The following is a 57671-nucleotide window of genomic DNA, read 5'->3' as shown; positions in this document are numbered from 1 at the left end:
CTCCCCACGAGATGCGAACGAACCTGACGGCACGGGAGTCGACACCAACTCGAGGAGGAACCGATCGAGAGTCACACAGACCTCACAGACTGCACAGACTGGGGATCGATGGTCTCGACCGTCGACAGCGACCGATTGGAACGCTGGATCCAGCACGGCTCGGCGATCGGTTTGCACATCGGATTCTCACTCGTCACGGTGCGCTCGGTCTCGTCTTTCGTCACTCCGTCCCCCTTCACCACCATCGTGGCCCTCACAAACACTCTGCCCACGGACACTCGCCCCCCACTGGCGCTACTGGACTCGACCGAGAGCCGACTACGCCGACAGGCCCTCCGTCGTTTATCCACGAGAACGACGCTGCAGCCGTGTCCACAACTCGTGAGACAGTCGTCTCGCCTTCGGGGGTTGCTGGGACGAGACCGGATGCCACCAGCCCATCCGAGCGCACACCTCATTTCCGGTGGACGTTCTCTGTTGACGGCATTCCAGCCGATCCGACGGTCGCTCCCACCGGCGCTTCAACCTGGCTAGCTGAGTCGATATCACCGGTCGGAAGCGCCCCTTCACACAATACGACTGCGCCAACGCGAAAGCGTGTGGCAGCCACAGGGAGCGACTTTGTCGGTCTTCAGACACCGCTTCACAGCACTTCCCGGGTCCACGATGACGACGATAAAGCCTCCTCTGACGCTCATGTCGCTCCGGTTCCGGCACACACACGGGTCGACGCCGTTCGAGTCCGGTCGGGAGACACCCAGTATCTGCCTCAGTCGGAGCCACACCGACTACCCGGTTCCGCTCGTTTCACACACACGCGCTCGTCGGCCGACCGTATCAGCGCCTCCGTCGGACGGTCAACTCGAGTAGATGTCCACTCTGTACCGACCGAGCACTCGATGCCGACAGGCGACCGGACCGGTCGTCCCTTCGACCGTCCGCCTGGCGGTGCAGGTTCGATAGCACAGCTTTCGCTCGTTCGGTCGGTGACAGGACAGCACCACATCGATCTGCCGACAGGGAAACGCGCTGTTCGATCGTACTCGCGGGTGCAGCCGATAGATGACTCTCCGGCTGACGATCACGTACGAACACCTCGCCGTTTCGTAACTGCTGGGTCACCCGGTCGTGACGGTGTCGAGCCAACAGCGGGCAGCGGTGGGACCGCAACTGCGTCCACAGCCGCTGTCAGCACAATCCAGCCCCGCACGACGGTGCGGGCAGACAGAGCGGGTTCAGCCGACCGGTCCCGATACTCGAACACTGCACGGTCAGTACGTTATCCTTCCGTTGGCGAGTCCGACTCGCTTGTGCCGACCTCGTCTCGCCGAGTCCCAACTGGCGATTCGCTGCGTACGCATGTCTCGCGTACCCGGTCCCAGCAGCAGTTCCGTTTCCGCGGTGAACGTTGGTATCGGGGCGATCAACGCAGCCTTTCGGGGCCAGAATCCGTCGATGATAGCACCTACTCTGTTCAGACCGGTACCGATCTGAAACAGGTGACTGCAGGCGGTTCGACTCGCTCTCTGGCCTCTGCTGGTGATCTACCACCGCACGATGGTGCGGAAAGACAGGGCGGGTGGAGCGCACGTCCGGCTATCACTTCGGTTTCCCAGACCGAGTCACTGTCGTCACGTACACAGTCCATCGGACCGGGCCGCAGTCAACAGCGCTCTGCAGCGCCGACTCCGTCGGTACCACGCCGGGATCGTTCGATCACGACAAGCGATGACGAAGTTGGCGCTGATACGGGCGACATCGTCGGTACACGAGACACAACTGGCGAGAGACAGAACTCGGCCGGCCCGGCTGGACGACACAGCTTGGACGCTGGGAGCACCGTCCTCGCGTTCGTTCGCCGTGGGAGTACGACGACGGGGGCGATCAGCCAACTTGCTTCTTCTCGTGTGTCTCGTTCGTTTCACATCTCCCGCTCACCTCGCTCGTCCCCCTCGTCGCGTCCACCGCAACCGGTCTCGCAGTCACGTACACTGGATTCGGAACAACCCAGACGCCTCACACAGCGGCCGGTACAGTCCAGAGGACCGGACGACTCGCAGGGGCAGACGCCGACACAGGCCCGATTACACACACCGGATGCGAGACCACCGACACCAGATACTGCCGTGACTGCTGCAACGCCAGCAACCGACAGTCGTCGCTCGGTCACGGTCAACTCGAGTGGACCACCAGCAGCCCGTCTGACCGCTGACGAGACGAGCCCGACTACCCACGCAGATTCGGCGTCCGTGCCTGTCTCGGAACTGATCCACACTGGCGGTCACGAATTCGACTATCGGAACGGTTCTCCGCACGGTTCGTTGGCTCCAACTCGGACTCAAACCCCAGCTCCGACTCTGACCTCACCTCCAACCCAAACGTCAGAGACCTCTTCAACTCACACTCACACTCACAGTCACACGTCGAACACCCCACTCTCTGGCACTGCTCGCACAGCCGACCCCACTCGAGTCCGATCCGAACAGACTCGACCCAGTGGACGCACGTCATCTCCACCAACTCGAGAACAACGTGCTGAGTCGGGTACAGACGCGCGGCAGTCCACTGCTGAAACGGCCACTACGGATCCGATGACGGCCCGTCTGCCATCAGTACTCCACCGACACCAACTGACAGCGGCACGGATGCCGTCGACCGCTCGCTGGACTGACCACGGTAGTCGTACTGGTCGTGAGCCACAGTCGACTATTGGTTCCCCCCAGCACGCGATGTGGTCGAACCACAGCGCCAACCGCTCAGCCGCGACAACAGAGAGTGCCAGGTTCGATTCACGTCGGCGTCGAGCCTCAGAACCTGGCTGGTCCGGCGACACCCGATCAGCCTCCAGTAGTTCTGCACGTCTTCCTGATACAGCACTCGGTAGTCGATCACAGGAGGCAGTGGTGGCTCCCCATCAGCGCGGTGGCGACCCCAGCAACCGACAGGCTGCCAGGAACCGATTCGGTACTGGTCGGCAGACCTCTCTCAATACACACTTCGTTCGACAGCCGTCGACTCCCAGTCGATCGACCGATTCTGTGTCCCTTCGCTCCTCGCCCGAACGGATGGGTGCCTCCTCTCGTGAGGTAGACGAGTTAGACGAGTCAGGTACGTCTGGTGAGTCAATCAAATCAATCGACGCTGACGAGGTGAGAACTGACTCGACTATCACTTCTCGTTCGTCACAGCGTGTGCCGCCGCTGATGGGGAGAAAGTCGTCTACGACGCAACCGACGTTGTCTGTACCGACGAGACTCGTCGACCTCGATCCACCAACCACTGAGTCAGCGACATCGGGGACCCACGCTCAGAATGGTAACGATGGAATGATTAAATATAAAACAAATGGAGAAAAACGAACTACCAGCCCATCAGAGAACAAATCAATGAACTCGAGTAGCAGTCGGCCGGCACTCGTCTATCGTGTTGCGACACCGGGAACCGCTGCCGACGCGGCAACGTCTGGTGTCGCAGGCCACGACGGCCGTTCGGGAGCGACACCACAGCGTGAGACAGCCACCGCTGCCAGCATCGATGACGGTCACAGCGCCAACGAGCACTCGCATGCACCCACCCGATCAGGCACACCTCAGTACATCGGGACCGACCGATCACGAGCAAGTGGTCGAACGCGTGGTGGTACGGGGAGAACATCGACTCGTTCTCCACGGACGGGGGGCCTTAATTCGCAGTCTCCTTCACAGTCGTCTGCACGGGACGGGTCCCACGAGGACCAGTCGCGACACGCACACGGGTCGAGAAGTCGGCCGTCGTCTCCGGCAGCGTCACTCCCATCCGGACCGGACAGTGGTGTGAACGGTGTCGGCGGACGCGGCCAGCGTCGAGAGACTGGCTTGCCAGACCATGCGACTGGTTCGACACGGAACCACGCTGCTGGCAGAGACAGTCGCGGACACGATTCTGGGTCTGGGTATGGTCATCGTTCCGGTCATGACCACGGCCACGGTCACGCCCACAACCAGACCCACAGTCACGACCGCGCCACCGACCACGCCCGGCGTGATCTCGCCGACATCCCCTGGGGTGATGAGTCCGTCCAGTTCGATGCCGACGTGGACCGAATCGTCGAACGGCTCTACCGCCGACTCGACCGCAAACAACGGATCGAACGCGAACGGAGGGGACTGTAAATGGCAACCGGCGGCAAGCTCGAGAAGGCACAGATCATGATCGTCAACGGCAAGCATCAGGGCGAAACCATCGAGTGCAAGTTCAATCCGAACTCCTACACGCTCGAAAAGAGCGTCAACTACGGTGAGATGAAAGCGACTGGTTCGGGGGCCTCGATCATGCAGTTCGTCGACGGCAACGCCGAGACGCTTTCGACCGAACTGTTCTTCGATACCACCGATGCACTCGAGTCGGACGACGTGGACGCTACAGCGGTCGATGTCCGCGAACAGTACACGAAGTATATCGACATGCTGCTGGCAGTCGACGGTGAACTCCACGCGCCACCGGTCTGTCGATTCGTCTGGGGTGACGGCATCGACTTTACGGCTCTCGTGCAGAGCGCAAATAAGCAGTTCACCAAGTTTCTGCCAAGCGGCGTTCCCATTCGCGCCCGTGTCTCGATCGTCTTCACCGAGTTCAAGACGGCAGATTACCACAAGTCCGAGGTTTCGCCCGAATCGACGGACAAGACCAAAGCCTGGACGGTGACCGAGGGCGATACCCTCTGGCTCATCGCCGCGGAGGAGTACGGCGATTCCGCTCACTGGCGGACGATCGCAGACCAGAACGATATCGACAACCCGCGTGCGATCACGCCGGGCGAGACACTCGAGTTACCGCCGCTATGAGCGCAAACCCCGATGAGGTGTTCCGATGAGTCCCGAACTGGATAACCATCCGCGGTACTCGCCGCGGTTTACGGTTCAGATCGGCGAACAGACGTTCCAGGAGCCGGGCGGTCGAATCGCCGATCTCGTGGTCGAGACGACGTTCGAGGGCGCAGACCGCTTCTCGTTTGCGCTGAACTATCCGTTTGACGAGGAACTGGACGAGTTTGCCGGGCTCTCGTGGGACGACTTCGAGATCGGGACCGACGTCGAGATTTCGATGGGGTATGGCGACGACGGACAGCTCACACCGCTGTTAGCCGGGACGATCCAGTCGATCACCAGCGAATTTACCGTCGACCGCGGCCCGTCGGTGCAGGTTGCTGGCTACGGGTTGCTCTGGGAGCTGATGCAGGGAACCCGGTCGGATTCCTGGTCGGAGACGACGATTGGATCGGCTGTTGAGGACGTCCTCTCGTCGTATCCGTTCTCGTCGGTCGTCGTCGAGGGTGCAGATATTAAACGCGAGAAACTCATCCAGAACGACTGTAGCGACTACCGGTTCGTCCACGATCTCGCCTCGACGTACGGGTTCGAGTTCTACGCCGAACGGGATACCGTCAGGTTTGTCCCGCGCTCGTCAGCGGTGACCAATGATCCGATCGACGAACTCTGGTACGGGGAGGCACTGCACGACTTTTTTGGCGAGATCACACAGCAGAGTCAGACCCACGAAGTCGAGGTTCGGTCGTGGAACGTCGGAAAGAAAGAGGAGATCATCACGACTGCGGGCAGTTCCAACGCGAAACACAAGGAGGTTTTCAGAGTCCCAGCTATGTCACGCGACGAAGCCGAACGGATCGCAGAGACGAAGTATAACCAGTTTTCGGACGGGATCGTCCAGGCCCACGGCGAAACCGATGGTATCCCTGACCTGCGTGCGGGAGAGACGGTTCGATTCGCCGAACTCGGAACCCGCTTTTCGGGAACGTACCATCTCACGAAGGCAACCCACCGAATGGGTGCCTCGGGGTATCGGACCACGTTCGAGGCCATGGAGGTGCCGTCGTGAGCCGACCGAGCGTCTTCGACGGTGAAACCGCCGATGGCGGCATTCAGGGTGTCGTCGTCGGTATCGTCACCGACAACGAAGACCCGAAGGACCTCGGCCGCGTCAGACTGCAGTTCCCCTGGCGCGACGCCGACGACGAAAGCTACTGGGCGCGCGTAGCGACACCGATGGCCGGCGACGAATACGGCGCCTACTTCCTCCCCGAAGTAGACGACGAGGTGCTTGTCGCGTTCGAGAACGGCGATATTCACAACCCCTACGTCGTCGGTTCGCTCTGGAACGGCAAACAACAGCCACCCCAGCAGAACGACGGAACCAACGACGTTCGTGAAATCCGCTCTCGGTCCGAACACACGATCGCGTTCGACGACGGCGAGGACGGCAGTGTCACCATCCAGACTAGCGGTGGTCACGAAATCGTCGTCGACGACTCGAAGAACACCGAGACGATCGCGATTCGTGACGACAGCGGAAAAAACGAACTTACCCTCGACAGTTCGTCGGGTACCGTCTCGATCACCGCCGACGATGAACTCGAGTTGGCCGCGCCGACGGTCCGGATCGACGGCTCGAAGACGGTCGATATCGACGGCGGCACGTCCGTCGAGATTGCGAGCAAGAATACGATCGATCTCTCGAGTAAGGCGCGTCTCGACATCTCGAGCAGCGGGTTGATGGGGATCGACGCGACGGGACCGTTGACGATTCGAGGTGCGATTATCCAGCTCAATTGAGCAGTTGTACCGAGTGACGAGCATACCATATCAACACGGCCGCGGAATCGGCACATCACTAGGACACCACTGACACACCACTGACAACGTATCCATGAAACCAGCAGCACGACTCGGCGATGCGACTGCACACGGCACGCCGTTGACCGGTACAGCGAGCCCGAACGTTCTGATCGGAAAGCGTCCGGCCTGGCGTGCACTCGCAGACGTGCATACCTGTCCGCTCTCTTCGGGCCCAGTCCCACACGTCGGCGGGACCGTGGCGGTCGGTAGCACCAGCGTTCTGATCAACAAGATGCCAGCGGCGAGAATGGGCGATACAATCATCGAGAACGGCCCACCAAACACGATCGTGGCGGGCTGTCCAAGCGTTCACATCGGGTGAGCTATGGCGGACGAATTCCTCGGCACCGGCTGGCAGCATCCGGTCACATCGGACCACCGCGGCGACATCGAACTTTCGAGTGCCGACGACGACATTCAGGAGGCGATCAGGATCATCCTCGGGACGGCAAAGGGCGAGCGGATCATGCGCCCGGAGTTTGGCTGTGAGATCCACGATCACGTCTACTCGGCGGCCTCGCCGGCGACATTGAACCTGATCGAGAGCAGCGTCCGCGAGGCGCTCGTTCGCTGGGAGCCCCGAATCGATATCGTCGACGTCGACGCACGAACTGCCACGGATGACCCGAACCGTATCCTGATCGAAATCGAGTATCACGTTCGGTCGACGAACAGCCTCTCGAACATGGTGTACCCGTTTCACATCACGGAGGGTGATGGCTGATGGGACGACCGCCGTCCCGTCGCGGAGGGGTGGACACCTATGCGTGAGGGGCCGACGATCGACGACCGAGAGCAGGCAGAGCGCTTTGAAACCCTGCTTGCCCGTGCAGACGCCTACACTGACGAGTGGGATCCTCACTCCGATGACGTCGGTCGAACACTGCTTCGTCTCTTCTCGACGTTCGAATCCGGTGTCTGGAACCGGCTGAACGAGGTCCCCGAGAAACACCGCCTCGTGTTCCTCGACGCGCTCGATTTCGACCGGCGGCCACCGCAGGCAGCCCGCACGCCGCTTACGGTTAGCGTCTCGACTGATCTCGATCGCAACGTCCCGATTCCGGGCGGAACGCAGGCCGTCGCGGCTGCGGGTCCCGACGACTCACAGCTGTTCGAACTCCCACAGGACGCCGGATTCGAGGCGACGCCAGCCAGGCTCACTACCGTCGTCGGCGTCGACCCACAGACCGACCGGATCGTCGACCACAGCGACATCCTCGAGACGGAATCGAATACGCTGTTCGTCGGCGACAACCGCCAATCACACGTCCTCTATCTGGGCCACGAAACCGTCCTCACGCTCGCAGCCGGCTCCTCGTTGTCGATTTCGATACAGTTAGACGCCGCCGCGACCGCAACCGCACCCACCGCAGAGGAGTTCTTCGATGCCACAGTCTGGGAGTACTACGGCGAAGACGCGACCGGAACTGCGGGCTGGCATCGACTCGAACGAGTCGGTGACGGACTTCACCTCGGCGAAGACGCCGGCGTCGAAGCGCTCCAGGAACAACTCGAGTCCGACCTCTCACGACGCGAGGCTACGACCACCGACGACACCGTCGCCGAACGGACGTTCCGGCTTCCCGGACAGACACTCGAGTGTGCGGTCAACGAGTGTGACAGTCGCTGGGTTCGCTGTCGACTCGCCGACGAGACGACTGTCGTGTCGGCGGCGCTCGAATCTGTGTCGTTGCACGCAGCGAGTAGCGGCGAAGATGGCGGGATGGAACCGGATATGCTGTTGTCGAACGACGTGCCGCTATCTCCGGCCGACGGGTCGATCAAGCCGTTCGGACGGATTCCACAGCCACCGGCGACGTTCTACGTGGCTTGCGAGGAGGCGTTTACGAAGCCGGGCGGCGTGGTCGATCTCGAGTTTGCCCCGGTTGGGAGTGTGGTTGTCGATGGCGATAGCAGTGGCACTGGCACCAGTGCTGGCGACGACAGTGAGGATGGACCCTCTGAGAACCCCGACCGAACCGGTGATCGCAATGGTGATGGCACCAGGGTTGGCGATGATGCATCTGGGGGATCGGACGCTTCGGATACGGGGACGGACACCGACGGCGTCGTGGCCGGGTCGACGCCGTCGGCTGCTCGCGGCGGCTCGGAGCAGTCGGCGGGTGCGGGTATCGGCGTGCTCGGTGGTCCGCCCCGCCTCTCCTGGGAGTACTGGAACGGCGACGGCTGGACGCGTCTCGACGGCGTCGAAGACGGGACTGCAGCGCTCACCTCGCCCGGAACCGTCCGGTTTGAGGTACCCGAGGATATCGCGTCGACAACAGTGTCCGGCCACGACAACGTCTGGATCCGGTCACGACTGGTAAGCGGGAACTACGGCCAGCCGTCGTTCGACGTGACACGCGATGGAAGTCGAACGATCACGGACGAACCCGACCCGCCAGCCTTCGGCGACGTATCCGTCCAGTACGACCGCGGGAGCCAGCCCGCTGAAACGGTCTTCCGGTACAACAACGCGACCTTCAGCCCCGACCTCTCGAACCGACCGGACTCGATCGTGCCGTTCGTCGACGTGCCCGACGACCAGCAGACGCTGTACCTCGGTTTCGACGACGTACTCGAGAACGGTCCGCTGTCGTTGTTCGTCACGGTCGAGGATACGACGTATCCACGGTCGTTCGATCCGGGAATCGAGTGGGAGTACTGTGACGGCGTTCGGCGTGCCGGCGACGATCATGTATCCGCTAGCTGCTCGTGGTCGAAACTCGATGTCCTCGACCGGACAGGTGGCCTGACTGAGCGTGGTGTCGTGACAGTGACCGTCCCCGGCTCGACGAGTGCGGTCGAGTTGTTCGGACACGAACGCCACTGGATACGAGCGCGAGTGACGAAAGACGAGTTCGAGACGCAAGCAGGTGACAGAGCCTCGAATGCTCCCGTTCCGTTCGACACTGACAACGGGACTGACCCTGCTACGAAGTCTGTACCGGGGTCTGCTGACGTGAGTGGGGACGACTCGAGTGACTCGAGTACAGCGACACATGCTGACGATGGGCCACCAGCAGGTGTTCCCACCGATCGAACCAGTAGGCCGCCGGTTCTCGAGGGACTGTATCCGAACACGCAGTGGGCGTACAACACCGTCACCATCGAGGAGGAACTGCTCGGCTCGAGCGATGGGTCACATGAGCAGTCGGTTCGCTGTTCACACGCACCCGTGATCGATATCGAGGTCTGGGTCGACGAACTGTCGACGCTGTCGGCGAGTGAACGCCGTCGCCTCATAGCGGAGCGACCCGATGCGGTCACGACGGAGTACGACGCCCGCGGTGAGCCAACCGCCTTCTGGGTGCGCTGGCACGCAGTTGCGGACTTTCTCGATTCGACGCCAGCGGATAGACACTACGTCGTCAACCGCACACTCGGTCTCGTTTCCTTCGGTGATGGCGACCACGGCGCGATTCCGCCGGCCGGCCAGGACAACATCCGAGCGACGTACACGACTGGCGGCGGTAGCGACGGTAACATCGGCGCCGAGACGATTACCGACCTGAAGAGTTCGATCGCACTAGTCGAGTCAGTATCGAACCCGTTGCCGGCTGACGGCGGTGCCGACATCGAATCGACGGACGCGCTGGTCTCGCGGTCGACGAACAGTCTCAAACACCGCGGCAAGGCAGTGACCGCGAGCGACTACGAACGGGTCGCCGCTGCCGAGTTCCCAGAACTCGCACGAGTGACGTGTGATCCCTCGCTTGCACCCACAACCGGCAGTTCCACCACACAGGTCCCCGTTCTCATCGTTCCACACACCGAGCGAGAGAAACCAGTGCCGTCGCTCGCGCTCAAACACCGTGTTCGGGAAACACTGACCGAACGCGCGCCGGCATCGCTCGTCGCCGCAGACGACACGGGGATCGTCGTTCGCGGCCCGAACTATGCCGACCTCTCGGTCGATGTAACACTGGAGGCAACAGCAATCACGAGCGTCTCGGTGCTCAAGGAAACGGTTCAGCGTCGACTCGAGGCGTTCCTTCACCCGCTGTCGGGTGCCGACGGGGATGGCTGGGCGTTTGGCACGCTTCCGACTGTTGCGCAGCTCAGTTCGGTCATTGCCGAGATCGACAACGTGGCAGCCGTACTCGAGTGTCGCGTGCTCGTCGAAACGGGTGCCGACCGACGGCTGTTGTCCGAGTTGACAGCGTACAGCAGCCAGCCATTACCCCGAGACACGCTCGTCTGTAGCGGTTCACACCAGGTGTCAGTGACCGTGGGAGAGTCGGATACAGCTGGTAGTGTGGCCACAGAGTCGGCGTCGGACTCGAGTACATCGCTCTCGGGACGAGATTCGAGGAGGGAGTTCTGAGGATGGGTGGCAGTCGGAGGTCGACAGCAGGAGACGACGCAATGAGCCGACCCTGCCGGCATCGAGGTGCTGGGCGGCGCTGGGGAGCACGACGAGGACGGCAAGGACGGCGACTATCGCGAACACAGTACACGACCGATAGACGGTGAGCGAGACACACGGACGCGAACACGGACACGAACGCGAACACGAACGCGAACACGAATACAAACACGAATACGACGCATGGGACTGGACATACCGGAACTCGACGACCAACAGTACGACGAACTGCTCGAGCAGGCGACCACACTCATTCCGGCGTACTCGAGTGAGTGGACCGATTTCAACCCGCACGATCCGGGGATTACGATTCTCGAGGTTCTCGCCTGGCTCACCGAGACACACACCTATCAGCTAGACCAGATCACTGACGAGCATCGGGAAGCGTATCTGCGGCTGCTCGGCTACGAACGCCGCCTGCCGACGCCGGCGACGGCCCGGATACGGCTCGATCCGCCAGGCGATGTGGCCGGTATGCGACTTCCTGCAGGGAGCTCGATGGCGGTTACGGATGGAACGGAGAGCGTCTTTCAGTTCGAGACCGATCACGAACTGACGCTGACAGCTGCCAGCATCGACCGCGTGATGACAGTCGACCAGACGGGGACGACCGATCACCGGAAGGCAAACCAGACCGACGGTATGTTCTATCGTCCCTTCGGCGACACCGTCGACCAGGATGCCTGTGTCTACCTCGGATTCGACCGCGATCCGTTCGCGAACGCCGACCGCCTCACGCTCGCAGTCGCGTATCACGACGACAACCTTCCTGATCCGACTCCCAGCGCTGACGACCGACCCACGTTCTCGCCGTCTGTCGAGCTGACCTGGGAGTATCGAAATCCGGAAACAAACCACTGGCAGCCCCTCTCGGTCACCGTCGACAAGACAAACGCGCTGTATCGAGACGGCCATCTCGAACTCGTCACTGGCGAAACGATTCCCAACGGTCGCGATCATTCCCGATCGGCCAGTGATAGTCGCCTTGAGACACCGCCGATCAAACTCGAGGACGGATCAGTCTGGCTCCGCTGTCGCGTCGATACGCCAGACTACGAGTTCCCGCCACAGCTCGATGCGATCAGGACGAACGTCGTTACAGCCAGCCACAGCGTCTCGATCACCGGCGAACAGCTTTCGCCGATTGGTGCCGGCGCGAGCACTGCTGGCGGCGCTGTCGCGACGGGGAGACGGAGTACGGACACCGAACCGATCCTCGACGGCCAGACGTACGCCGTCGACCACACTCCCGTTCTGTCGGCATCTGTTCGCGTCGACGGCGAGCAGTTCGTCGAAGTACCAGACTTCGTCGCCTCAGGACCGAACGACCCACACTACGTCCTCGACCGTACGCACGGCCACATTACGTTCGGCGACGGCATCTCCGGGCGCGTTCCCGACCCCGATGCGACGATCACCGCCGACTACGTCGCCGGCGGTGGCACCGCAGGCAACGTTTCCGACAGCGCAGTCTGGCGGCTCACCGACTCGAGTACGGTCGACGGCCCTGGCCCGGCCGATGACGTCTCCGTAACCGATATCGACGTCTCACCCCTTGGCTCGGCGACGGGCGGAACCGACCGCGAGAGCGTCGCGGATGCACTACGACGGGCCAGACGCGACCGACGCCGTCCACACCGGGCAGTGACGGCGGACGATTACCGGGCGCTCGTTTCGCGCACGCCGGGCCTCAGAATCGGACGGACGAACGTCGTCGTCGAGAGCGAGGGTACGACCGTTGTCGTTGTCCCCTACGCACCGGTCGACGTCCCGAGTCCGGAACCGAGTGAGGGCTTTCTCGAGGAGATTTATCGGCATCTCCGCGAGCGGACGCTGCTAACCGACCGCGTACGGGTGACCGGTCCACAGTACGTCCGACTCGAGTTGGACGTGACTGGCCGAACCCGTCCGCGATACACCGGTGGCGGATACGAGGCGGCGATCACTGAGGCAGTCGAATCGTATCTGCACCCGCTGTACGGGTACGACGGGTCGGGGTGGCCGTTCGGACGCACACTCGAGAGCGAGGACCTTATCGAGGTGATCGAATCAGTCGATGCAATCGACCAGATTTCGGATGTCTCGATGACTGCCTACGGCGGGACAGCACTCGATGGACGGGTGATCTCGATCGACGAGACATCGCTGTTCACCGTCGAGACAGTCAGTGTCGATCTTCGGACAACTGACGATGGAGGGTACAACGCATGACGTTCTCGTACGCAACGACGGTCAGTGAGGCCGATTGGACCGAGTGGATCACCGATCAGACGGACGTTACAGACGGGGGACTCACCCTTGCACGAACGGCGTCGATACAGCAGTCGACGCTCGGTGAGTCCGTCGTCGATCTTGCCGTCGATCCAGCCGGGATGCTCTACACGCTCGATGCCGCCGGGCGTCTCTCACAGTACAATCCACGAACTGACTCGCGCCAGCGGTTGCTCGATAGTGCCGACCTGTCGCTCGACGAGCCCCGGGCTATCTGTGCCAGTGAGAGTCGTGTCTTCGTCGCGGGAGCGGACGACGAACGAATCGTCACGGTTTCACCGCGGCTTCGAAACGAGACTGGAGCGCTCCAGTCACCGATCGCAGCACCGGTCGAACTCACCTTCGATAACGGCACGATCTACGTCCTCGACGGCGACGAACGCATCGCCTGTCTCGGTACGACCGAGGAGCTTACGGTCGACTGGTGGGTCCGCTCACCGGTCGATATCGCAGTCGCCGACGATTTGCTGTACGTCCTCGATACGGTCGACGACGAGCCGACAATTCGACTCTTCCAGGGCGAACGCGAGGTTCGAACCGACTCCTACCCACTCTCTACGGACGCGTTCGAGATCGAAGGCACCCGATTCGTTCCGACTGCAATCGCTGCACCACGTGGCTCGCTCGTCCTCGCGGGAACGGTCCACGGCGAACGGGGATCCTGGCATGGGCTCTTCGAGTGGGACGAGACCGCAGGCGAGTTCGAACAGCGCCACGAACTCGAGGGGCGCTGTCGACGACTCATTAGTCGGCCACTCAGCCACAGCGATCGGCGCGTCTTCTATGCGCTGGTCGGTGATCGGCGCATCTGTTGTGCCCTCCAGGAACGCCAGACTGTGGCAGCTCACCCACACCGTGATCGCCACGTCGGGTTGGCGTTTCACCGGTACGATGCCGGCGTCGACGATATCTCCTGGCATCGTCTCGCGCTTGATCTCGCACGCTCGTCTGCGAGCACGCAGGTCCGGCTTCGGTACTTCGCGACGAACGAGCCAACTGTCCTCCCGTTCGACTGCGACGATGGCGAAGACAGGAAAACCGGTGAAGATAGCGCAAACGGTGAAGATAGCACAAGCGGCGAAGACAGCGAAACTAGTACAGACGGCCAAAACAGCCACCACGGTGATCACACAACCCAGCCCGAACTCGATGCACTCGCGGAAACGGCCCGTTCGACCCTGCAATCCATCGGCGTCGACTCGGTGTGGGAACTCGCGAGCAGATCCGCCGCCCAACTCGCGGACAGAGACGGGCAACTCGAGACGACCACCGTTCGGTCCTGGCAGGAAACGGCACGCCGAGAACTCGCCAGGCACGCCGAGACGACGTGGACGCTCGTCGACGAAATCGACCCCGAGGACATCCTTCTGCGCGACGCGAACGGCCGGTACCTCTACGTCGCCGTCGAACTCGTCGGGACGCCAACCGCTTCGCCGCGAATCGACGCCGTAACCGCCTACTGTCCCCGTCAGTCCTATCTCCGATACCTGCCGGAACTCTACCAGAACGACGACCGATCGGCACAGTTTCTCGAACGGTATCTCTCGACGTTCGAAACGTCGTTCGTCGACATCGAGTCCGAGATCGAACAGCTTCCTCGCTACTTCGATCCGGACGGGGTTCCCAGCGAGTCGCTCGCCTGGCTAGAGGACTGGCTCGCCGCAGACGAGTACCGCGACTGGCCCGAAAGCGCCCGTCGCGAGTACCTGGCACGAGCGCCTGAACTGTACCAGAAACGGGGTACCAGAGCCGGACTTCGCGAAACGCTCGAACTCTACCTTCGGCACGCGAATCCACGTGATGGCGTCCCCGAACCCGCCTCCCACACGCGACCCAACGACGACCGATCGGCGACGGCGGACGAGTCGGCCACGACGACCGGGGTGTCCGATTCCAACACGTACTCGAGTCACCCTGGTGGGGACCTCGAAACCGGTCATCGGCTCTTTTTCTTCGACGCGACGGATTTCGATCGGGCTGACGGCGCTGTCGTCGAGCGGGAGTACGGCTCGATGCTGGCTGGTGAGCGGTCGTTCGCTCTTTTTTGTGGCCCCGTCGACTCAGCGGCCGAACGGGCTGCCATCGAGACGATCGTCGAGACGGAGAAACCGGCACACGTCGACGCGCGGGTCCTTGCACTCGACGATGAGTTCGTTCTCGGCGACCGGACGTTTCTCGGGCTCAACAGCGCACTCCAGACGCGGACGTTCGCGATGGGTGAGGCGGTTCTTGGCGAGGATACTGTTCTTGCGGGTCCAGATTCGATGTAAGCCAAGGACGAATTACGGCCGATGGAATTCTATGATCGATCGGAGTGTCGGTTGAGTCTTCCGCTCCCCACGGGTACAAATCCAGCGACACACTGCAGTCAATGGACAATCGGTGATCTGGCCACTCAACCGTCGTGTCTACGGAACGACGACAATCTTGCCAGCGATGCTCTCCTCCATCACGGCACGATGTGCCTCAGCGGCGTCCTCGAGTGCCTCGGTGCGATCGATGCGGACTTCGAGCCGGTTCGTCTCGAGTAGCCGTCCGAGTCGTTCGAGGATCGGTCCGATATTCGGCAGTTCTGCGTTCGTTGCCAGGTTCGACATACTCATCAGGTGAATACTGAGCTCCTTCGACCGAGCGACAGCGGCGTTCGGTAGCGACGCGGTCTCTCCCGCGATGATCACCACGTCACCGCCGACCGCTGCAACCTCGACATCCAGTTCAGCGTACGTTTCGGGAAGATGGTCGAGAATCACGTCGGCCCCGTCAGTGGCCTCACGGACTGCCTCGGTCAGGTCATCGCGGGTGTAGTCGAGGACCGTCTCGGCACCCAGCGTACGGACCATGTCGTGGTGTTCGGTTCGGGCCGTCGCGACAGGTGTCGCTCCCAGAACGTCGGCGAGTCCGACTGCGATGTGGCCAACGCCGCCGTTCCCGCCGTGAATAACGGCCGTCGAGCCGGGTTCGAGTCCAGCGTGGTGGACGAGCGCCCGCCACGCGGTGACGCCGACGAGTGCGACAGCAGCACCCTCTTCGAAGCTCACCCCGTCCGGAAGCGGCGCGAGCAGATCTGTCGGGACTGTCGCGAACTCAGCGAAGGACCCACCCGAAAATCGATCAGTGTGTAATCCGGTCGCGAAAACGCGGTCGCCGACCTCGTAGCCAGCGACCTTGTTGCCAACTGCGGTGACGACGCCAGCAAGATCCGACCCGGTCGTTTTGGGTCGTTGCCCAGCACCGCGCTCTCGAAGTTTTGCATCGACTGGGTTGACGCTCGCCGCCCGCATCTCGACGAGCACTTCCCCGTCGGCTGGTTCGGGACGCTCAACGTCGACGAGGCTGAGAACGTCTGGGTCCCCTCCGTCCTGGTACTGTACTGCTTTCATGGCCGCTTCGTTGCAGCAGTAGTGGGTTAAAGCCACCGTCGGTGTCAACTTCTAGCACGGGTGGTTCGTCGGCTGATTCGAAGCAACCGCGCTGTATGTGACTAGATTGTACTCCAGAAGCCGCCAATCGTCCGCTGACGACCCAATCACTGATACCGACCGATCCCAGATTCTATATAGCGATATGTAGTTCATCCATAGTAGACCTTACCGCCAGCCAGATTGCTTATTTTGGTTGTCCACTCTGCGACAACCGACTAAGCAGTAGTTTTATACGATTGTCACAAATACTGAATCGTACGAAAATGGCTGGCTTCAGATCACCCATTCACTCCGGAACCGGGCTGTCTCACCAAAATCCGGAGATTGTGAACCCACATGAGTAGCGGACACTACAACTGGTCGCGACAGTCCCTCGACGACCTGCAAGAGACCTGGCGTCGCGAAATCGAGCCCACACTCCGACGCAATGGCGTCGATCTTACGACACGGCCAACGTATCAGGACGTGACTGACGCCGGCTACTCGGGGATTGCCTACGCACTCCGCGAACACCACGACCTGACGCTCTCGGAGTTTTTGGCTACCGTGGGCTACGAGGACGCAGGTACGGACGCGGACACGGACACAAACACAGACACGGCCACAAGTGCATCATACCAGTGGGACATCGACAACGAATCCACCATCACCGAACTCGAGTCCTACCTACGAACACTCGACCGTCGTCGACAACTCGCCGAGACAACGGTTCGGACGAAACAGTCGCGATTGGCGACCTACACCCGAATTTACCGTGATCTACACGGAGAAGCAAACCTTATCGAGCGCGTCGCCGACCCCGGCGCGGAGAGCGACGAGATTCGCCGCGCACTCGCGGTGTTCGACGAACTGAATGCCAAACTGAGTACTGACGCGTCGAAACTGCGCTATCACAGCGATGTCTCCCAGTTCTACGAGCACCTCGAACGACGGGCGAAAGCGTCGTTCAACCCCGTCGAGTCGATCGACAAGGAATACAACTGGTCACGCGAGGAACCCGATAACGCGGCGCTCTCAGCGGAACAGGCCCGGGAAATCTACGCCGCTGCAGACTCTCGAGCCGACGAACTGCTCGTCCTCGCCCTCTGTGCATGGGGGCTGCGCCGAAATGAGGTCGCGAGCCTGCACGTCTCACAACTCGAACTCGAGTCCGACGAGCCACACATCGCCTTCGAGGAGCGAAAGAACGGCCCGGGAACGGTCGCGTTGATCTACGGCGTGCCGGAACTGGCCGATCGAGTCGACGACCTCGGCGCGAACGACCGTGACTGGACGGGGTACCTGTTCCCGTCGCCGAACGCGAATCGAGACCATATTACGGGCGAGACCGTCCAGGCGCGATTTCAGCGCCTCGCAGACCGGGCCGACGTTCGTGTCCGAGGTGACCAACCAACGTCGAAGATGGGGCGTCGATTCTGGTATACGACGTACAACGAGGCGATGAGCGACCTCCTCGAGAATCTGGACGTGATCGCGGCCGACCAGGGCAGCGCTGATGCGTCTGTCGTGCTACAGAGCTACCTCTCAGAGGCCGAGCGACGAGAGTACCGGCGCGATTACATGCGCGAGCGACTCGCAGCGGTGTTTGCGGATGCGTAATCGCTAGCGTTGTGCCTTGCAGAGACGTATTTTGTGGGGTGAACTCGAATCTCCTCGGGAGCAGTGTCTCCAATCCGTTCCGTCTGTGTCTGTCGAACCTGTTTTCAGCGACTGCGGTTCGACTCGGACAGTATATCGAATGGCACCATTGGATAAATCCCATAGTGCGATACTATTTTCCGAGTTATGCCCCCGTTGGCGGGGTCCTGATCACGGTATCGTCGCTGCGGACGCATTCAGAGGAAGTCGACGACACCAGCGGCGACTTTCGCTTCGGCACGTCGGAGGTGGTGTTCGACCGTTCGCCGGCCAAGCCCCACACTATCGGCGAGTTCGGCGGTCGTCGTCTCCCGCGGAATTTCGTAGTACCCGCGTTCGTATGCGAGGAGAAAGATCTCTTTCTGGCGGTCGGAAAGGTCCGGAACGGGCGAGTCCGTCGCGAGGAACGGCGTCTCAGCCGGAACGGAGTCGAGTTCGTGTTTCGAATCGACGGTAACAGCGTAATCGGCGGCGATATCGCGGTAGAACGCGCTCAGGTTTGCGCCGTCGAGAGCGAGCACGCGGACGACTTTCATCCCGTCCTCGTAGCGAAGCGGTGGAACGAGGAGGCAGCCATGTGCTGCGAGGTACGACTCGATGTAATCGTCGCCGTGCTGCTTTAGACAGTCGTCGGTGATGATCGTCTGCGTCGTCTCGTCCTGTTCGATTCGTTCGCGGACGCCGACCTCATTGCTGACGTGGTTGACGACGGCCGTCTGCTGTTCGCCCGTCACGTGGAGCAGGTCGCAGTGATCGTTACACCACAGTTCGATGCTGGTGTCCGTTCGGGCCGTCGACTGAGCGTACGGACTGCCGCCGTCGATCCGGAACACACCCACGTACATACCGGCAGTTGGCACACGTCAGTACTTAAACCCCTGGCCGTATGGAAACACGAACCTCTCGGTCGGTGCGAGTGACTAGACAGGTATGACCACACCCACCCAGGAGTCGACGGCCGACGGCGAGGCCGACAACGCCGTGCCCGACGACGCTACACACGACATCGGCACGCCATCCGCACAGTGGGAGGAGTACCAAGGCGCACCGACAGGCACGGAGATCGAGTGCGAAGGCTGGCGACAGGAAGCCGCGCTTCGCATGCTCAATAACAACCTCGACCCCGAGGTCGGCGAGAAACCCGAAGAGCTCGTCGTCTACGGCGGCACCGGCCGGGCAGCCCGAAGCTGGGACGCTTACGACGCCATTCTCGAGTCGCTCCGAACGCTCGAGGACGACGAGACGCTCCTCGTCCAGTCCGGCAAACCAGTTGGACGATTCACCACGCACGAGCGCGCACCGCGCGTTCTCATCGCCAACTCCAACCTCGTCGGCAAGTGGGACGACTGGGACCACTTCCACGAACTCGAGTCCAGGGGGCTGATCATGTACGGGCAGATGACCGCCGGCTCGTGGGCCTACATCGGTACCCAGGGAATCATTCAGGGAACCTTCGAGACGCTCGCTGAGGCGGCCCGACAGCACTTCCCCGACCGCGAGGGGCTTCGTGGAACGATCACCGTCACTGCCGGTCTCGGCGGGATGGGCGGTGCCCAGCCGCTCGCCGTGACGATGAACAACGGCGTCTGCATCGCGGCTGAAGTCGACGAAGACCGGATCGACCGCCGCCTCGAGACGGACTACTGTATGGAGAAGACCGACGATATCGACGAGGCACTCGAGTTAGCCCAGGCTGCAGCGGCCGAAGGTGACCCACTGTCGATCGCGCTGCATATGAACGCGGCAACGATGTTCGACGAACTGCGCGAGCGGGAGTTCGTACCGGATATCGTGACGGATCAGACGAGTGCGCACGACGAACTCGAGGGATACTACCCAGCTGGCTACACTGTTTCTGAAGCTGAGGAGTTACGCGAGGAAGACCCCGAGACGTACGTCGAGGAGAGCCTCGACACGATGGAGCGACACGTCGAGGGGATTCTCGCGATGCAAGAGCGCGGTGCGGTCGCGTTCGAGTACGGGAACAACATCCGCGGACAGGTCCAGGAACACCGCGGAATGGACGACGCGTTTGACTTCCCCGGCTTCGTTCCGGCATACATCCGTCCGCTGTTCTGTCGCGGTAAGGGACCATTCCGCTGGGTCGCCCTCTCCGGCGACGAGGCGGATATCCACCGCACTGACGAGGCCGTCAAAGAGTTGTTCCCGGAGAAGGAACATCTCCACCGCTGGATCGACCTCGCACAGGACCGGGTGTCGTTCCAGGGACTGCCGAGTCGCGTCTGCTGGCTCGGCTATCAGTCAAATGATGATCCGGACGACTTGACAGAGCGAGCACGATTTGCACTGCGGATCAACGACCTCGTCGCCGACGGTGAAATCTCCGCGCCGGTCGTCGTCACACGCGACCACCTCGACGCAGGCAGCGTCGCAAGTCCGAACCGGGAGACGGAAGCCATGCGAGACGGCTCCGACGCCGTCGCGGACTGGCCGATTCTCAACGCCTTGCTCAACGCGTCTGCGGGCGCTGACATCGTCAGCGTCCACGACGGCGGCGGCGTCGGCATCGGTAACTCGCTGCACGCGAACAATCACGTCGTCCTCGACGGCTCGTCGCTCGCCGCCGAGAAGGCCCGCCGCGTGTTCACGACGGATCCCGGTATGGGCGTCGTCCGCCACGCCGACGCCGGCTACGAGGAGGCACTCGAGGAGGCGGCGGAATCGAACGTCCACGTTCCGATGGCGGACGTAGAAACACAGGAGGAGCGATAATGCAACCGAGCCAATCCGACGTATCGTGGACCCCGCGCTCGAGCGATCCCACTGACGAGACCTTCGGTGAGATCATCGAACCCGCGGAAACGGACGGGCTGGACGTCTTCGATGCGGTACTCGTCGGCGAACCGTTCGACGCGGCAGTCATCGGCCGCACGGGCGCAAGCGAGGGGCCAGATGCAATACGGGACTCGCTCGCCGGCGCGAAAACGTACCACTTCGACGCCGGCCCGTGTTCGGCGTTGCAGATCGGCGACTACGGCAACGTCTCCCTCGATTCCGAGGCAGGGGAACCGGGCGGAGCCAGCGCCACAGCGCTCACAGCCATCCGATCCGCAGTCGAACCCGTCGCTCGCGCTGTTCACGACTCGAGTGCAACCCCAATCTTCCTCGGCGGCGATAACTCGCTGACGGTCCCCAACGTTCGCCCGCTGCTGGATCGGGGTGACTCCGTCGGCGTCATCAACCTCGACGCCCACCTCGACGTTCGCCACGTCCACGACGACCCGACCAGTGGGACACCGTACAGGGAGTTACTCGAGTCCGGACTGGAGACCTACACCTGCGTCGGCGCGCGCCACTTCGAGACGTCGACGGCGTACGCCTCGTTCCTCGAGGAGCAGAACGGCGAGATCGTCACAGCAGCGTCGGTCGGCTCGGATCTCGACCGCGCGGCGGACCGTGTACTCGAGTCCGTTGCCGATGTCGAGACGGTCTATCTCAGCATCGACTGCGACGTGCTCGACGCGGCTCATGCGCCGGGGGTGAGTGCGCCAACACCTGGCGGGCTGAGCTCTCGTGAACTGTTCGAACTTGTCCGGCGATTTGCGAGCCACGACTGCCTCGCGGGCATCGAAATCGTCGAGTGTGCGCCGCCGCTGGACGAGGGCCAGCGAACAGTGAGCGCAGCAGCCAGGACAGTCGCACACGCGCTTGCGGGACTCTTGCAGGCATCCGGAGGTGAGCACCGATGACCGCCGTTGACGCCGTCATCTACGGCGCGTCGGAGCTCGTGGTGGGACCGGCCGCAGGCACGACCGATGGCTCCCACCCCGGCGCTGACGGCTCGCCAGCCGACCCGGACGCCGTACTCGAACGGATCGAGGACGGTGCAGTCGCGATCGCGGACGGCGACGTCGTCGCCGTCGGTCCGACTGACGAAATCGTCGCAGAGTACCCGCCGGAAAACGCTGCTGTAGCGATCGATGCGAGCGGAAAGACCGCCCTCCCCGGCTTCGTCGACAGCCACACACACGCCGTCTTCGCCGGCGACCGCTCCGACGAGTTCGCGGCCAAACTCAGGGGGAAACCGTACCAGGAAATCCTCGCGGAGGGCGGCGGCATCCTCCGAACCGTCCGGGCGACGCGGGATGCGACTGACAAGGAGCTACTCGAGTTACTCCTCGACCGTCTCGATACGATGCTCTCGTTCGGCGCGACGACGGTCGAGGTCAAGTCGGGGTACGGGCTGGATACGGAGACGGAGCGACGGCTACTCGAGGTCGTCGGCCAGGCGGCAGAGAGACATCCAGTGCGCGTGATTCCGACGTTCATGGGCGCGCATGCGGTCCCGGAAGGTGAGTCGACTGCTGACTACGTAGACCGGGTCATCGAAGACCAGTTGCCGTCGGTGGCGGCGCACGCGGTCTTCTGCGATATCTTCTGCGAGGAAGACGTCTTCTCCGTCGAGGACTCGCGACGCGTGCTCACGGCCGGACGGGAGCATGGACTTGAACCGAAGATTCACGCGGAGGAGTTCGCCCACCTTGGCGGCAGTCGGCTCGCGGCGGAACTGAACGCCGTCAGCGCGGACCACCTTCTGCAGGCGACCGAGTCGGACGCGGCGGCTATCGCAGACGCGGGCGTCGTCCCGACGCTGCTGCCGGGAACCGCGTTCGCACTCGGCACCGAGTACGCACAGCCGCGTCAGTTCCTCGCGGCCGGGAGCGAGGTCGCCGTGGCAACGGATTTTAACCCGAACTGCTACGCGCCGGGAATGGAGTTTGCGCTGACCCTCGCCTGCGTCGGCATGGGACTCTCACCCGCAGAAGCCGTCCGCGCCGGCACCTACGGCGGCGGACTCGCGCTCGGTGCCTCCCGCACAGAAATCGAGCGCGTGCCGGCCGGCTGTGGCACGCTTCGCGAGGGCGCGCCGGGCGACCTGCTCGTCCTCGATGCGCCATCGCACGCTCACGTCCCCTACCGGTTCGACGAATCGGTCGTCGAACGGGCGCTAATCGGTGGCGAACCGGCCTATCGCTCCCGCGCCGATTCGGAGGTGGACCGATGACAGTCATCCTCGACGGCGACTCGCTGACGATCGAGGAGGTCGTTGCCGTCGCTCGCCACGGGGAGGCTGTCGAACTCGCGAGCGAGGCCCGCGAGCGCGTTCGAACCTCTCGAGAGCGCGTCGAGGATATCGTTGAGGCCGGTGACCCAGTGTACGGCGTGAACACCGGTTTCGGCGAACTCGTCGACACGCAGGTTCCCCGAACCGAAGTTGCGGAACTGCAGACCAATCTCGTCCGGAGCCACGCCGCCGGCGTCGGCCGCGAACTCTCCCGCGAGGAGGTCCGGGCGATGATGGTCACGCGGCTCAACGCGCTCCTTGCGGGCTACTCCGGCATCCGCCTCCGCGTGGTCGAACTGCTCGCGTCGCTGCTCAACGAACGGGTCCATCCAGTGGTCCCCTCGCGCGGCAGCCTCGGCGCGTCGGGCGACCTCGCACCGCTCGCACACCTCGCGCTCGTGCTGATCGGCGAGGGCGAGGCCGACGTGCCCGTCGATTCGACGACTGGCGGCGCGTCCGACGATAGTGCCACCGAATCCGAGTCCGAACGTCTCCCCGGTGACGAGGCGCTCGCAGCAGTGGGACTCGAGTCGGTCGAGCTCAGAGCCAAGGAGGGACTCGCGCTCATCAACGGCACTCAGTTGACACTCGGCCTTGCGGCCCTGCTCGTCGCTGACACTGAGCGACTCTGTCGTGCGGCGGACACTGCCGGCGCGCTCACGACAGAGGTGACGATGGGGACGACAGCCGCCTGCGCCGAGCCGCTCCACGAGGTGCGACCGCACGCGGGTCAGGCGGCGAGCGCGCGTACCGTGCGGCAGCTAACCGCTGACTCGGACGTCGTCGAGTCACACCGCAACTGCGACCGCGTGCAGGACGCCTACTCGATTCGGTGTCTGCCGCAGATCCACGGCGCGGTTCGAGACGCCGCGGCTCACCTCCGTGAAGCCGTCGAAACCGAACTCAACAGCGTCACCGACAACCCGCTCGTCTTCCCGCGGGCGGCGCTCGACGACCGCGCCTCCGGGACGGACCGGGCCGCGGTCGTCTCCGGTGGGAACTTCCACGGTGCGCCGCTCGCTCACCGACTCGACTACCTCGTTGCAGTGTTGACAGATCTCGCCGCTGTCGCTGAACGGCGGACCGATCGGCTGGTGAACCCGAACCTGCAGGAATCGCACCTGCCGCCGTTCCTCGCCCAGCGCTCCGGCGTCGAATCCGGACTGATGATCGCCCAGTACACCGCTGCCTCGCTGGTCAACGAGTGTCGAAGCGTCGGCCGCGCGGCGACCGACAACACGCCCGTTTCGGGCGGCCAAGAGGACCACGTCAGCATGAGCGCGACGGCAGCAGTCAACGCACGGCGGGTGCTCGACCGTGCTCGCCAGGTCGTCGCCACGGAACTCCTCTGTGCGGCCGAGGCGGCCGAGTACGTCGACGAATCGCTCGGAAACGGAACGAGTGAGGCCTACGAGACGGTCCGCGAGGTCGTTCCGCCGCTGACCGGCGACCGCCGGCCGGACGCCGACATGAAGGCAGTCTCCTCGCTGATCGAGACCGGTGTACTCGACGACGCAGTCGACGAACTCGGTGCTGACACCCAGTAACGATTCGGTGACGGATAGAATCGAATCGATTCAGAACAAGCGCATAGGCGGCTGGTCGTTATAGCTCCGGCTCGTCCAGTGCCACGTTGATCGCCTTCGTCTGCGTGTACTCCCCGAGTGTTTCGCGCGCACACTCTCGGCCGATACCCGACTGCTTGTAGCCGCCGAACGGAATGCCAACGCCGCCGCCGTGATACTCGTTGATCCAGACGCTGCCCGCCTCGATGTCGGCGGCCGCACGATGTGCGAGGCTGGCGTCCTGCGTCGCAACCCCCGAGGCGAGCCCGTAGGGCACGTCGTTCGCCAGCTCGATCGCTTCCTCGTAGCTCTCGAAGGTGATCAGACACTGCACCGGGCCGAAAATTTCCTCCTGTGCCAGGCGGCTGTCGTTGTCCACGTCACCGAAGACTGTCGGCTCGTAGAACCAGCCGGACTCGAGTGCCTCGGCTGCTGGCGGTTCGCCACCGGCGAGCAGGGTTGCCCCCTCTTCCTGCCCGATATCGACGTAGTCGTCGACCTTCTCGTACTGGTCGGCAAACGTGAGCGGCCCCATCGTCGTGCCGTCGACGAGCGGATCGCCGGGCTGCCAGTAGTCGGCTGCATCCAGGTACAGGTCGGTAAACTCGTCTGCGACGTCCTCGTGGACGAGGATTCGCGAACACGCATCACACGACTGGCCGGTGTTGTAGTAGATGCCCGCGGCGGCCGTCTCGGCGGCCGCCTCGAGGTCAGCGTCGGGGAAGACGACGTACGGAGATTTCCCGCCGAGTTCGAGCGTCACCGGCGTGATATCGTCCGCTGCCGCCTTCATTACCTGCTGGCCGACCGGAACTGAACCGGTAAACGAGAGCTTGTCGACGCCGCTATGTTCGGTTAGCGGCGCACCGGCCTCCTCGCCGAAGCCGTTGACGACGTTGAACACGCCATCTGGGAGGATGCCCGCAGAGAGCTGTGCCAGGCGGGTGATCGTACACGGTGCCTGCTCGGAGGGTTTGGCGACGACCGTATTTCCCGCGGCCAGCGCAGCGCCGATCTTCCAGCCGGCCAGCGAGAGCGGGTAGTTCCAGGGCAGAATCTGCCCCGCGACGCCGTAGGGCTCCTCTCGCGTGTAGACGTGGTTGTCCGTCCCGACCGGAATCTGCTCGCCGTGGCTCGCCTGTGCCACGGACGCGTAGTACTCGAAGAACTCGAGTGCTTCCTCGACTTCGCCGCGGGCGAACGCGAGCGGCTTGCCGACGTCGAGGGACTCGAGACGGGCGAGTTCGTCCACGTGCTCGCGACAGACATCCATCCACTCGGAAATGAGGGCAGCCCGGTCGCGGGCGGTCGTGTCGCCCCACTCCCCGTCGGAAGCGCCGCTGGCCGCCTCGACTGCGTCGTCGATGTCGGCTGCGGTGCCGCTAGCGACGGTCGTAATGGGAACCGCGGCTGCGGGGTCGATCGTTTCGAACCGTTCTCCGGATGCTGGCTCGGTGTGAGCACCGTTGATCCAGTGATCGAGAGTGAGTTCGGCCGTCACATCGTCGATTGCCGTTTCGTGTCGCTCGATGAGTGCGTTGTTGGTAGCCATGAGTTATCTGTGGGTGTGAGTGTGGGTGTGAGCGAATGGACACTCGTCTCACACCGCTAACTACTCAACACCAACACTTAAATCTGGACTGTGTTTCCATTATCCATACTGTTTTGGCCAGTCAGCATCCTTCACAGCTATAATCGAACACAATTCCAAATTAGTCGAGTTGTGCCCCGACGAGTTCGCTCCCGGCATCGAGGAGGGACTCGAGTTGCTCGCCGGCCGGCGTCTCGGCGTACACGCGCATCTTCGGCTCGGTGCCGCTCGGGCGCACCAGAATCCAGGAGCCGTCCTCGAGGAGTAACTTGTAGCCGTCGAGTGTGACGGTGTCGACCACGGGTTGGTCGGCGACGGTGTCGGGAAGCGCCGCTTCGAGACCCGCGATAACGGCGTCTTTCCGGTCGTCGGGACAGTCGACACTGACCTTGTCCGCGTAGATTTCGCCGTACGTCGCGAAGAGCCGGTCGAGTCTGTCGTCGATCGGTTCGGTCGCGGCCGCTGCGGCGGCCAGTAGCGCGACGAGCACGCCGTCTTTCGTCCCGATGTGGCCGTCGATGGTGAACCCGCCGGACTCCTCACCGCCGAAGAGGCCGTTGTACGTCGCCATCCCGTCCGCGATCCACTTGAATCCGACCGGCACCTCGTGGACATCGGCGCCGTGCTCGCTGGCGATCCGGTCGATCAGGAACGTCGTCGAAACCGTCCGGATGGCGGGTCCCGTCACCTCGGCCTCGGCAAGGAGCGCTTCGTAGAGCACGGCGAAGAGAAGGTTTCCGCTCAGGACGCCTCGATCGGGCGTACAGACCGTGATTCGGTCGGCGTCACCGTCGTTCGCGATGGCCAGATCGGCGTCGTGCTCGGCGATAATCGAGGGAAGCTCGGCGAGCGTCTCGGGACCCGGTTCAGGTGCGTTCCCGCCGAAGGTCGGGTCGCGATCACAGCGATGGCGGATGACCGTCGCGCCGGCGGACTCGAGTAGCGCGTCGGTAATCCCGCGCCCGCTGCCGTGGATGGCGTCGTAGACGACGGTGAGGTCGGAGAGATCCGTGCCGAGGTAGCGGTCAGTGAGTCCGACGGCGTGGGTCGCGTGAGTTTCGACGGGATTGTAGCGGGAGACGGTGCCGTGCTGGGCTTCTGGCAGCGGGTCAGGTGGTGCGATGTGACTCTCGATCGCGTCGGTGATCGATGGCATGGCCGATTTGGCGTCGCCGGGAATGAACTTCACGCCGTTGTACTCCGGCGGGTTGTGCGAGGCCGTGACCATCGCCGCGCCGGCAAGGTCACGGTCGACGACGGAGTGGGCGACGACGGGCGTCGGCAGGTCGCGGTCGGTGAGGAGGACGTCGAAGCCGGCACTCGAGAAGACGTCTGCGAGACTCGCTGCGGCGTCGGCCGACGTGGCTCTGGCGTCGTAGCCGACGGCGACGGTATTTTCGGATGGGACAACGTCCTGATTCTTGGTGAGGTACGCCGCGATACCCTGGCCGACTCGGCGCACGTTCTCGTCCGTGAAGTGCTCCTGTGTCGTGCGCCAGCCGCCGGTCCCGAAGCTGATCCGACTCATGGGATACCGTACCGAGGCGAGGGTGATAAACGCTCGGCTCACGGGCCTCGTGGCTCGCCTGCACGTCGGAACGCACCCAGGCCAATGAAGCGGCGCATACAGCCGACCACGCACAGTTAAGTTGACTCGGTGGCTGATTCCCGGTAATGTACGCCGTCGGCGTCGATCTCGGTGCAACGAACGTTCGCGCAGTCATCGGTGACGACACTGGGATGATCGTCGGCCGTGCCAGCGCCAGAACGCCACAGGGGCCGACTGCCGAAGTGATCACCCATGCCGTACTCGACGTGGTCCGGGATGCGTGTCGAAACGCAGCTATCGAGCCGTCGTCGACTGTCGGTGCTGGCATCGGTTCGATGGGTGCGATCGATCGAGACACAGGGACAGTCGGCCTCTCGTCGAATCTGGGGAACGGCGAGGAACTGCTCAAACCCATTTCGCTCGTCGATCCGCTCGCGGCCCTACTCGAGACCGACGCCGTCGTCCTGCACAACGACACACTGGCGGGTGCGATCGGCGAGCACCACCACACCCACCCCGACGTTGATTCGCTCGTTTATCTCACGATCTCCTCCGGTATCGGTGCCGGCGTGATCAGCAGTGGGCGACCCGTCCTCGGCGCGGACGGCAACGCTGGCGAAGTCGGCCACATGACGATCGACGCCGACGGATGCCTCCCCTGTGGCTGCGGCGCGGCCGGCCACTGGGAGGCCTACTGCTCGGGGAACAGCATTCCCGCACTCGCCCGGTTGCTGGCGGCGGGGGATGAAGGTGGGAGTGAGGACGAGAACGGGCACAAGGACGAAGATGAAGACGAAAACGAAAACAGACACACGGAGACAGCGCTGCCACTCGAGTCCGACAAACTCACCGCGGCAGAAATTTTCGAGCACGCCGGCTCGGATCCGCTCGCGACGCGCGTCGTGGACCGGGTCGCCGAACTGAACGTGCTTGGAATGGGGAACGTCATAAACGCGTACGCGCCAGCGGTCGTCAGCGTCGGCGGCGCGGTCGCGCTCAACAACCCGTCGCTCGTTCTCGACCCGATCCGCGAGCAAATTGAGTCACAGCTCGTCGTGCAGACGCCCGAAATCGCGTGTAGCGGCCTCGGCGAGGAAGCGGTTCTGCAGGGTGCGCTTCGCTGTGCGTTTGCGTCTGTGGATGGCATTGGCGACGGTGGCGGAATAGACGGCTGACCGGCGTCTCAGCCCGCCAGTCAGAACCGCTTTGCGTCGGTGTCGTAGAACCACTCCTCGGGGTAGGGATACCACCAGTCGTGAACCTGCGGGTTCCAGTCGATGACTCCCATCTTCGTCTGGCGGAACGCATCCAGCCCCTGCCGACCGAGTTCGCGGCCGATACCGGAGTGCTTCCAGCCGCCGAACGGAATCGCGTCGTTGTCGATCATCGGATTATTGATCCAGACCATGCCCGCTTCCAGCGTCTCGTAGGCTCGCATCGCCTCCTCGAGATTCGTCGTGAAGACCGACGCGCCCAGGCCGAACTCGGAGTCGTTCGCCTCGGTGAGCGCGTCGTCGAAGCTCTCGACCCGACAGATCGGCGCAATCGGACCGAACACCTCCTCGCGGACGACGGCCATCTCCGGCGTCACGTCCGTCAACACTGTCGGCTCGTAGAACCAGCCCGTCTCCTGGTCCGGCGGCACGCGCCCGCCGCACTCGAGTGTCGCGCCCTTCTCGAGTGCATCCTCCACCAGTCGCTCGACGTTGTCGCGGGCGGCCTCGCTGACGAGCGGGCCGATCTCACTGGATTCGAAGCCGTTGCCGACGCGCAGCGCCTCAGTCATCTCGACGAGGCCGTCGACGAACTCGTCGTGGACGGCGTCGTGGACGTAGAACCGCTCGGCGGAGGTACAGACCTGCCCGGAGAGGTGGAACGCTGCGGTGGTCGAACCGGCGATTGCGACCTCCATCGGCGCGTGTTCGGTGACGATGAGCGGGTCGTTACCACCGGCTTCGATGACGGCGGGCATCAGCTGCTCGCCGGCCGCTGTGTTCACCTTCTGTCCGGTTTCGACGCCGCCGGTGAAGGCGACGGCGTCCGTGCCGTCCGACTGGATCATTGCCTGCGCGGTTTCGCCGCGGCCGGTGAGACACGAGACGAGGCCGTCGGGAAGTCCTCGGAAGTGCTCCACGAACTGGAGCGTCGAGAGCGGCGTCTGTTCGGACGGTTTGACGATCACGGCGTTTCCGGCCGCGAGCGAGGCGGCGACCGTCCAGGCCGTCAGCAGGACGGGGAAGTTCGAGGGGACGATGTGGACGGTGACGCCGTAGGGAAACGCCCGGTCGAACTGGAACGATTCCGCCTGCGTCGATCCGGGGACGTTCCCCTGGTCGTCGCGTGCCAGTTCGGCGTAATACCGGAAGATACCCGCGACATTCGCGAGTTCGCCCTCCGATTCGGGGAAGGGTTTGCCGTGCTCGCTCGTCATCAGCGTCGCGATGCGTTCGAAGTCGTCCGCCTCGATCGAGTCGGCAACCTCGTGGAGCGCTGCTGCGCGTGTCCCCGCGGGTTCGTCGCCCCACGCTGACTGCGCTTCGACGGCCCCTTCGATGACGTCCTCGACTTCGTCGGGATCACAGACCGCGACGGAGCCGACCGACTCCTCGGTCGCGGGGTCGATTACGTCCATGGACTCGAGTGACTCGCTCTCGCGGAAGGTGCCGTCGGCGAAGATGTGGCGGGCGAACGGGTCGAACTCGGTCACTGCGGTCCACCCCGATTCCTCGGTGTATCGTCCTGGATTGGGGCGTTGTCCTGTGGTTGTGGGGGCCTGTCCTGTGGTTGTGGGGACTGTGGTTGTGGGGGCCTGTCCCGTGGTTGCGTGGACGGTTTCATAGTTGACAGTCGGTCATCGGCACATGTACACTTTGCGCACGGTTTCGTGGACGCGACAGGTGCCGGTCCAGCCGGCGGGGAACGTCGCAATCGTCCCCGGCTCGATTTCGGTCACGGCACCATCCTCGTGCGTGTACGTCGCGCTGCCTTCGAGGAAGTGGCAGAACTCGTCTCGCTCGACCGTACACTCCCAGTAGCCGGGCGTGCAGGTCCAGATACCGCTTTCGGACTCGCCGTCGGGGCCCTTGTAGATGACCGTCCCTGCCGTATGGGACTCACCCTCGATCATGTCCGGGACGGGTCCCCAATCGTCGAGGTCGTCGATATCGATTTCGGTCGGATTCGCAAGCGCGCGTACGGACGGGGATTCGTCGGCATCGGATGGGGTTTCAGACATTAGCGTGATCCTCCAGTACGTCATCGAGCAGCCGTGCCGCCTTTTCTGTTCCGCTCTGTGCCTGCATATCGGCCGATGTCTCTGCGACGTTCGCCTGAATCTCCTCGTCAGTCAGGCAGGACTCGAGTGCGTCGGCGAATTCCTCGGGCGTCCAGTCGGAGCGGTGGAGTTTGATGCCGTGATTCGTCTCGTCGAGCCGCGTGGCGTTGTCCTGTCCGTCCCAGACGTAGGGCATGACGATCGCCGGTTTGCCGTAGTAGAGACACTCGTTGAACGTGTTGTTCCCGCCGTGGTGGATGACGACGTCAGCCTGCGAGATGACCGACTGCTGGGGGAACCAGCTGTCGATTTCGACGTTCTCTGGAATCTGGGACTCGTCGTACTCGTCGATGTACTCGCCGACGTTCACGAGGAAGCGATAGGGCTGACTGCCGAAGAACTCGAGGAGGCGCTTCATCAGGTCCGTATCGCCAGCGCCGAGGCTGCCGTAGCTCAGGTAGACGAGTGGATCGTCCTCGTCGCCGATCGGCGGGACCTCGTAGGTTTCGTCCTCATCTCGAATACAGCCGTTTAGGTACTGGAACCGGTCCGGGTCGAGTTCGTTCCAGCGGTCCCAGCGCAGCCGTTCGGGGTACTTGATGAGGTTAAGATACGGCGAGGTCTCGAAGAACAGCCCGTGCGGATACGGCTCTTCGCCGTGTTCCCTGAGGAAGTCGTTGAAGTCGTCGTGAACCGGGGCGATCAGTTCGTCGTACTGGCGCTCGAACTCGTGGTGGCTCTCGGCATCGTCCGCGCGACAGCCCGACAGGTACGGCGGAATGTTGGGGTCCGGAATCTCGTTTTCCGAACAGGAGACGATTCGGACCCAGGGGACGCCGTACTGTTTGATAGCCGGAAACAGAATCACGTTGTCGACACAGATCAGATCCGGGTCGACCTCCTCCAGTACGTCCGGCAGATCCTGCTGGGCCCACGTTGCGGTTTCGACGATGGCGTCCCAGCACTCAGTGATGTAGTTGTCGAGTTGGTCGTACGGCTCCTTATCGAAGTTCGGGATGTGCTTGTTGATGAAGTCGTCCCAGTACTTCGATTTTTCCTCGGCCGTCAGGGACGGATCCGCCATGTTGACCTCGTAGGTTTCGAAGCCATGGTCTTCGAACACCTCCGCCATGGGTGGGTCGGTAAGGAAAACCGGTTCGTGACCGAGTTTGCGACACTCCTGTGCGATACCGACCGAATTCAGCGCAGGCCCGTACGCTGCCTCCGGGAAGAAGGCGATCGTCTTGCCAGTGCTCATGACGGTCTCACCTCGACGGAAACGCAGGCCGTCGCGCGATCAATGGTGTCTCGGCTCTGTATGGTAATTTCACCCATGACTGTGTATCTCTGACTCAGAGACTATAAATCATGCGTTGGGGAGACTCTCATCTGGGAACTGGCGTCGATACTCGACTAGCACCGGTACTCATCCGCCGTTCAACGGTTTCACCTATGGTGAAACGTTTTATATCTGTACCGTAATCACATACCATGGGTGAGACAACCACGCCACGTCCGGTCCGAACGACCAAAACATCGTTCCGGATCATCGAGTTCGTGCAGGCTCGTGAGCGGGCGACATTATCAGAGGTCGCAGAGGGTGTCGGGATTGCCTGTAGCACAGCACACAATCATCTCGCAACCCTCTGTGATGAGGGGTGGCTCGTCGAACACGACGGCACGTACGAAATCGGGCTCAAATTCCTGCACTTCGGACGCTCGGCATACTACCGAACGCCGCTTTTCAACACTGCCAGACAACACGTCAACGACCTCGCCGAACGGACGAATCTGGAAGTCGAGTTTCTCGTCGAAGAGTACGGTCGGATCATCTCTATCGCCGACGTTATTCACGAGCCTCGCGGGTATGGTGACCCCGACAAGAGCACCTGGAGCGGCGTTGGCCAGTACTACCACATGCACAACACCGCCTCGGGAAAGGTACTCCTGGCCGAACTCCCGGACGAGCGCGTCGACGAAATCCTCGACCAGTGGGGAATGCCCGCACAGACGCCCTACTCGGTCACCAACCGGGAGACGCTCGAGGCGCAACTCGAGACGATCCGCGAACAAGGGTACGCCGAAATCCACCAGGAGGTACTCGAGGGCTTCTCGAACATCAGCGCCGCCGTCATGCTCCCCGACGGAACACCCTTCGGTGCGCTCAGCATCGGCTGGCCGACCTATTTTTACGAAAACGGCGTCGAACCGGACATGATCGAGAACCTGCTCGAAACCGTCGACGCCATCGAGGCCGATCTGGCAACCCAACTCGAGTCGGTCAACTATCGAGCGAGCCCACAACCGTAGAACTGGTTCGAGAGCTTCGCTCCCCAAAGAGCCACTACGCTTCTCATTGTTGTGAGGCGACTTTCTACGTGCCGTTGTCTCTCCCCTATTTGTAGCGCCTCGGTCCGGCTGGGCGCCCAATTCAGCCGTTTCACGATATGTGAAACAGTCGTGTCGACGAGAGATGATATGGTGATAGAGGGTACAGCGCTTCTAACCGAGTATTCTGGGCACTCCTGGTACATCAACACAACTGACCCTTGCTACTCGACATAATTTTGCCGCGAGAGAATTGACCGTTCAGGTGGAGTCTGCTGATGGATTACAGAAGTACCTCTGTAAAATCTCACCAGTGCGCCACCAAGTGACATCCAGGTTTGCCCCCATTTCACACTGTGTGAAACACAGCCACACCAGTGTTAAACACAATCCGACAGTGACCGCACAGAATGAGGCTGTAGCTAGCTCTTGGACCACCCTGTCTGGGTATCCCACAGCTGTTCGTCTACGCCATGTCATCACGGTACTTTTACCATGTGTGAAATTGTCTCCCAAAAGAGATTGGCGTACAACACAGAACGAACTGCAGAGCGACACCGGCCGGTCGACCATCTGAAACCGACTGGTACTCGAGTTCCGTGACGATCGCCTCACCGGGAAGTCGACAGTCAGCAGTCGAACGAAAAGAGCACATTCGCAATCTGACCGGAATTACATTGGCCGAGAGTGGGTGGTAGGCGGGAGGGAGCGGATACGATCGCTGGGTCAGTCGCCTGCGCTGATGCTGATGAACTCGAAGTCGTCACTCCTGGTATCGAATCGGTCGATCGCGAATGTATCCAGCGAGAACGGTGCATCCTCACCAGTGAGTAGCGAGCGGACGGCGGTCGCGGCGACCGGCGCGGTCATCACGCCACGGCCGTTGAACCCCGTCGCGACGACGAGGCCGTCAGGTGCGTCCGCCGGTGCGTCGAGGATCGGTCGCGTATCCGGTGTCGCACCGTCGACACCCGCCCAGCCGTCGACGTACCCAGCTTCCTCGAAGCCTTCGAGGAACGTCGGGACGAGCTCGGCAACGTGAGTTCGGAACTCCGCGTCCGCCTGGCCGCTCGCGCTCTCCGGATTCGCCTCGGCGAACGACCAGCCGCCGATGAGGAAGTCGCCGTTGTGCTCCGGCCGGAAGTAGACGTGCTCGCCAGGATACCAGCCCATCGGGAAGCCGTCGGGAAGGGGCGATTCGGGCTCGAGGACGATACACTGCGTTCGGTAGGGGCGGACCGGAATCGGAGTGTATTCGAGCAGGAACTCGCGCGTTCGCCAGCCCGCAGCACAGACGACGTGATCGGCCTCGACGCGGCCGTCTTCGGTTTCGAGGCCGACGACTTCGCCATCCTCGACGAGCAGGTCGTGAACGGCCGTGTCGGTGTGGAAGGTCGCCCTGTCGTCGCGCGCGTCGTGGTGCAGCGTAATCGCGAACGTGTAGGGGTCGACGAAGCCTGACACGCCGTGCTCGATGACGCCCGCGTGATCCGAAAGGTCGAACGTGGGATACGCCTCGCTTGCCTCCTCGCGTTCGAGATAGCGCACGGGGAGGTCATCAGCCGCGACTCGCGAGGCGTATCGGCGCTTTTCGTCCTCGCGGTCCGGCGTGACGAGTCCGATACTCGGCAGTTCCGTGTAAGAAAACTCGCCGGTACCGTCATACTCTCTGAAAAAGTCGACGGCGTGCCAGCCGATCGCTGGCTCGTCCTCGTAACTCGAGAGCATCGTGATCTCGCCGGCCGCGAGGGCAGAGGCTTCACTTGCGAGTTGTCCCTTCTCGAAGACCTCGACGTCGTAGTCGGGTGCGAGTTCGCGTGCGACCGCACAGCCAATGACGCCGCCGCCGACGATGGCGACGCGCTCGGTCATCGTGGGACCTCCGAACTGTATTGGTCGGGTTTGGCGTTCGTTTCGGCTGCAGGACGGTCAGGTTCGTCGCTCTCGGTTCTCGTGCGATCGGTTCTGATCGGTTCGGTCGTCGTGGTCGTGATCATGCTCGTTCCCATCGTTGCTGCCACGGTCACTATCGGTGTCGGTCTCGGTCTCGTGTTCGATGCCGGTCTCCGTTTCGAGGGTCGCGTTCGATTCGGTTCTGTCATTCGTACTCGTGATTTACCGCGTTGAACGCGTCTTCGGCGATCGAAAGCGCGCGGTCGATTTGTTCTTCGGTGTGCGTGTAGGTCGTAAAGAAGCGCTCGCTCTGCATCGGGTTGCCAAACAGTGCGCCGCCGGCCGCGGCCTCGCGCCACCAGTCGGCGTACTGGTCACTGTTTGCGTGCCAGGTATCCCGGTAATGGCGGATCTCGTGGTCGGTCATGTACACCTGCCCCATCGAGCCGACGTACTGGACGTTGACCGGGAGTCCGGCGTCGTCGGCGACCTCCTGGAGCCCCTCGAACAGGCGTTCGCCCATCCGATCGATGTGCTCGTAGACGTTCTCGTTTTGCAGCACATCGAGCGTCGCGAGCCCGGCCGCACACGAGACTGGGTGACCGTTGTACGTCCCGCCGTGGAACGCCGAGCTGTGCCACGATTCAGCATCCTCGTCTTCCGGCGGTTCGATTTCGGCCATAATCTCGCGCTTGCCGCCGAAGCCGCCGACCTGGTAGCCGCCGCCGGCTGCCTTCGCGAACGTCGTCATATCCGGCGTCACGCCGAACCGGCCCTGCGCGCTGGCCGGGCCGAGACGGAAGCCGGTCATCACCTCGTCCCAGATGAGGACGATGTCCAGTTCCTCGGTGAGTTCGCGGAGGAACTCGTGGTAGCCGTCCTGCGGTTTCAGACAGCCCGCGGAGAACATCACCGGTTCGATGATGACCGCCGCGAGGTCGTCTGCGTGCTCGCGCAACACTGCCTCGGTGTTCTCTTTGTCGTTGAACGGAATCGCGACGACGGTGTCCTCGACGACGTCAGGAATCCCGGTGCCATACGAAACGGTGTTCGGCCGCTCCTTCGGCCCGAGCGCGTCCTCGTCCGCGTAGACGCTCATCAGCGCGTAGTCGTGTGCCCCGGCGTAGCCGCCCTCCGGCTTCGCGATCAGGTCGTTACCCGTATACGACCGCGCGGTTCGGATCGCGTGCATCGTCGCTTCGGTCCCGCTGTTCGCGAGCCGGACCTGTTCGATGCTCGGCGTCATCTCGACAATTCGTTCCATGAACTCGATCGCGATCCGCTGTGGCGTGGCCGTCAAATCGGCTCGCTCAGCCTGGGCCTTCACCGCTGCAGTGACGTCCGGATGGTTGTGCCCGAGGATGATCGGACCGAGCGCCAGCAGGAAATCGAGGTACTCGTTGTCGTCGATATCCGTCACCGTCGATCCCGATGTCTCCTCGACATAGAAGGGGTACGGATCGAACGATCTGACGTTCGATTCGACGCCGAGCGGCGTTACCTCGGCCGCTCGCTCGTGTAACTGCTCGCTCTGTGGCGTCTGTTCGCGAAGTCGTCGACTGTGGTCATGCCTGTTGTCACCAGGGCTCATTGTAGAGAGGAGGGGTAGTATTTTATTAATACTTTTGGGGACATGAGCGGAGACGATTCGGAATAGCCAGCAGCGTTCCGACAGCGTCCGAGAGAAACGCTCGTTCCAATGACGAGCCGATGACAAACTGCGCGCTCCGATCGCCCTACTCGTCGCCGCGACAGTACCGCCCGAAGTTCTCGAGTACCCGCGTCGCGTTCGAGTCCTCGAACGAGTGATCGCCGTCGGCCCAGTCGCTTGGCTCGTCGCGCACGCGCTCGGTGAACTCGGGATGGAACTGGACCGTCCAGATCGGTGCCTCGGCGTGTCGGCTACAGAAGTGTGCGTTGTAGTCGGTCTGTGCGGTGGACTCGAGTGCATCGGCCGCATCGACGACGAGGTCGGCGTGCAGGACGGGGACGACGGGGTTGAGGTCGGCAAGTGCGCGGTCGTCGCCGGCGGTGGACTCGAGTTCGACGAACGTCGCGCGGCGTTCGTCCTGTTCGACGACGCCGCCGAGTGCCTGGTGGATCAGTTGGTGGCCGAAGCAGACGCCGAGCAGTGGAACGTTGTCGTCACAACAGCGGCGGACGAGCGTTTCGGCTGGCTCGATCCAGTCGGCGTGCTCGTCGTCGTAGACGCTCGCGGTACTGCCGGAGAGAATGACGCCGTCGTACGGTTCCAGATCCGGTTGCACGGGTTCGTCAACGAAGACGCGATACTCCGTTTCACCCGGTGTGAGGCGAGCGATTTCGGGAGCGAGGTAGCGGTAGTCGGGTTGCACTTCCAGATCGAGGACGAGTATCATTGGTCCACACATAGTGGGGGTCCGTAATGACTCTGACGGGGAAGTAGTGCTGTGAGTATGGTGAACTGCGTTGGCGAACTGCGTGAGCGTGATGGGCGTACTAAGCAAACTCGACGAGCCGGGAGGAGCGCTTATGTGCATCCATGACACACAATCGCACGAGCCGACTGCAACGGTCGGCACCGAATCAATGACAGGAGACATTCTCATCGTCGGTGGTGGCATCGCAGGACTCAGCGCAGCCCATGAACTGTCGCCGGATCACGACGTGACGGTACTCGAGCGCGATCGAATCGCCGGCGGGGCGACCGGCCACGCATCGGGACTGGTCACCGTGGTCGCGGACTACGCCGAACGGCGGGAAGCCGCCCGGTACTCGATCGAGTTCTTCCGGGAGTTCGACGGCACCGGCCAGTTCTCGTTTCACGAGCGACCGTTCGTTCAGCTACGGACGACACCGGAGCTTTCGGGACTGCGCGAGGAGGCCGCAGACTTCCGAGACGACGGCTTCGATGTGACGGCACACGACGGTGCGTCGCTCGCGGACCGCTATCCGGACGTGTTCGACGCGTCAGCGCACACTGGTGCGGTCGTCTTCGAGGACGCCGGCTGGGTCGATCCCTACACGTACGCGACCACGTTGGCAGACGAGGCGATGAGCGAGGGCGCGGAGATCCGGACGAACACCGAGGTGACCGAACTCATCGTCGATGGCGGAACTGTTTGCGGGGTTCGCACCGACGACGGTGAGGTCCGCGCAGACCGGGTCGTCGTTGCCGCGGGCTGGCGCACACCGGAACTCGCCGGCGTTGACCTCCCGGTTCGTCCGTTCCGCTACCAGACGGCGAACCTCGAGACCGGTGCCGAGATCGGTGACTATCCGATCGCCTGGGATCAGGAGTCGCGACTCTACTGGCGACCAGAACACAACGGGGACCTCCACGTTGGAGGGGGCGCATACTACGTTTCCGAACCGGGTACAATCCGGTCGGCGACAGTCGAGGGGTTCAAACGACTCGTCGCCGGGACGATTCCAGATCGGCTCCCGGCGCTGACCGATGCACGACTCGCGACCGACGACACGTGCCCCTCAGGGGATGCCGCGACGCCGGACCACCTCCCGATTATCGATTCGCCGTCGAACGGGCCGGCAGGGCTCGTCGTCGCGACCGGACTCCACGGCTTTGGCATCATGGCCGGGCCGGCCGTCGGCCGCGCGATTCGTGCACACGTCGCCGACGAAGACGCACCGTTCCCGCTGGAGCCGTACCGAGCCGATCGATTCGATCCGAATCCGTCGTGGGAGTTTCCGTACATCGCGCCGACGGCAGCCGAAACCGGTCCGTAGACTACAGTATCTCCATGTACTCGTCTCGCTCCCACGCCGTCGTCTGACTGTAGAAGCGCTCGATCTCGTGGCGCTTCTGTGCGGCGTACTCGGAAACGACGTCTTCGCCCAACGATTCCGTGAGCACCTCGTCGGCCTCCAGACGGTCGATCGCCTCCCGCGGCGACTGGGGCAGCGTCGGTCGCGACTCGGACGGGTCTCCCTCCGACGGTTCGGGTGGCTCGAGTTCGGCCTCCAGCCCGTGCAGTCCCGCGGCCAGCGTCGCGGCAACGACCAGGTAGGGGTTGGCGTCGGCACTCGAGATGCGATTCTCGACGCGGGTCGTTCCGTGGCCGGGGACGCGAATCGCAGTCATTCGGTTTCCGTACCCCCAGGAGGCCGAGTAGGGTGCGAACGTGCCCGGCTGGTAGCGCTTGAAGCCGTTGAGGTTTGGCGTCCCGAGCGCGGCGAGCGCGTCGGCGTGTTCGAGGAGGCCGCCGACGAAGTGCCGGCCCCGCTCCGAGAGGTCGCCGTCGGCCCCTTCGAGGACGTTCTCGCCGTCATCGAAGAGGCTCACGTGGAGGTGGTAGCCGCTGCCGGCCCGGTCGGTGAACGGCTTCGCCATAAACGTCGCGTGTTGGTCGCAGGCCGTCGCCGCGTGCTTGACGAGTTCTTTGAATCGAAAGGTTCGGTCGGCCTGGCCGAGCGGGTCGCCGTACTTGAAGAGGATCTCGATCTGTCCGGCACCGAACTCGTGATGCATGGTCGTGAGATCCAGTCCGAGTGCCGACGCCCAGTCGTAGACGCGGTCGTAGAACGGGGATACTTCCTCCGTCGCCCGCGTGAGGTTCTCGTGCTTGTCACTCGTTGCTGGGACGTACTGCGTCCCGCTTTGGGACCCCGACTCGGTCTCCGCTCCACCCTCGGCTCCGTTGGTAACCGACTCGAGAAGGAAGCACTCGAGTTCGCTGCCGACGGCTGCCTCGAGTCCGGCCGCGGAAACCTGTTCGATGACGGATTTGAGAACGGTTCGCGGCGCGCCGGGGACAGGTTGGTCCTGAAACTCGAAGTCACAGATGACGCGGACTGCGTCGTCGCGCCAGGGAACGCGCCGACAGGTTTGTGGATCCGGGTGGACGAGCGCGTCGGCGTAGTCAATTTCGTCGCCGTACTTCGATCCCGCCACGACGTCGCTTCGTGGCGTCTGTGTGAGAAGGGCGAGATTCATCGTAAATCCGTCCTCCCAGGAGTCGAGGAAGTAGTCGGCATCGAGTTGTTTCGACCGGGACAGGCCGTTCAGGTCGGGGAACTCGACGAATACGTGGTTGATATCGTCATCCTGCACCATCGACTCGAGCCGCGCTTCCGTGTCAGCCATTGTCAACACTGAAACGGGGTAGATACCTTAAGCGTATGGGTGCTTCCGAAGAACGACGGCTCCATTGTCGTTCTCTTTGCCTGAATTATATCCAATCGTTATTCAGAACACCCAATTCACATTCAGTCCTGTCCATAGTTATTAATACTCCTGTTCCATACCACCATGTGTTGACATGCCAATTGGTAAGCAATCACGCAGACGGTTCATTACAGCAACAGGTGGTGCCGCGGCGCTGGGAACAGTTGCTGGGTGTCTTGGCGGCGACGACGGCGATGTCGTGAACTACTTCAGCTGGGGGGCGTACATCGACGATAGCTGGATTCAGCCGTTCGAGGAGGATACGGGAATCACGGTTAACACCGAGACCTACGAGTCGAACGCCGACGCGATCAATCAGATCGAGACCGCCCCGGAGGGAACGTACGACGTCTGGACGCCGTCCGCACCGGGTGCGGACTTCGAGCGCGCATACCAGAACGATCTCCTCAACCCGATCGATCTGGACAACGTCCCCGGCTGGGACGAGCACATCTTCGAGGAGATGAAACTCGACGACTTTTGGTTCGACGACGAACTGTACGCCGTCCCGATGACGTTCGGGTTCGACGGCGCAGTCTACAACCACGAGGAAGTCGGCGACCTCGGCGACGAAATCAGCTACGACGTGCTCTGGGACGACGAGTACGCTGGGGAGATTACGAGCCGCGACGACGCGGCAACGCAGATCTGGACCGCAGCGAAGTACCTCGGGCAAGATCCGGACGAGCCCGAGGATCTGGATGCGATCGAGGACGCGTTGAACGAACACGTCGACCTCGTGAACACCTACTGGACGTCCTCTGCGGAATCGATCCAGATCTTCCAGCAGGGAGAAGCTTCGATCGGAACGTCGTGGGACGGTGCCTACCACCGCCTCGCGGCGGAGGACGAACCAGTGTCGCTCGCCTTCTGGGAGGAGGGGACCATCGGTTGGATCGACTCGTTCTGCATCGCCCGGGGTTCGGAGAACAAAGAAGAAGCCGAGCAGTTCATCGACTACATGGTCTCCGAGGTTCCACGTGCGTGGTTCGAGGGGCCAGAGTACATCGTCGTCTCCGACGCCGTGGATTACACCGACGAAGAACTCGACGAGTACAACCTCGAGATGGCACTCGAGAACACCGAGTTCCCGGCGTACAACACCGACGACCAGATCCAGACGTACGACGAGATTTGGACGGACGTCACCGTCTAATCGCTGAGAGGGTATTCTACGTATGACTTCAACACTACACGTCGATTCCGTGACGAAGGATTTCGGCAGCGTTCGCGCAGTCGAAGACGTTAGCTTCACCGTCGACGAGGGAAAGTTTGTGACGCTGCTTGGCCCCTCTGGATGCGGGAAGACGACGACGCTGCGGATGATCGCCGGCTTCGAGACGCCGACGGAGGGACGCGTTCGCCTCGGTGATCACGACATTACCACGGAAGAGCCGTATCTGCGGCCGACGAGCATGGTCTTTCAGAACTACGCGCTGTTCCCGCACAAGACGGTCGGCGAGAACGTCGGCTTCGGGCTGAAGATGCGCGACGTTCCACCGGACGAGCGATCCGACCGGGTTGCAAAGATGCTCGACCTGATCGAGTTGCCGGGAATCGAAGACCGCGGCATCGACGAACTCTCCGGCGGGCAACAACAGCGCGTCGCGCTGGCGCGAGCGCTGATCACCGAACCAGAGGTGCTGTTGCTCGACGAGCCACTCGGTGCGCTCGACCTGAAACTGCGAAAGAACATGCAGGTCGAACTGAAGAACCTGCAGGAGGAACTCGGGATCACGTTCGTCTACGTCACGCACGACCAGGAGGAGGCACTGACGATGAGCGACGAGATCATCATCCTCAACGAGGGCGAAATCGAACAACGCGGCACGCCGACGGAGATCTACGAGAGCCCACGGACCCGATTCGTCGCCGACTTCATCGGCGACACGAACCTGCTCGACGGCACCTACGTCGAGAACGGGGGCGGGAACGGGAACGCTGCCGCCGTCGAGTGTGGCAGCGTCGACGTACCGATCGACTCACTGTCGGCTGCTGCAGACGGCCAGTCGCTCTCCGTCTCCATTCGTCCGGAGAAGATCGCGCTTGGCGATGGGGCGGGCAACGGCAACGAAAACGCCGTCACACTCCGCGGCGAAGTCGAGGACGTCATCTACCAGGGGAACGTCGCGAAGGTACACGTCACCATCGACGGCACCGAACTCGTCCTCGAACAGCAGGTGATCGACACGGTCAACCTCCCGACGCCGGGTAGCGAGTGTACGATCAGTTGGGACCAGGAGAACACCAATGTCCTCACAGGATGACGTCGCCACGGATCCGGTCCGCTCTCAGCGGACACCGGAGACCAGCACGCTTCGCGAGCGGGTACTCGAGTGGGCAGACAGCGAGGTGTTCAAGGGCGCGATCAGCCTTGGCCCGGTCCTCATCCTGCTGACTGTCTTTTATGCGGTTCCCGTCGCGTTGCTGTTGATCTACAGCATCTTCGTCGAGGATCCGTTCGCGTCGGGGCTGACGTTCGAGCACTTCGGTCGGTTCGTCGATGTCTCGGCGATTACGTCGCTGCAGTTCAGTGAACTGTCCTACGTGCGGTTGCTGGGTCGGTCGATCGGGATCGCCGTCATCGTGACGGTGTTGTCGCTCGTGATTTCGTACCCGATCACCTACTACCTGGGACAACACGCACCCGAGCGCTGGAAGATCGCGCTCGTGATGCTCGTCATCATCCCGTTCTGGACGTCCTATCTGATCCGGACGTACGCGTGGATTCCGATCCTCTCGAACAATGGGTTCATCAACAGTGCGCTCACGACGATGGGCTTACCGTCGTTGCCGCTGTTGAACAATTACGTCGGGAGTATCATCGGACTCGTCTACGTCTTCGTGCCGTTTACGATCCTGCCGCTGTACGCGAGCATGGAGGGGCTCGACTCGTCGCTGATCGAAGCAGCACGCGACCTCGGAGCCTCCCGCTGGGAAGCGTTCCGGGAAGTCGTCTTCCCGCTGACGCTCCCCGGGGCGCTCGCCGGTGGTGTCTTCGTCTTCATCAAGACTGCCGCAGCGTACGTGACGCCGTCGTTGCTCGGCGGCACCAGCGGTCGAATGTACGCCCAGGTGATCGAAACGCAGTTCGGCACCGCGTTTAACTGGAATTTCGGTGCCGCACTGGCGGTGATCCTGGTCGTCGTCGTCCTCGGGACCATCTGGATCGCTATGCGGTGGGGAATCGACGTGAAAGGATCTCGCGGCCTCGGCGGAGGTGGCCTATGAGCGTCACCGACTCCATCCGCGATCGGGTCCGCTCCGATTCGGACCCCAACGACGGGGCCGGGAGCGGGCTGAAGCTCGCGACGGTGCTCACCTACCTGTTCCTCTACGGTCCGATCCTGGTCGTCGTCCTCATGTCGTTCGATGCCGGCCGGTACGGGCTGCGCTGGGACTTCACGACCGAGTGGTACGCGAGCCTCGCAACTCGAAGCGACCTGATCGACTCGCTGTGGCTGAGTATCCAGATCGGCATCGTCGTGATGATCATCTCGACGGTGCTGGCCGTCGTCGCAGCCTTCGGCCTCTCACGATTCGACTGGCCAAAGCGAAAGGGACCGATCGCGACCTACCTCATCTTCGTCCCGCTCACGCTGCCGATCATCATCTACGGGATCGGGCTGTTCGTCTTCTTCACCCAGCTCGGAATCGGTCGTGGCTTCCTCCCGATCGTCGTCGGCCACGTACTCTACACGTTGCCGTTCGCGACGCTCGTGGTCGGTGCGGGCGTCATCGATCTCGACCGGACACTCGAGGAGGCCGCGATGGATCTCGGGGCGGATCCGCTGACGACGTTCCGCGAGGTGACGCTCCCGGCGCTGATGCCGAACATCCTGGCGGCGGCGCTGTTCTCCTTTACGCTCTCGTTCGACGAGTTCCTCATCTCGTTCTTCGTCAGCGGGGGCGGTGCGGTGCCGCTACCGGTCCGTATCTGGGGCATGGTTCGAGCTGACATCGAGCCAGAAGTGTACGCGATCAGCGTGGTCGTGTTGCTCATCAGCATCGCCATCGCGGCGATGGCGACGCGGCTGCGGCGGTTCTAGCGAAAACGGGACCGCTACAACTCCCGTCCCAGTTCGTACCCTTCTCGAACCGCTTCGTCGAGCGACCGCGGCGCCCAGGCGTCACCGACCCGATGGATCGACACGTCCGTCTGCGCCGCCGCCTCGCGGAACGGCTCGTAGGCTACCTCCCCGCGGTGGGCGAAAACGACCACGTCGATACCGTCCCGCCGCTCGCGGGTCTCGCTGTGGATGTTCTCGAGTACAACGTCTGACCCGGCACCCTTGCCATCCGCAGCACCGATTTCGGCGACTCGCGTGTGCGGCGTGAACGTGACGTTTCGCTCCGAGAGCGTGCCGAGGAGCTGATTCTGGACGTACTGCTGGACGTTTTCGCCGGGCGAGTACGTCGCCGTCGCGAGTTCGACGCTCGCTGCACGGTCAGATTCAGAACACGCCATAGCTACGTCCAGTGCGGCCTCGTTGCCGTCCCAGTCCGAGACGAGTACGGCGTCGCCGCGGACACTATCAGGGTCTGCGAGCAGTTCGCCGGGCGTCACCACCCGCGCATCCTCGGTGATCGAAATGTCCGGGACGCGGCCAACCGCGCCTGTCGCCAGCACGACCGCGTCCGTCGAGTCGTCGGCGGTCGCACCTTCGAGGTCGGCTGGCTCGAACCGCGTCTCGAGTTGGATGTCGACACCCGCGTCCGCCGCCCGAGTTGCGAGCGTGTCGATCCACTCGCCGAACGCGCCGCGATGCGAGAGGTCGGCGTAGTGGCGGACCTGGCCGCCGAGTCGATCCGCCTGCTCGAGGAGGGTCACGTCGTGGTCGCGTTCGGCTGCTGCCGTCGCACAGACGAGTCCCGCGGGGCCGCCGCCAACGACGGTCACCGCTGAAGCCGTCTCGACGGTGTCGTCGTCCGCAAACTCGCGCTCGCGTCCCGTCTCGGGGTTGACCGTACAGCGGATCGGCAGCCCTTCCTGGTACCTGCCGATACAGCCCTGGTTACAGGCAACACAGGAAGTGATGTCCTCGCGGTTGCCGTTCGTCACCTTCTGCGGCATCGCCGGATCGGCGATGAGTGCTCGCGTCATCCCGACCACATCGGCAGCGCCCTCCCGGATCAGCCGGTCGCCGATTTCGGGTTCGTTGATCCGCGAGGTGACGATCACAGGCGCGTCGACGAGTTCCTTCACGGTTTCACCGGGCTGTTCGACCACGCTATGATCTTTCGTCGCCGGCGGGACGATGTAGCTACAGCTTCGGTGGGTACTCGAGCTCCCGACGACGATGCTCCAGTAGTCGAGGTCGCAGGCGGCGTCGATGTGCTCGATGATGGGGATCGTCTCCGAAAAGTCGAGCCCGCGACGGTGGCGTTCTTCGGTACTCAGCCGGACGCCAACGACGAAATCGTCGCTGGTTCGCTCTCTGATCTGGGTCGCGATGTCGACGGTGAACCGACAGCGGCTCTCGAGGTCGCCGCCGTACTCGTCGGTGCGGTCGTTCAGGTGCGGACTCCAGAACTGTGCGGGAAGGTAGCTGTGCGAGCCGACGATTTCGACGCCGTCGAGTCCGGCCCGGTCCATCCGCTCGGCTGCGGCGGCGAAGGAGTCGATCAACTCGCGGACTTCCGCGGTCGTCAGCGGTCTCGGGACCACCTTCAGTCGGTCGGTCGGCGTATCCGACGGCGCGGGGGCTGGCGGCGCGTAGTCGCCCGTGTAGCGTTCGCGGCCGCCGTGGAAGAGCTGTGCGAAGACGGCCGCGCCGTCGTCGTGAAGCTGTTCTGCGACCGGTTCGTATGCGTCGACGATGGCGTCCCGACTCGCGTCGATCGTGTGCGAGGTCAGGAGACCGCTCTCGTCGACTGCGTGAGCTTCGAGGACGATCAGACCGGCTCCGCCCTGTGCGCGGGCCCGGTGATATGCAGTGAAGTCTTCGGTCGGGAGGTGATCCGAGACCAGCGTCGTCTGGTGGCCCGAGGACATGATTCGATTCCGCAGCGTAACGTCACCGATTTCGAGGGGGTCAAAGAGGCTCTCGTATCCCATACTTGTCTCTTGGTATCATACATCACAAATGTATCGACAGCCGTGACCGATCGGTGACGCGTCACGGCCACAACTGCTATGCCAATATCAAATAACCTACAGACATGAGTGAACGTGGCGAACTGCAAAACGTGGTCGAGCACACCGAGACCGTCCACGAGCGCATCGGTGAGACGGTTGCAGTAACCGAAACGCAGTCGACAGAGCTCGCGGCACTGCGCCGCGAAATTGACACGCTGAGCGCGACGATGGAGGAGGTCGCCTCGAGTGCGACCGAGGTCGAGTCGCTGACCGAGGAGGCAGCAGATACCGCTTCGGGCGGCGTCGAACGGAGCGAAGCGGTGAGCGAGCACGCCGATCAGGCGTCTGCTGACGTCGAACGATTGCTGGACGCCGTCGAATCCGTTGGCGAACAGACCGACCGCGTCCACGAAATCGTCGACATCATCGTCGATATTGCCACGCAGACGCACGTGCTGGCACTCAACGCCAGCATCCAGGCGGCACACGCCGGTGAGTCGGGTGCCGGCTTCGCCATCGTCGCAGACGAGGTCAAAGCGCTCGCCGAGGAGACGGAGTCGAACGCAACCGAGATCCGCTCGGTCCTCGACACACTGACTACTGATATCGAGACCGGCCTCGAACGCGGCACCGAAACGCAAGCGTCCGTCGAGGGGATGGTCGCGCAGGTCGACCGGATGGCCGACGCGCTGGGCGAAATTCAACGTGCCGTCGAACGCTCGAGCGACGGCGTCCGCGAGATCGCGGACGCGAACGACGATCAGGCCGTCAGCGTCTCCGAACTGGCGACGCGACTCAACACGGTCTCCGAGCAAGCCCAGACGGTCCAGGAGGAGATGGCAGCGGTCGACGCCGACGCCGACGCACAGCGCCAGCGGATCCGGCACATCACGTCCTTCGTGGACAACCTCCCCGGCTACGCCTATCGCAACGAAAACGAAAAGGGGTGGCCGGTGCAGTTCGCCTCCGAAGGCATCGCCGAACTCACCGGCTACACGTCGGCACAGCTCGTCAGCGGTGAGGTCTCCGTTGGTGATGACATCGTCCACGACGACGATCAGGCGGCAATCTGGGATACCGTCCAGGAGCACCTCGACCGGCGCGAGTCGTTCGCACTCGAGTACCGGATGAATACAACCAGCGGAGATGTCATTCGCGTCCGCGAACAGGGGCGAGGACGGTACGATGAACACGGCGAGGTCGTCGCGATCGAGGGCTACGTCTGGCGCGTCGACGACACATACGAACAGATCGCGCCGAAGCGGTCGGGGACACGCGACGGTGAGACGGAGCCAGCGCGCGATCGCGACCGATCCTCGACGGTCGGTGCAGAATAGAAACCCAACTCAGAGCGTCTCCACGTACTGTTCTCGCTCCCAGTCGGTCACCGTGTCGCGGAACGACTCGAGTTCCGCTCGCTTGGCAGCGACGAACGCCTGGATCAGGTCCTCACCGAGGGAGGCGGTCAGCGTCTCGTCGGACTCGAGTGCGGCGAGTGCGAGTTCGGGTGACTGCGGAAGCGGCGGTCGGTCGCCGGCGGGATCGCCGGAGACGGGTGGCTCGGGCTCGAGCTCGCGTTCGATACCGTCCAACCCGGCCGCGATGGTCGCAGCGATGACGAGATAGGGGTTCGCGTCGGCGCTGGGGATTCGGTTCTCGATGCGGGTGGTTCCGGAGGGGATTCGGATACCGGTCATGCGGTTGTCGTATCCCCAGGAGGCGGTGTAGGGTGCGAACGAGCCGCGTTCGTAGCGCTTGAAGCCGTTGATGGTGGGTGTCCCGAGTGCGGCGAGGGCATCGGCGTGGTCGACGACGCCGGCGACGAACTGGCGGCCGGTTCGTGAGAGCGTGCCCTCGCCGTCGGTGGTGGTACTATCGCTCGTCTCTCCGTCGCCGGCCTCGAACACGTTTTCGCCGTCCTGGAACGCTCCAATATGAAGGTGGTAGCCGCTTCCTGCCCGCCCGCCGAACGGCTTGGCCATGAACGTCGCCCAGAGATCGTGACAGCGGCCGGTCTGCTTGACCAGGCGCTTGAAATCGAACGTGTCGTCGGCCTGCTCCATCGGGTCGCCGTACTCGAACAGCACCTCGAGCTGGCCCGCCCCGTGCTCGTGCATGAGCGACGTCACCGTCGCGCCGTACTCCTCGCTCCAGGCCGCCAGATCGTTGTAGAACGCCGAAACCTCCTCGGTCGCCCAGGAGACACACTCGTGTTTGTCGGATGTGACCGGCTCGTAGCCCGACCCGGACTCCGCCTCGGAAAGCAGGTAGAACTCGAGTTCGCTTCCCACAGTGAACTCGAAGTCGAACTCGTCGGGGACGGACTCGAGTACCCGCGCGAGCGCGGTCCGGGGGGCAGCGCCGACGAGGTCGCCGCCGTCGACGACGTCACAGAGGACGCGAGCCGCGTCGTCGCGCCAGGGGAGACGACACGCCGTGTGCGGGAGCGGCCGGAGTGTGCCGTCGCCGTAGTCGATCTCCTCGCCGACGCCCGAGCCCTCGGGGACGGCGTTGCGCGGCGTCTGTGCGAGAATAAGGAGGTTCACCGGAAACCCGGTCTCCCAGGAGTCGAGGAAGTAGTCGGTGCGTAGCTGTTTGGTGCGCGAGATGCCGTTGATGTCGGGAAATTCGACGAAAACGTGGTCGATGTCGGGATCCGAAAGCAGGTCGAGCATCCGCTCGACGTGGTCGTCTTCGTGCTCACTCGGGGCTGGCGCGTTGGCGTCAGTCATTGATTCCTCCAGTATGGGTGGTTCGAGTATGGTTGTCGTGGGCGGTCACAGTCGGTCCGTTCGGTCGCTGGCGTCCGTTCGCTGTGCCGGACCTTCGTCGGTGCTCGGCGGTGCATGCTCCCATTGTCTGTTCGTACCATCTTTCGTCTTACTCGACCGTATTAAGTCACTCGTTGACACGGGTCACTGCTTGCCGTCGGGACTGTCTCTCGTCGCTCTCATCGGAGTGGTGAGTCGTACGCGCCCGGCTCATCGGCCGGCTTCTCGCCGCGCTTGGCGCTCCAACGATCGACCGAGAGTCGGTACACTGCTGTCCGGTCGATCGATTCGTCACTCATCAGCTGGTAGTCCTCGCCGGGCGTGAGCTGCGGGGCGAACTTGTCCATGAAGGACTCGAGTACGTCCCGTTTCTCCGCTCGCTCCGTGAGAAGCGAGATCGGACCGTAGGCGACGACACTCGCGTATTCGACGGTGAAGTTCACCGGTTCCTCCGCGGGGATGAATCGGCCCATCTCGCTCGTCGTGAAACTGGCCTGTGGCTCGTCGGTACTCGAGACGAGGTCGTAGGCGCGGCCGTCGCTGGCACCGTGGACGTAGATCGAATCGTCCTCACAGACGAACAGTTGGGTGACGAGGTGTGGTTCCTTGTCGTCGACGAGTCCGAGAACACCTGTTTCCTGGCCGGCCAGGAACTCCCGGATCCACTCTTCGTCGTCGACTGCTTTGCCCTGGTATCGGATGTCGTCGGATGCGACACTCGGTGAATCCTTCATACCGATTGGTCGGTCTGATCGGATATAACGTTGCACGTCACCGTCAACACTTAGCACAGTTCGAAGAGAGCCAACGCGGGGATATTGCGCTAATCGACGGCTATGTGTCCGTTAACGACAATATCCGTGTATGACACGTAATTCACCACCGATCGAACTCGACCCAATCGGCACTGTTCACTCGCCACGGAAGACGAAACAGGACGACGGGTGGGGTGACGTCGAGTCGAGCATCGAACTCGATTCGACGCGATTCACTCCCGCTGCGCTACGGGGACTCGACGACTTTTCGCACGTGGAAATCGTCTTCGTCATGCATCGCGTTCGTGAGGAGAACATCGAATTCGGGGCACGACACCCCCGAAACAATCCCGACTGGCCGGCGGTGGGGATCTTCGCACAACGTGCTAAAGGACGTCCGAACCGAATCGGCGTCTCGCGCTGTCAGATCCGTGGTGTGGACGAGTTAACGATCGATGTGGTCGGGTTGGATGCTATCGATGGAACGCCCGTCGTAGCGATCAAACCGTGCATGAACGAATTTGGGCCGAACGGTGACGTAACACAACCGACGTGGGCCGCCGAACTCATGGCGACCTATTACGACGATTGTAGCCCCTGAAAGTCAGTGCGCATCCGGTTGTACGAGGGGGGCGCGGTTCGGAGCGAGCACGGTGGGTGAGAACTGCGGACAGTGTGGTCGCTGTACAAACAGTTTCAGTTGGTACGATAGCGACGCAACGGTCGTCCGGTACGGGAGCCGGATCCATACTCTCGGTGGACTGCCCTCGGTTCGACCAGCTATCACCGGAGACAGCCGTCGGCGAGACACGAGACGAATCTTTATTAGCTGTGCCTCGAACTACCACGGTATGGAGCTCTGGGACGAGATAGACGCATCCTACCGCGAGCGGACGCCAACGAGCGAACGAGCATACGAGGAACTCTACGAGCACGTGCCGGCAGGGGTCGCCAGCACGTACCGTGCGTTCGAGCCCTACCCGATGGTCATCGACCGGGCGGACGGGCCGTACCTCTACGACGTCGACGGCAACCGCTACATCGACTACGACCTGAACAACGGCGCGGGTATGGTCGGCCACAACCACCCCGCCGTCACCGACGCACTGCGCGACCAACTCGAGAACGGGACGCTGTTCACCCNACTACGACCTGAACAACGGCGCGGGTATGGTCGGCCACAACCACCCCGCCGTCACCGACGCACTGCGCGACCAACTCGAGAACGGGACGCTGTTCACCCACCCCCACGAACTGCTCGGGGAGGCCGCCGAGGCGATCAAGGACCGTTGGGACCCGATCGACCTCGTTCGGTTCACCAACAGCGGCACCGAGTCGACGATGCACGCGATTCGTCTCGCCAGAGCCTACTCCGGCCGGGAGAAGGTCCTGAAGATCGAGGGCTCGTACCACGGCGCACACGACTACGTCCTGCTGAGCAAGTCCGTTCCCGCGCACAAACTCGGTCATCCGAAACAGCCGACCACGGTGATCGAGAGCGAGGGCGTTCCGGAAGCGATCGCGGACACCGTCGAGATCGGCCCGTGGAACGACCTCGACGCCATCGAGTCGATCCTCGAGGAGAACGCGACCGAAATCGGGACGCTCATCGTCGAACCGATCGTGATGAACGTCGGCGTCACCCAGCCACACGGCGAGTACCTGCAGGGGCTGCGCGAGCTGTGTGACGAGTACAACGTCGTCCTCATCTTCGACGAGGTCAAGACCGGCGTAAAGATCGCACCCGGCGGCGCGACGGAGTACTACGGTGTCGAGCCCGATCTAGTCACGATGGCAAAGAGCATCGGCGGGAACATGCCCGTCGGCGCGTTCGGCGGCCGTGAAGACATCATGCGCGAGATCGAGAACGGCACAGCCCACTACGGCACCTACAACGGCAACCCGCTCGTCCTGCGTGCCGTGACGACCGTGCTGAACGAGGTGCTCACCGACGACGCCTACGACCACGTCGACGCCCTCGGCGACCGACTCGCGACCGGCTACGAAGAGATCATGGCTGACGTCGGCCTCGCCGGCCACGTCGAACAGGTCAACTCCCAGGGCATCGTCGTCTTCACCGACGAGGAGATCAACAACTACCGAGACTTCGACGAACACGTCGACGTCGAGTTCCACGAGAACTACTGGTTCGCGATGCTCGAACGCGGCGTCCTGCCACACCCCCACCACGCCTCCCAGCAGTGGACTATCAGCGTCCAACACGAGGACGAACACATCGACCGCCACCTCGAGGCGTTCAAGGACGTGGCACCGATGCTCGCCGACCGGCAGTAGTCCGAACACAGCTGTCAGCCACCGAATTTTTCGCTTCCGACGCTCGCGCCTCGACTGCTGGGTGCGTAACGTGTAAAAACAGCGTGTCCGTGCCGTTACTCGAGTACCGGCCAGTACTCGCTGTGATAGGCAGCGATGTCTTCGATGGCACGCTGTGCGGAGTCGTAGTCTTCGTCCATCCAGGCCATGGGGTCGTCGATGCCGGTTTCGACGCCGAGGACGCCCTCGAGGACGCCGAGCGTAGCGTAGGCGAGGTGGCTGACCTGATAGCCACCTTCCTGCACGACGGCGAGGTTTCCGTCGGCGTACTCGTCAGCGAGCACTCGCGCGCGCCGGCCCAGTTCTTCGAAGCCGCCCTTCGTAACGACGTTTCGGCCGAGCGGGTCCATCGTGCCGGCGTCCTGGCCGGCGCTGATGAGCAGCAGGTCGGGATCGTACGACCGGAGCAGCGGTTCGACGATACGGTCGAAGACGTGTTCGTAGCCCTCGTCACCGGTTCCCGGCGGGAGCGGGACGTTGACGTTGTAGCCCTCGCCATCGCCGGTGCCAACCTCGTCGAGGTCGCCCGTCTGCGGGTGGGCCTCGGGATCCCACGACCAGTGGTCGTTGTGGATGCCGATCACGAGCACGTCGTCGCGGTCCTCGAAGCACTCCTGCGTGCCGTTACCGTGGTGAACGTCCCAGTCGACGATGGCAACGCGTTCGGTGTCGGTCGTCTCGAGGACGTGATCCGCCGCGACGGCGACGTTGTTGAAATAACAGAAGCCGTCGACCTGTTCCGGTTGGGCGTGGTGGCCGCTCGGTCGGACCATCGCGTACGGAACGTTGTCCGAGGGTGTCTCGAGTGCGTGTTCGGCGGCGAGGCAGGTCGCACCCGCGGCGTGTGTTGCGGCGCGGAAGGTGTGTTCGTTCGCGCCGGTTTCGGCGGTGATCCGACCGCCGCCGTCGGCGCAGAACGCCTGCAGGTCGTCGATGTGATCTGCGGTGTGGGTGCGCTCGAGTTGCACTCGAGTTGCGGGCTCGACATCAGCCAGCGTGACGTGGTCGGCGAGTTCGGACTGAACGATGCTGTAGATGTTTTTGAGGCGCTCGGGCCGGTCCGGATGCGGTTGGCGGTACGCCAGTCTACCGGTCCACTCGGATTCGAACTCGCCGGCCGGCTGTTCGTGAGCGATGAAACTCTCGTCCCAGAACGCAGTTATCGTTCGGCCCATGGTTGGCACTCTCTGTCATTCTACATAAGACCTTCTGTCTCTGTGACCGGTCTGTCGAAGTCAAACCCGGCGAGGAAACCCTAGTTTGGCGTGTTACCGCCGAGATACATTGTTTTCGTTCGAAAATCGGTACGTTGGTAGACAGCGTGCGGTATACGATCGTATACTGACTACCGTTGTATAGATATTCGGCTGTTCTTCATTTCGGTGCACTATTTTTGGACAGTATCCAGCATCTGTCGTTCTCGTCGAAATGTATATATAGTGTGAGGAGATAACACAGATCATGGTTGAGGAAAACATCAGCCGACGGACTGTTCTGAAAACGACGGCTGCCGGTGGCGCAGCAGCGGCGGCCGGCTGTCTCGGCGGCGACGACGGCCGCGAGTACGTACGACCGATCGATATCGACCTCGACGATGTGGAACCGGAGAACGAGATCAACATGTGGAACTGGTTCTACGACTTCCGCGATTGGACCGTCGAGGAGTTCAGCGCCGAGTACGGCATCGAGAGTTCCTCGTCGACCGGCTACTCCTCCGCGGCGGAGTGGTACTCCCGCCTGGAGGCCGGTAACCACGCTATCGATCACGTCGGCTCCACCGGGAACTACACCGTTCGTTCCGTCGAGAACGACTTCTTCGAGCCGCTGCCGGTCGATCAGTTCGAGGGCTGGGAGGCGCTGCCCGACTTCCTGCAAGACACCATGCACGACTACGCCGGGAAGGACGGCGAGGTGTACGCGATGCCCCAGTCGTTGCTGTTGTATCCGACGCTGACGTACAACGAGGATCACTTCTCGAGTCCGCCGGATTCGTGGGGCGTCCTCTGGGACGAGGAGTACGCCGGCGACATCTGCATGTGGGACGAAGCGCAGTACCCCTGCCAGATCGCCGCACTGTACACGGACCAGGACCCGTTCGACCCCGACGATCTGGACGAAATTCAGGAGGTGCTCGAACAACAGATCGATCTCAACGAAACCCTGTGGGACGAGTACAACCACGCTCGCGGCCTCTTCGTCAACGAAGACGTGGTGGTCGGTCCGCTGCTTGACGGACAGACGTACCTCGCCAGGTTCGAGGACGAAGCACCGATCAACTACACGATCCCCGAGGAGGGCGGGCTCTACCAGCTCGACGACATGGCAATTCCGACGGACTGTCCGAACCCGCGAGCAGCGACGCTGCTTATGGACTGGGTTACCCAGCCGGACAACCTCAAGAACATCTTCCACGAGAGCGGCTACCCGCCGGCGATCGACCACGATGACTTCGAAGAGCTGTACGCCGAGGATCTCGAGGAAGGAACGATCACCGAGGAGGAAATCGAATTCTTCCGCTGGGGCGAACTCGAGGACCGCCTCATGTTCGCCGAACCGCTTGGCGACGACCTGCTCCAGACGTACGACCAGATCTGGACCGAAGTGAAGAACTGACTGATACCGATGTCAGACATTACAATCCACGGCTTGCGCAAGGAGTTCGGCTCGGTGCTGGCGGTCGACGATGTCGATTTCGACATCACAGAGGGCGAGTTCATCTCGATTCTGGGGCCGAGTGGCTCCGGCAAGTCGACAATTTTGCGGATGATTGCCGGCTTCGAGTCACCAACAGCGGGCGAGATCAGAATCGGCGGCGACGATGTCGTCGGGAACCCGCCGTTCGAACGGGACGTGAACATGATGTTCCAGGACCTGGCGCTGTTTCCGCACCTGACCGTCGCCGAGAACATCGCATACGGGCTCAAGCAGGGCGGCGTTCCAGCCGACGAGCGCGAGGACCGTGTGCAGGAGATGCTCGAGATCGTTCACCTCGAAGGCTACGACGACCGTGAGCCCCACGAACTCTCGGGCGGTGAGCAACAGCGTGTCGCGCTCGCCCGTGCGCTGGTCAACGAACCGAAGCTGCTGTTGTTCGACGAACCGCTGGCGTCGCTCGACCGAAAGTTGCGCCAGCACATGCAGATCGAACTCCAGCAGATCCAACACGAGACCGGCATCACGTTCCTTTACGTTACCCACGACCAGGAGGTCGCGATGGCCGTCTCCGACCGGTTGATCGTGCTCAACGACGGCCAGATCGAACAGATCGGTACCGCCGAAGAGCTCTACGACGAACCGAACAACAGTTTCGTCGCGAACTTCATCGGCGACATCAACACGTTGCCGGCGGAACTCGAGCGCGACAACGGCACTCTCGCAGTGGATATCAACGACGCAACGCGAGCGGTTGGCGACTCGTACGTCGATCCGGGAGTCCGCGACAACGGCCACCACGAGATCGACCTCTGTATCAGGCCGGACGATATGCGAATCGAGCCGTCCACAGCGGCCGAGGCGAACGCAATCGCAGGAACAGTCCGAAACCGCATCTACAAGGGTGGAACGACGACGTACCACATCGACACCGACGTCGGAACGATCACGGCAGAGTTGGGGTCGAGCCAGTTCGATGTCGGTGACGAGGTCGGCGTCTCGTGGAGTGACGATGCCGCCTACCTCTTCCCGCGGAGGGAGTCTGAGGCATGAGTTCGGCCAGACTGCCCGGTATTCGTGCGAACGTGGCAGACGGGTTCGAACACTGGCAATCATTCCTGCGCGAGCGGCCGCGGCTGAAGATTTTCCTGATCGTCTTCCCGCCCGCACTGGTGCTTGCGGTCTTTTTCCTCCTGCCACTCGTGTTCATGGCGTACCTCTCGCTCCTCGAGGGGATGCCGCCGGCACCAGCAACGTTCGAGAACTACATGCGCCTCGTCACGCAGGAGGTCTACCTGTCGATCCTCTGGCGAACGACCGTGATTACGGCGCAGGCGACGATACTGACGGTGCTCATCGGCTACGCGATCGCCTACAGTATGGTTCGGTTCTCCCGGCGGACGACGATGATCCTGCTGTTGGTCATCATGCCGTTCTGGACGAACTACATCATCCGGATGTACGCCTGGATCAACATCCTGCAGACGAACGGCGTTCTCGACGCGGCACTGCTGTTCGTCGGCGCGATAAACGAGCCGCTCGGCGTGCTCTACAGCCACGAGGCGGTGCTCATCGGCTTCATCTACATCTACCTGCCGCTGGCGGTTCTTCCCTTCTATGCCTCCCTCTCGTACCTCGATCAGGACCTCATCGACGCGTCGATGGACCTCGGAGCGGGGCCGATCAAGACGTTCCTCTCGGTTACGCTTCCGATGACGAAAAACGGGATCATGGTCGGCGTGATCCTCGTCGGGATCCCGATCTTCGGCTCGTTCATCACGCCCCAGCTTCTGGGCGGGACGGACAACACCATGGTCGGGATGATAATCGAGAACCAGTTCGTCGAGGCGTTCAACTGGTCGTTCGGTGCCGCGCTCAGTATCACTGTCGCGTTTATCGTCGTTGCCATGCTCGTGCTGGGAATGCTGGCCGGCGGGAACTTCTTCGACCTCGGAGGTGAGGACGAATGAGCGCACTCTCGTCCGCGTGGGACCTTCTCGAGCGGGTCGCCTACAACCACGGCCGAAAGGCGGGGCTCACCTGTCTCGTGCTCGCGATCCTCTATCTCTGGTTCCCCATCTTCGTCGTGACCTTCATGTCGTTCGCCGAGCGGGAGGTTCTCACGTTCCCGCCGTCGAGTCTCACGCTCGACTGGTACATGGTCTTCCTGGATAACGACGCCGCGATCAGCGCGACGATTACGTCGCTGCAGATCAGCTTCATCACGACACCTGTCTCTTATACACATCTCTGAGCGGG

At 62.6% G+C, this 57671-nt stretch carries 43 protein-coding genes and 1 pseudogene; 28 read left to right on the top strand and 16 right to left on the bottom strand.

Going from position 1 to position 57671, the window contains the following annotated elements; all coding sequences use genetic code 11:
* Positions 1 to 3785: 3785 nt before the first annotated feature.
* Positions 3786 to 4121, bottom strand: coding sequence for a hypothetical protein (locus tag C483_RS20220; protein ID WP_160166253.1), 336 nt, complete (start codon positions 4119 to 4121; stop codon positions 3786 to 3788).
* A 30-nt stretch (positions 4122 to 4151) separates the two neighbouring features.
* On the opposite strand from C483_RS20220, the gene C483_RS09095 reads away from it, so the two are divergent.
* From C483_RS09095 to C483_RS09060, 8 genes are all read left to right on the top strand, one after another.
* Positions 4152 to 4823 carry a CIS tube protein gene (locus C483_RS09095; RefSeq protein WP_006653063.1) on the top strand — a complete coding sequence of 224 codons (672 nt, stop codon included), beginning with the start codon at positions 4152 to 4154 and terminating at the stop codon, positions 4821 to 4823.
* Between the two features lie 25 nt (positions 4824 to 4848).
* Positions 4849 to 5874, top strand: coding sequence for a phage late control D family protein (locus tag C483_RS09090; protein ID WP_006653062.1), 1026 nt, complete (start codon positions 4849 to 4851; stop codon positions 5872 to 5874).
* Positions 5871 to 6608 carry a phage baseplate assembly protein V gene (locus C483_RS09085; protein WP_006653061.1) on the top strand — a complete coding sequence of 246 codons (738 nt, stop codon included), beginning with the start codon at positions 5871 to 5873 and terminating at the stop codon, positions 6606 to 6608. Before C483_RS09090 ends, C483_RS09085 begins: the two co-directional genes overlap by 4 nt.
* A gap of 94 nt (positions 6609 to 6702) precedes the next feature.
* Positions 6703 to 6993: a PAAR domain-containing protein gene (locus tag C483_RS09080; RefSeq protein WP_006653060.1), complete on the top strand. Its 291-nt coding sequence runs from the start codon at positions 6703 to 6705 to the stop codon at positions 6991 to 6993.
* A 3-nt stretch (positions 6994 to 6996) separates the two neighbouring features.
* A complete protein-coding gene (locus C483_RS09075; RefSeq protein ID WP_006653059.1) occupies positions 6997 to 7395 on the top strand; it encodes a GPW/gp25 family protein in 399 nt (132 codons plus the stop codon).
* 39 nt (positions 7396 to 7434) lie between these two features.
* Positions 7435 to 10998, top strand: coding sequence for a baseplate J/gp47 family protein (locus tag C483_RS09070; protein WP_006653058.1), 3564 nt, complete (start codon positions 7435 to 7437; stop codon positions 10996 to 10998).
* Between the two features lie 225 nt (positions 10999 to 11223).
* On the top strand, positions 11224 to 13251 hold the full coding sequence (locus tag C483_RS09065) for a putative baseplate assembly protein (RefSeq protein WP_006653057.1): 2028 nt from the start codon (positions 11224 to 11226) through the stop codon (positions 13249 to 13251).
* Entirely contained in the window at positions 13248 to 15581 is a 2334-nt protein-coding gene (locus tag C483_RS09060; protein WP_006653056.1) for a phage tail protein, read from the top strand. Before C483_RS09065 ends, C483_RS09060 begins: the two co-directional genes overlap by 4 nt.
* A gap of 138 nt (positions 15582 to 15719) precedes the next feature.
* Here the strand turns inward: C483_RS09060 and C483_RS09055 are convergent, their stop codons facing one another.
* The gene (locus tag C483_RS09055; RefSeq protein ID WP_006653055.1) at positions 15720 to 16691 is read right to left on the bottom strand and encodes a quinone oxidoreductase family protein; all 972 of its coding nucleotides are present in this window, start codon (positions 16689 to 16691) and stop codon (positions 15720 to 15722) included.
* A 378-nt stretch (positions 16692 to 17069) separates the two neighbouring features.
* Between C483_RS09055 and C483_RS09050 the strand changes: the two genes are divergently transcribed.
* Complete coding sequence (locus C483_RS09050) at positions 17070 to 18332, top strand: tyrosine-type recombinase/integrase (protein WP_006653054.1); 1263 nt, start codon at positions 17070 to 17072, stop codon at positions 18330 to 18332.
* 236 nt (positions 18333 to 18568) lie between these two features.
* Here the strand turns inward: C483_RS09050 and C483_RS09045 are convergent, their stop codons facing one another.
* The gene (locus C483_RS09045) at positions 18569 to 19216 is read right to left on the bottom strand and encodes a helix-turn-helix domain-containing protein (RefSeq protein WP_006653053.1); all 648 of its coding nucleotides are present in this window, start codon (positions 19214 to 19216) and stop codon (positions 18569 to 18571) included.
* Positions 19217 to 19301: 85 nt separating this feature from the next.
* Here C483_RS09045 and hutU point away from each other — a divergent pair, with 85 nt between their 5' ends.
* Genes hutU through hutH form a run of 4 tightly spaced genes read left to right on the top strand, consistent with a single transcriptional unit; the run spans position 19302 to position 25004 of the window.
* On the top strand, positions 19302 to 21104 hold the full coding sequence (gene hutU / locus C483_RS09040) for a urocanate hydratase (RefSeq protein ID WP_006653052.1): 1803 nt from the start codon (positions 19302 to 19304) through the stop codon (positions 21102 to 21104).
* Positions 21104 to 22081, top strand: a complete 978-nt coding sequence (gene hutG / locus C483_RS09035) for a formimidoylglutamase (protein ID WP_006653051.1) — start codon at positions 21104 to 21106, stop codon at positions 22079 to 22081. The genes hutU and hutG overlap by 1 nt, the downstream gene beginning before the upstream one ends.
* Positions 22078 to 23397: an imidazolonepropionase gene (hutI, locus tag C483_RS09030; RefSeq protein WP_006653050.1), complete on the top strand. Its 1320-nt coding sequence runs from the start codon at positions 22078 to 22080 to the stop codon at positions 23395 to 23397. Before hutG ends, hutI begins: the two co-directional genes overlap by 4 nt.
* Positions 23394 to 25004, top strand: a complete 1611-nt coding sequence (gene hutH, locus C483_RS09025; RefSeq protein ID WP_006653049.1) for a histidine ammonia-lyase — start codon at positions 23394 to 23396, stop codon at positions 25002 to 25004. Before hutI ends, hutH begins: the two co-directional genes overlap by 4 nt.
* A 58-nt stretch (positions 25005 to 25062) precedes the next feature.
* On the opposite strand, the gene C483_RS09020 is transcribed toward hutH, so the two are convergent.
* Positions 25063 to 26574: an aldehyde dehydrogenase family protein gene (locus tag C483_RS09020; RefSeq protein WP_006653048.1), complete on the bottom strand. Its 1512-nt coding sequence runs from the start codon at positions 26572 to 26574 to the stop codon at positions 25063 to 25065.
* 160 nt (positions 26575 to 26734) lie between these two features.
* Complete coding sequence (locus C483_RS09015; protein WP_006653047.1) at positions 26735 to 28141, bottom strand: hypothetical protein; 1407 nt, start codon at positions 28139 to 28141, stop codon at positions 26735 to 26737.
* 146 nt (positions 28142 to 28287) lie between these two features.
* Here C483_RS09015 and C483_RS09010 point away from each other — a divergent pair, with 146 nt between their 5' ends.
* Positions 28288 to 29337, top strand: coding sequence for an ROK family protein (locus C483_RS09010; protein WP_006653046.1), 1050 nt, complete (start codon positions 28288 to 28290; stop codon positions 29335 to 29337).
* Between the two features lie 20 nt (positions 29338 to 29357).
* Here C483_RS09010 and C483_RS09005 read toward each other — a convergent pair whose 3' ends face one another.
* From C483_RS09005 to C483_RS08995, 3 genes are all read right to left on the bottom strand, one after another.
* Positions 29358 to 30869 (bottom strand): aldehyde dehydrogenase family protein, encoded by a 1512-nt coding sequence (locus C483_RS09005; protein ID WP_006653045.1) that lies wholly within the window; start codon positions 30867 to 30869, stop codon positions 29358 to 29360.
* Between the two features lie 144 nt (positions 30870 to 31013).
* The gene (locus C483_RS09000; protein ID WP_006653044.1) at positions 31014 to 31397 is read right to left on the bottom strand and encodes a cupin domain-containing protein; all 384 of its coding nucleotides are present in this window, start codon (positions 31395 to 31397) and stop codon (positions 31014 to 31016) included.
* Positions 31390 to 32694, bottom strand: a complete 1305-nt coding sequence (locus C483_RS08995) for a glycosyltransferase (RefSeq protein ID WP_006653043.1) — start codon at positions 32692 to 32694, stop codon at positions 31390 to 31392. The genes C483_RS09000 and C483_RS08995 overlap by 8 nt, the downstream gene beginning before the upstream one ends.
* Positions 32695 to 32927: 233 nt before the next feature.
* Between C483_RS08995 and C483_RS08990 the strand changes: the two genes are divergently transcribed.
* Entirely contained in the window at positions 32928 to 33746 is an 819-nt protein-coding gene (locus tag C483_RS08990; RefSeq protein ID WP_006653042.1) for an IclR family transcriptional regulator, read from the top strand.
* Between the two features lie 744 nt (positions 33747 to 34490).
* Here the strand turns inward: C483_RS08990 and C483_RS08985 are convergent.
* The 3 genes from C483_RS08985 to C483_RS08970 all read right to left on the bottom strand — a co-directional run bounded on the left by C483_RS08985 (position 34491) and on the right by C483_RS08970 (position 38035).
* Complete coding sequence (locus C483_RS08985; protein WP_006653041.1) at positions 34491 to 35636, bottom strand: NAD(P)/FAD-dependent oxidoreductase; 1146 nt, start codon at positions 35634 to 35636, stop codon at positions 34491 to 34493.
* Positions 35637 to 35862: 226 nt separating this feature from the next.
* On the bottom strand, positions 35863 to 37248 hold the full coding sequence (locus C483_RS08975) for an aspartate aminotransferase family protein (RefSeq protein ID WP_006653040.1): 1386 nt from the start codon (positions 37246 to 37248) through the stop codon (positions 35863 to 35865).
* 145 nt (positions 37249 to 37393) lie between these two features.
* Positions 37394 to 38035 carry a type 1 glutamine amidotransferase gene (locus tag C483_RS08970; protein ID WP_006653039.1) on the bottom strand — a complete coding sequence of 214 codons (642 nt, stop codon included), beginning with the start codon at positions 38033 to 38035 and terminating at the stop codon, positions 37394 to 37396.
* Positions 38036 to 38168: 133 nt separating this feature from the next.
* Between C483_RS08970 and C483_RS08965 the strand changes: the two genes are divergently transcribed.
* Positions 38169 to 39383: an NAD(P)/FAD-dependent oxidoreductase gene (locus C483_RS08965; RefSeq protein WP_006653038.1), complete on the top strand. Its 1215-nt coding sequence runs from the start codon at positions 38169 to 38171 to the stop codon at positions 39381 to 39383.
* Position 39384: 1 nt separating this feature from the next.
* On the opposite strand, the gene C483_RS08960 is transcribed toward C483_RS08965, so the two are convergent.
* Positions 39385 to 40740, bottom strand: coding sequence for a glutamine synthetase family protein (locus C483_RS08960; RefSeq protein WP_006653037.1), 1356 nt, complete (start codon positions 40738 to 40740; stop codon positions 39385 to 39387).
* 175 nt (positions 40741 to 40915) lie between these two features.
* Here C483_RS08960 and C483_RS08955 point away from each other — a divergent pair, with 175 nt between their 5' ends.
* From C483_RS08955 to C483_RS08940, 4 genes are read left to right on the top strand one after another with little or no spacing between them, the layout of a single operon-like run.
* Positions 40916 to 41977, top strand: coding sequence for an extracellular solute-binding protein (locus C483_RS08955; protein ID WP_049912522.1), 1062 nt, complete (start codon positions 40916 to 40918; stop codon positions 41975 to 41977).
* 22 nt (positions 41978 to 41999) lie between these two features.
* Entirely contained in the window at positions 42000 to 43088 is a 1089-nt protein-coding gene (locus tag C483_RS08950) for an ABC transporter ATP-binding protein (RefSeq protein WP_006653035.1), read from the top strand.
* Entirely contained in the window at positions 43072 to 44052 is a 981-nt protein-coding gene (locus C483_RS08945) for an ABC transporter permease (RefSeq protein WP_006653034.1), read from the top strand. The genes C483_RS08950 and C483_RS08945 overlap by 17 nt, the downstream gene beginning before the upstream one ends.
* Entirely contained in the window at positions 44049 to 44870 is an 822-nt protein-coding gene (locus tag C483_RS08940; RefSeq protein WP_006653033.1) for an ABC transporter permease, read from the top strand. The genes C483_RS08945 and C483_RS08940 overlap by 4 nt, the downstream gene beginning before the upstream one ends.
* A gap of 14 nt (positions 44871 to 44884) precedes the next feature.
* Here C483_RS08940 and C483_RS08935 read toward each other — a convergent pair whose 3' ends face one another.
* A complete protein-coding gene (locus tag C483_RS08935; RefSeq protein ID WP_006653032.1) occupies positions 44885 to 46879 on the bottom strand; it encodes an oxidoreductase in 1995 nt (664 codons plus the stop codon).
* Between the two features lie 104 nt (positions 46880 to 46983).
* Here C483_RS08935 and C483_RS08930 point away from each other — a divergent pair, with 104 nt between their 5' ends.
* Positions 46984 to 48237 carry a methyl-accepting chemotaxis protein gene (locus C483_RS08930; protein ID WP_006653031.1) on the top strand — a complete coding sequence of 418 codons (1254 nt, stop codon included), beginning with the start codon at positions 46984 to 46986 and terminating at the stop codon, positions 48235 to 48237.
* 9 nt (positions 48238 to 48246) lie between these two features.
* On the opposite strand, the gene C483_RS08925 is transcribed toward C483_RS08930, so the two are convergent.
* Positions 48247 to 49632: a glutamine synthetase family protein gene (locus C483_RS08925; protein ID WP_006653030.1), complete on the bottom strand. Its 1386-nt coding sequence runs from the start codon at positions 49630 to 49632 to the stop codon at positions 48247 to 48249.
* A 218-nt stretch (positions 49633 to 49850) separates the two neighbouring features.
* A complete protein-coding gene (locus C483_RS08920; RefSeq protein ID WP_006653029.1) occupies positions 49851 to 50405 on the bottom strand; it encodes a pyridoxamine 5'-phosphate oxidase family protein in 555 nt (184 codons plus the stop codon).
* Positions 50406 to 50535: 130 nt separating this feature from the next.
* On the opposite strand from C483_RS08920, the gene C483_RS08915 reads away from it, so the two are divergent.
* From C483_RS08915 to C483_RS08910, 3 genes and pseudogenes are all read left to right on the top strand, one after another.
* Positions 50536 to 51027 (top strand): SAM-dependent methyltransferase, encoded by a 492-nt coding sequence (locus C483_RS08915; RefSeq protein ID WP_006653028.1) that lies wholly within the window; start codon positions 50536 to 50538, stop codon positions 51025 to 51027.
* A gap of 250 nt (positions 51028 to 51277) precedes the next feature.
* Positions 51278 to 51505 (top strand): annotated as a pseudogene (locus tag C483_RS21155) (aspartate aminotransferase family protein); the annotation flags it as partial.
* A gap of 91 nt (positions 51506 to 51596) precedes the next feature.
* The gene (locus C483_RS08910; RefSeq protein ID WP_006653027.1) at positions 51597 to 52721 is read left to right on the top strand and encodes an aspartate aminotransferase family protein; all 1125 of its coding nucleotides are present in this window, start codon (positions 51597 to 51599) and stop codon (positions 52719 to 52721) included.
* A gap of 95 nt (positions 52722 to 52816) precedes the next feature.
* Here the strand turns inward: C483_RS08910 and C483_RS08905 are convergent, their stop codons facing one another.
* Positions 52817 to 53935 (bottom strand): class II histone deacetylase, encoded by a 1119-nt coding sequence (locus C483_RS08905; RefSeq protein ID WP_006653026.1) that lies wholly within the window; start codon positions 53933 to 53935, stop codon positions 52817 to 52819.
* A gap of 286 nt (positions 53936 to 54221) precedes the next feature.
* Between C483_RS08905 and C483_RS08900 the strand changes: the two genes are divergently transcribed.
* From C483_RS08900 to C483_RS08885, 4 genes are read left to right on the top strand one after another with little or no spacing between them, the layout of a single operon-like run.
* The gene (locus C483_RS08900; RefSeq protein ID WP_006653025.1) at positions 54222 to 55373 is read left to right on the top strand and encodes an ABC transporter substrate-binding protein; all 1152 of its coding nucleotides are present in this window, start codon (positions 54222 to 54224) and stop codon (positions 55371 to 55373) included.
* Between the two features lie 9 nt (positions 55374 to 55382).
* Positions 55383 to 56465, top strand: coding sequence for an ABC transporter ATP-binding protein (locus tag C483_RS08895; RefSeq protein WP_006653024.1), 1083 nt, complete (start codon positions 55383 to 55385; stop codon positions 56463 to 56465).
* Positions 56462 to 57382, top strand: a complete 921-nt coding sequence (locus C483_RS08890; protein WP_049912521.1) for an ABC transporter permease — start codon at positions 56462 to 56464, stop codon at positions 57380 to 57382. Before C483_RS08895 ends, C483_RS08890 begins: the two co-directional genes overlap by 4 nt.
* Positions 57379 to 57666: a hypothetical protein gene (locus C483_RS08885; protein ID WP_006653022.1), complete on the top strand. Its 288-nt coding sequence runs from the start codon at positions 57379 to 57381 to the stop codon at positions 57664 to 57666. Before C483_RS08890 ends, C483_RS08885 begins: the two co-directional genes overlap by 4 nt.
* Positions 57667 to 57671: the final 5 nt, after the last annotated feature.

Source organism: Natrialba hulunbeirensis JCM 10989 (assembly GCF_000337575.1).
GTDB classification, from domain to species: Archaea; Halobacteriota; Halobacteria; order Halobacteriales; family Natrialbaceae; genus Natrialba; species Natrialba hulunbeirensis.
This window is presented reverse-complemented; position numbering and strand designations above follow the sequence as displayed.

Coding starts and splice junctions, on each gene's coding strand:
- C483_RS09095 (WP_006653063.1), top strand. CDS start 4,152: ATGGCAACCGGCGGCAAGCTCGAGAAGGCACAGATCATGATCGTCAAC.
- C483_RS09090 (WP_006653062.1), top strand. CDS start 4,849: ATGAGTCCCGAACTGGATAACCATCCGCGGTACTCGCCGCGGTTTACG.
- C483_RS09080 (WP_006653060.1), top strand. CDS start 6,703: ATGAAACCAGCAGCACGACTCGGCGATGCGACTGCACACGGCACGCCG.
- C483_RS09075 (WP_006653059.1), top strand. CDS start 6,997: ATGGCGGACGAATTCCTCGGCACCGGCTGGCAGCATCCGGTCACATCG.
- C483_RS09070 (WP_006653058.1), top strand. CDS start 7,435: ATGCGTGAGGGGCCGACGATCGACGACCGAGAGCAGGCAGAGCGCTTT.
- C483_RS09065 (WP_006653057.1), top strand. CDS start 11,224: ATGGGACTGGACATACCGGAACTCGACGACCAACAGTACGACGAACTG.
- C483_RS09060 (WP_006653056.1), top strand. CDS start 13,248: ATGACGTTCTCGTACGCAACGACGGTCAGTGAGGCCGATTGGACCGAG.
- C483_RS09055 (WP_006653055.1), bottom strand. CDS start 16,691: ATGAAAGCAGTACAGTACCAGGACGGAGGGGACCCAGACGTTCTCAGC.
- C483_RS09050 (WP_006653054.1), top strand. CDS start 17,070: ATGAGTAGCGGACACTACAACTGGTCGCGACAGTCCCTCGACGACCTG.
- C483_RS09045 (WP_006653053.1), bottom strand. CDS start 19,216: ATGTACGTGGGTGTGTTCCGGATCGACGGCGGCAGTCCGTACGCTCAG.
- hutU (WP_006653052.1), top strand. CDS start 19,302: ATGACCACACCCACCCAGGAGTCGACGGCCGACGGCGAGGCCGACAAC.
- hutG (WP_006653051.1), top strand. CDS start 21,104: ATGCAACCGAGCCAATCCGACGTATCGTGGACCCCGCGCTCGAGCGAT.
- hutI (WP_006653050.1), top strand. CDS start 22,078: ATGACCGCCGTTGACGCCGTCATCTACGGCGCGTCGGAGCTCGTGGTG.
- hutH (WP_006653049.1), top strand. CDS start 23,394: ATGACAGTCATCCTCGACGGCGACTCGCTGACGATCGAGGAGGTCGTT.
- C483_RS09020 (WP_006653048.1), bottom strand. CDS start 26,574: ATGGCTACCAACAACGCACTCATCGAGCGACACGAAACGGCAATCGAC.
- C483_RS09015 (WP_006653047.1), bottom strand. CDS start 28,141: ATGAGTCGGATCAGCTTCGGGACCGGCGGCTGGCGCACGACACAGGAG.
- C483_RS09010 (WP_006653046.1), top strand. CDS start 28,288: ATGTACGCCGTCGGCGTCGATCTCGGTGCAACGAACGTTCGCGCAGTC.
- C483_RS09000 (WP_006653044.1), bottom strand. CDS start 31,397: ATGTCTGAAACCCCATCCGATGCCGACGAATCCCCGTCCGTACGCGCG.
- C483_RS08995 (WP_006653043.1), bottom strand. CDS start 32,694: ATGAGCACTGGCAAGACGATCGCCTTCTTCCCGGAGGCAGCGTACGGG.
- C483_RS08990 (WP_006653042.1), top strand. CDS start 32,928: ATGGGTGAGACAACCACGCCACGTCCGGTCCGAACGACCAAAACATCG.
- C483_RS08985 (WP_006653041.1), bottom strand. CDS start 35,636: ATGACCGAGCGCGTCGCCATCGTCGGCGGCGGCGTCATTGGCTGTGCG.
- C483_RS08975 (WP_006653040.1), bottom strand. CDS start 37,248: ATGAGCCCTGGTGACAACAGGCATGACCACAGTCGACGACTTCGCGAA.
- C483_RS08970 (WP_006653039.1), bottom strand. CDS start 38,035: ATGATACTCGTCCTCGATCTGGAAGTGCAACCCGACTACCGCTACCTC.
- C483_RS08965 (WP_006653038.1), top strand. CDS start 38,169: ATGTGCATCCATGACACACAATCGCACGAGCCGACTGCAACGGTCGGC.
- C483_RS08960 (WP_006653037.1), bottom strand. CDS start 40,740: ATGGCTGACACGGAAGCGCGGCTCGAGTCGATGGTGCAGGATGACGAT.
- C483_RS08955 (WP_049912522.1), top strand. CDS start 40,916: ATGCCAATTGGTAAGCAATCACGCAGACGGTTCATTACAGCAACAGGT.
- C483_RS08950 (WP_006653035.1), top strand. CDS start 42,000: ATGACTTCAACACTACACGTCGATTCCGTGACGAAGGATTTCGGCAGC.
- C483_RS08945 (WP_006653034.1), top strand. CDS start 43,072: ATGTCCTCACAGGATGACGTCGCCACGGATCCGGTCCGCTCTCAGCGG.
- C483_RS08940 (WP_006653033.1), top strand. CDS start 44,049: ATGAGCGTCACCGACTCCATCCGCGATCGGGTCCGCTCCGATTCGGAC.
- C483_RS08935 (WP_006653032.1), bottom strand. CDS start 46,879: ATGGGATACGAGAGCCTCTTTGACCCCCTCGAAATCGGTGACGTTACG.
- C483_RS08930 (WP_006653031.1), top strand. CDS start 46,984: ATGAGTGAACGTGGCGAACTGCAAAACGTGGTCGAGCACACCGAGACC.
- C483_RS08925 (WP_006653030.1), bottom strand. CDS start 49,632: ATGACTGACGCCAACGCGCCAGCCCCGAGTGAGCACGAAGACGACCAC.
- C483_RS08920 (WP_006653029.1), bottom strand. CDS start 50,405: ATGAAGGATTCACCGAGTGTCGCATCCGACGACATCCGATACCAGGGC.
- C483_RS08915 (WP_006653028.1), top strand. CDS start 50,536: ATGACACGTAATTCACCACCGATCGAACTCGACCCAATCGGCACTGTT.
- C483_RS08910 (WP_006653027.1), top strand. CDS start 51,597: ATGGTCGGCCACAACCACCCCGCCGTCACCGACGCACTGCGCGACCAA.
- C483_RS08905 (WP_006653026.1), bottom strand. CDS start 53,935: ATGGGCCGAACGATAACTGCGTTCTGGGACGAGAGTTTCATCGCTCAC.
- C483_RS08900 (WP_006653025.1), top strand. CDS start 54,222: ATGGTTGAGGAAAACATCAGCCGACGGACTGTTCTGAAAACGACGGCT.
- C483_RS08895 (WP_006653024.1), top strand. CDS start 55,383: ATGTCAGACATTACAATCCACGGCTTGCGCAAGGAGTTCGGCTCGGTG.
- C483_RS08890 (WP_049912521.1), top strand. CDS start 56,462: ATGAGTTCGGCCAGACTGCCCGGTATTCGTGCGAACGTGGCAGACGGG.
- C483_RS08885 (WP_006653022.1), top strand. CDS start 57,379: ATGAGCGCACTCTCGTCCGCGTGGGACCTTCTCGAGCGGGTCGCCTAC.